The 57,671-nt window shown below is 29.6% G+C and carries 51 protein-coding genes and 1 tRNA gene (1 of these 52 cut by a window edge); 31 read left to right on the top strand and 21 right to left on the bottom strand.

The genetic code is table 11. The features are described from left to right. Positions 1-4,301 (top strand): gliding motility-associated C-terminal domain-containing protein (locus EYW44_RS09520; RefSeq protein WP_165872191.1); only part of this gene is annotated, 4,301 nt, incomplete at its 5' end. Between the two features lie 100 nt (positions 4,302-4,401). Next, positions 4,402-6,303, top strand: coding sequence for a tetratricopeptide repeat protein (locus tag EYW44_RS09525; protein WP_165872192.1), 1,902 nt, complete (start codon positions 4,402-4,404; stop codon positions 6,301-6,303). Positions 6,304-6,374: 71 nt separating this feature from the next. Here EYW44_RS09525 and EYW44_RS09530 read toward each other — a convergent pair. After that, positions 6,375-6,452, bottom strand: a tRNA-Pro gene (locus EYW44_RS09530). Between the two features lie 360 nt (positions 6,453-6,812). On the opposite strand from EYW44_RS09530, the gene trxB reads away from it, so the two are divergent. Beyond that, positions 6,813-7,760, top strand: a complete 948-nt coding sequence (gene trxB, locus EYW44_RS09535) for a thioredoxin-disulfide reductase (protein ID WP_132723439.1) — start codon at positions 6,813-6,815, stop codon at positions 7,758-7,760. 66 nt (positions 7,761-7,826) lie between these two features. Here trxB and EYW44_RS09540 read toward each other — a convergent pair whose 3' ends face one another. From EYW44_RS09540 to EYW44_RS09570, 7 genes are all read right to left on the bottom strand, one after another. Beyond that, positions 7,827-9,899: a DUF2306 domain-containing protein gene (locus tag EYW44_RS09540; protein WP_132723440.1), complete on the bottom strand. Its 2,073-nt coding sequence runs from the start codon at positions 9,897-9,899 to the stop codon at positions 7,827-7,829. A gap of 148 nt (positions 9,900-10,047) precedes the next feature. Next, positions 10,048-10,857 (bottom strand): CPBP family intramembrane glutamic endopeptidase, encoded by an 810-nt coding sequence (locus EYW44_RS09545; RefSeq protein WP_132723441.1) that lies wholly within the window; start codon positions 10,855-10,857, stop codon positions 10,048-10,050. A gap of 61 nt (positions 10,858-10,918) precedes the next feature. Then, positions 10,919-12,070 carry a helix-turn-helix domain-containing protein gene (locus EYW44_RS09550; RefSeq protein WP_132723442.1) on the bottom strand — a complete coding sequence of 384 codons (1,152 nt, stop codon included), beginning with the start codon at positions 12,068-12,070 and terminating at the stop codon, positions 10,919-10,921. Positions 12,071-12,217: 147 nt separating this feature from the next. After that, the gene (locus EYW44_RS09555; protein WP_132723443.1) at positions 12,218-14,026 is read right to left on the bottom strand and encodes an acyl-CoA dehydrogenase family protein; all 1,809 of its coding nucleotides are present in this window, start codon (positions 14,024-14,026) and stop codon (positions 12,218-12,220) included. Between the two features lie 121 nt (positions 14,027-14,147). Continuing rightward, positions 14,148-15,338, bottom strand: coding sequence for an acetyl-CoA C-acyltransferase (locus tag EYW44_RS09560; protein ID WP_132723444.1), 1,191 nt, complete (start codon positions 15,336-15,338; stop codon positions 14,148-14,150). A gap of 77 nt (positions 15,339-15,415) precedes the next feature. After that, on the bottom strand, positions 15,416-17,824 hold the full coding sequence (locus EYW44_RS09565; protein ID WP_132723445.1) for a 3-hydroxyacyl-CoA dehydrogenase/enoyl-CoA hydratase family protein: 2,409 nt from the start codon (positions 17,822-17,824) through the stop codon (positions 15,416-15,418). 22 nt (positions 17,825-17,846) lie between these two features. After that, positions 17,847-18,305 (bottom strand): MarR family winged helix-turn-helix transcriptional regulator, encoded by a 459-nt coding sequence (locus tag EYW44_RS09570; protein ID WP_132723446.1) that lies wholly within the window; start codon positions 18,303-18,305, stop codon positions 17,847-17,849. Positions 18,306-18,664: 359 nt separating this feature from the next. Here EYW44_RS09570 and EYW44_RS09575 point away from each other — a divergent pair, with 359 nt between their 5' ends. The 19 genes from EYW44_RS09575 to EYW44_RS09655 all read left to right on the top strand — a co-directional run bounded on the left by EYW44_RS09575 (position 18,665) and on the right by EYW44_RS09655 (position 32,388). Then, on the top strand, positions 18,665-19,594 hold the full coding sequence (locus EYW44_RS09575; protein WP_132723447.1) for an ABC transporter ATP-binding protein: 930 nt from the start codon (positions 18,665-18,667) through the stop codon (positions 19,592-19,594). Position 19,595: 1 nt separating this feature from the next. Then, a complete protein-coding gene (locus EYW44_RS09580) occupies positions 19,596-20,915 on the top strand; it encodes an ABC transporter permease (protein ID WP_132723448.1) in 1,320 nt (439 codons plus the stop codon). A gap of 11 nt (positions 20,916-20,926) precedes the next feature. Then, positions 20,927-21,754: a mechanosensitive ion channel family protein gene (locus EYW44_RS09585; protein ID WP_132723449.1), complete on the top strand. Its 828-nt coding sequence runs from the start codon at positions 20,927-20,929 to the stop codon at positions 21,752-21,754. Between the two features lie 114 nt (positions 21,755-21,868). Continuing rightward, complete coding sequence (locus EYW44_RS09590; protein WP_132723450.1) at positions 21,869-22,375, top strand: hypothetical protein; 507 nt, start codon at positions 21,869-21,871, stop codon at positions 22,373-22,375. Between the two features lie 249 nt (positions 22,376-22,624). Beyond that, complete coding sequence (locus EYW44_RS09595) at positions 22,625-23,293, top strand: hypothetical protein (RefSeq protein WP_132723451.1); 669 nt, start codon at positions 22,625-22,627, stop codon at positions 23,291-23,293. 186 nt (positions 23,294-23,479) lie between these two features. Next, a complete protein-coding gene (locus tag EYW44_RS09600; protein ID WP_132723452.1) occupies positions 23,480-23,764 on the top strand; it encodes a hypothetical protein in 285 nt (94 codons plus the stop codon). A gap of 49 nt (positions 23,765-23,813) precedes the next feature. Further along, on the top strand, positions 23,814-24,362 hold the full coding sequence (locus EYW44_RS09605; protein ID WP_132723453.1) for a hypothetical protein: 549 nt from the start codon (positions 23,814-23,816) through the stop codon (positions 24,360-24,362). A 98-nt stretch (positions 24,363-24,460) separates the two neighbouring features. Then, complete coding sequence (locus EYW44_RS22165) at positions 24,461-24,604, top strand: hypothetical protein (protein WP_165872193.1); 144 nt, start codon at positions 24,461-24,463, stop codon at positions 24,602-24,604. Positions 24,605-24,649: 45 nt separating this feature from the next. Continuing rightward, positions 24,650-24,808 (top strand): hypothetical protein, encoded by a 159-nt coding sequence (locus EYW44_RS22170; protein WP_165872194.1) that lies wholly within the window; start codon positions 24,650-24,652, stop codon positions 24,806-24,808. Positions 24,809-24,823: 15 nt separating this feature from the next. Further along, positions 24,824-25,495: a hypothetical protein gene (locus EYW44_RS09610; protein ID WP_132723454.1), complete on the top strand. Its 672-nt coding sequence runs from the start codon at positions 24,824-24,826 to the stop codon at positions 25,493-25,495. Positions 25,496-25,545: 50 nt separating this feature from the next. Next, a complete protein-coding gene (locus EYW44_RS09615; RefSeq protein WP_132723455.1) occupies positions 25,546-26,091 on the top strand; it encodes a hypothetical protein in 546 nt (181 codons plus the stop codon). A 16-nt stretch (positions 26,092-26,107) separates the two neighbouring features. Then, complete coding sequence (locus EYW44_RS09620; protein ID WP_132723456.1) at positions 26,108-26,476, top strand: hypothetical protein; 369 nt, start codon at positions 26,108-26,110, stop codon at positions 26,474-26,476. Positions 26,477-26,575: 99 nt separating this feature from the next. Continuing rightward, positions 26,576-26,953 (top strand): hypothetical protein, encoded by a 378-nt coding sequence (locus EYW44_RS09625; protein WP_132723457.1) that lies wholly within the window; start codon positions 26,576-26,578, stop codon positions 26,951-26,953. 118 nt (positions 26,954-27,071) lie between these two features. Beyond that, positions 27,072-27,515 (top strand): hypothetical protein, encoded by a 444-nt coding sequence (locus tag EYW44_RS09630; protein ID WP_132723458.1) that lies wholly within the window; start codon positions 27,072-27,074, stop codon positions 27,513-27,515. A 111-nt stretch (positions 27,516-27,626) separates the two neighbouring features. Continuing rightward, positions 27,627-29,159 carry a rhomboid family intramembrane serine protease gene (locus tag EYW44_RS09635; protein ID WP_132723459.1) on the top strand — a complete coding sequence of 511 codons (1,533 nt, stop codon included), beginning with the start codon at positions 27,627-27,629 and terminating at the stop codon, positions 29,157-29,159. Between the two features lie 253 nt (positions 29,160-29,412). Next, positions 29,413-29,601, top strand: coding sequence for a DUF2798 domain-containing protein (locus EYW44_RS09640; protein WP_132723460.1), 189 nt, complete (start codon positions 29,413-29,415; stop codon positions 29,599-29,601). Positions 29,602-29,789: 188 nt separating this feature from the next. Further along, entirely contained in the window at positions 29,790-30,923 is a 1,134-nt protein-coding gene (locus tag EYW44_RS09645) for a DUF4268 domain-containing protein (protein ID WP_132723461.1), read from the top strand. 131 nt (positions 30,924-31,054) lie between these two features. Continuing rightward, entirely contained in the window at positions 31,055-31,534 is a 480-nt protein-coding gene (locus tag EYW44_RS09650) for a hypothetical protein (protein ID WP_132723462.1), read from the top strand. A gap of 146 nt (positions 31,535-31,680) precedes the next feature. Further along, positions 31,681-32,388, top strand: a complete 708-nt coding sequence (locus EYW44_RS09655; RefSeq protein ID WP_132723463.1) for a hypothetical protein — start codon at positions 31,681-31,683, stop codon at positions 32,386-32,388. A 450-nt stretch (positions 32,389-32,838) separates the two neighbouring features. On the opposite strand, the gene EYW44_RS09660 is transcribed toward EYW44_RS09655, so the two are convergent. Then, positions 32,839-33,216, bottom strand: coding sequence for an HU family DNA-binding protein (locus EYW44_RS09660; protein ID WP_132723464.1), 378 nt, complete (start codon positions 33,214-33,216; stop codon positions 32,839-32,841). Between the two features lie 551 nt (positions 33,217-33,767). Here EYW44_RS09660 and EYW44_RS09665 point away from each other — a divergent pair. Further along, positions 33,768-34,931, top strand: a complete 1,164-nt coding sequence (locus EYW44_RS09665) for a sigma-54-dependent transcriptional regulator (RefSeq protein ID WP_132723465.1) — start codon at positions 33,768-33,770, stop codon at positions 34,929-34,931. Positions 34,932-35,026: 95 nt separating this feature from the next. Here EYW44_RS09665 and EYW44_RS09670 read toward each other — a convergent pair whose 3' ends face one another. Further along, positions 35,027-35,236: a hypothetical protein gene (locus tag EYW44_RS09670; protein WP_132723466.1), complete on the bottom strand. Its 210-nt coding sequence runs from the start codon at positions 35,234-35,236 to the stop codon at positions 35,027-35,029. A gap of 315 nt (positions 35,237-35,551) precedes the next feature. On the opposite strand from EYW44_RS09670, the gene EYW44_RS09675 reads away from it, so the two are divergent. Beyond that, the gene (locus EYW44_RS09675) at positions 35,552-35,797 is read left to right on the top strand and encodes a hypothetical protein (protein WP_132723467.1); all 246 of its coding nucleotides are present in this window, start codon (positions 35,552-35,554) and stop codon (positions 35,795-35,797) included. On the opposite strand, the gene EYW44_RS09680 is transcribed toward EYW44_RS09675, so the two are convergent. Beyond that, positions 35,792-37,492 carry a helix-turn-helix domain-containing protein gene (locus EYW44_RS09680; protein WP_132723468.1) on the bottom strand — a complete coding sequence of 567 codons (1,701 nt, stop codon included), beginning with the start codon at positions 37,490-37,492 and terminating at the stop codon, positions 35,792-35,794. The two genes, EYW44_RS09675 and EYW44_RS09680, sit on opposite strands and share 6 nt — an antisense overlap. Before the next feature lie 571 nt (positions 37,493-38,063). Between EYW44_RS09680 and EYW44_RS09685 the strand changes: the two genes are divergently transcribed. The 4 genes from EYW44_RS09685 (at position 38,064) to EYW44_RS09700 (ending at position 40,341) form a co-directional block, all read left to right on the top strand. Then, positions 38,064-38,705 (top strand): peroxiredoxin, encoded by a 642-nt coding sequence (locus tag EYW44_RS09685; RefSeq protein ID WP_132723469.1) that lies wholly within the window; start codon positions 38,064-38,066, stop codon positions 38,703-38,705. 68 nt (positions 38,706-38,773) lie between these two features. Further along, positions 38,774-39,082: a thioredoxin family protein gene (locus tag EYW44_RS09690; RefSeq protein WP_132723470.1), complete on the top strand. Its 309-nt coding sequence runs from the start codon at positions 38,774-38,776 to the stop codon at positions 39,080-39,082. Between the two features lie 2 nt (positions 39,083-39,084). Beyond that, positions 39,085-39,342 carry a DUF6952 family protein gene (locus EYW44_RS09695; protein ID WP_132723471.1) on the top strand — a complete coding sequence of 86 codons (258 nt, stop codon included), beginning with the start codon at positions 39,085-39,087 and terminating at the stop codon, positions 39,340-39,342. Positions 39,343-39,465: 123 nt separating this feature from the next. Beyond that, a complete protein-coding gene (locus EYW44_RS09700) occupies positions 39,466-40,341 on the top strand; it encodes a nuclear transport factor 2 family protein (RefSeq protein WP_132723472.1) in 876 nt (291 codons plus the stop codon). A 59-nt stretch (positions 40,342-40,400) separates the two neighbouring features. On the opposite strand, the gene EYW44_RS09705 is transcribed toward EYW44_RS09700, so the two are convergent. The 5 genes from EYW44_RS09705 to EYW44_RS09725 form a co-directional block, all read right to left on the bottom strand. Continuing rightward, positions 40,401-40,862: an META domain-containing protein gene (locus EYW44_RS09705; RefSeq protein WP_132723473.1), complete on the bottom strand. Its 462-nt coding sequence runs from the start codon at positions 40,860-40,862 to the stop codon at positions 40,401-40,403. A gap of 170 nt (positions 40,863-41,032) precedes the next feature. Beyond that, a complete protein-coding gene (locus EYW44_RS09710) occupies positions 41,033-41,533 on the bottom strand; it encodes a cupin domain-containing protein (protein ID WP_132723474.1) in 501 nt (166 codons plus the stop codon). A gap of 35 nt (positions 41,534-41,568) precedes the next feature. Next, positions 41,569-43,011 (bottom strand): sodium:solute symporter, encoded by a 1,443-nt coding sequence (locus EYW44_RS09715; protein WP_132723475.1) that lies wholly within the window; start codon positions 43,009-43,011, stop codon positions 41,569-41,571. Positions 43,012-43,107: 96 nt separating this feature from the next. Further along, on the bottom strand, positions 43,108-43,740 hold the full coding sequence (locus EYW44_RS09720) for an NAD(P)H-dependent oxidoreductase (protein WP_132723476.1): 633 nt from the start codon (positions 43,738-43,740) through the stop codon (positions 43,108-43,110). A 91-nt stretch (positions 43,741-43,831) separates the two neighbouring features. Continuing rightward, the gene (locus tag EYW44_RS09725) at positions 43,832-44,656 is read right to left on the bottom strand and encodes a redoxin domain-containing protein (RefSeq protein ID WP_132723477.1); all 825 of its coding nucleotides are present in this window, start codon (positions 44,654-44,656) and stop codon (positions 43,832-43,834) included. Positions 44,657-44,696: 40 nt separating this feature from the next. On the opposite strand from EYW44_RS09725, the gene EYW44_RS09730 reads away from it, so the two are divergent. The 3 genes from EYW44_RS09730 to EYW44_RS09740 all read left to right on the top strand — a co-directional run bounded on the left by EYW44_RS09730 (position 44,697) and on the right by EYW44_RS09740 (position 47,607). Next, positions 44,697-45,971, top strand: coding sequence for a DUF2851 family protein (locus EYW44_RS09730; RefSeq protein WP_132723478.1), 1,275 nt, complete (start codon positions 44,697-44,699; stop codon positions 45,969-45,971). A gap of 220 nt (positions 45,972-46,191) precedes the next feature. Further along, entirely contained in the window at positions 46,192-46,962 is a 771-nt protein-coding gene (locus tag EYW44_RS09735) for an SH3 domain-containing protein (protein WP_132723479.1), read from the top strand. Between the two features lie 126 nt (positions 46,963-47,088). Beyond that, positions 47,089-47,607: a hypothetical protein gene (locus tag EYW44_RS09740; protein ID WP_132723480.1), complete on the top strand. Its 519-nt coding sequence runs from the start codon at positions 47,089-47,091 to the stop codon at positions 47,605-47,607. A gap of 82 nt (positions 47,608-47,689) precedes the next feature. On the opposite strand, the gene EYW44_RS09745 is transcribed toward EYW44_RS09740, so the two are convergent. The 5 genes from EYW44_RS09745 to EYW44_RS09765 form a co-directional block, all read right to left on the bottom strand. Further along, positions 47,690-50,143, bottom strand: coding sequence for an alpha-ketoacid dehydrogenase subunit alpha/beta (locus tag EYW44_RS09745; protein ID WP_132723481.1), 2,454 nt, complete (start codon positions 50,141-50,143; stop codon positions 47,690-47,692). 119 nt (positions 50,144-50,262) lie between these two features. Beyond that, positions 50,263-52,971, bottom strand: coding sequence for an aminopeptidase (locus EYW44_RS09750; RefSeq protein WP_132723482.1), 2,709 nt, complete (start codon positions 52,969-52,971; stop codon positions 50,263-50,265). A 206-nt stretch (positions 52,972-53,177) separates the two neighbouring features. After that, positions 53,178-53,885, bottom strand: coding sequence for a TIGR00730 family Rossman fold protein (locus tag EYW44_RS09755; protein ID WP_132723483.1), 708 nt, complete (start codon positions 53,883-53,885; stop codon positions 53,178-53,180). An 825-nt stretch (positions 53,886-54,710) separates the two neighbouring features. Then, positions 54,711-57,443: a CHAT domain-containing protein gene (locus EYW44_RS09760; RefSeq protein ID WP_132723484.1), complete on the bottom strand. Its 2,733-nt coding sequence runs from the start codon at positions 57,441-57,443 to the stop codon at positions 54,711-54,713. Positions 57,444-57,446: 3 nt separating this feature from the next. Then, positions 57,447-57,671 carry the 3' portion of a hypothetical protein gene (locus EYW44_RS09765; RefSeq protein WP_132723485.1) on the bottom strand. It continues 132 nt past the right edge of the window, so the window shows 225 of its 357 coding nt (coding positions 133-357); its start codon lies off the right edge, out of view; its stop codon occupies positions 57,447-57,449.

Raw genomic sequence — 57,671 nt, forward strand, 5'->3', positions numbered from 1 at the left:
ATACTTTAACAGGAATTACTCCAGTGGTAGCTGCTCAAACGGGTACTAGTTTTTCAAGTTTACAACCAGGAACTTATGAGTTAACGGAAACCAATGCCAGTGGATGTGTTTCAGCTGTAACTACTATTGTTATAGATCCATTGTTACCAGTTCCTTTAGCTCCAAGTGTTACACATGTAGATCCAACCTGTACAGTTTTAACAGGAAGTGTGAGTGTAACGAGTCCCGTAGCGACTTCAGTATACACTTTAACAGGAATAACACCAGTGGTAGTTGCCCAAACAGGTACGATTTTTACAAGTTTACAACCAGGGACTTATGAGTTAACGGAGACCAATGCCAGTGGCTGTGTTTCTGTAGCAACTACGATTGTTATCGATCCATTGTTACCAGTTCCTGTAGCTCCAAGTGCTACACATGTAGATCCAACCTGTACAGTTTTAACAGGAAGTGTGAATGTTACAAGTCCAGTAGCTACTTCAATATATACCTTAACAGGAATTACACCAGCTGTAGCAGCTCAAACAGGGACCGTTTTTTCAAGTTTACAACCTGGTACTTATGAGTTAACAGAGACCAATGCCAGCGGATGTATTTCAGTTGCGACTACGATTGTTATAGATCCATTATTACCAGTTCCTTTAGCTCCAAGTGCTATTTTAACGCAACCAACTTGTTTAGTGCCAAGTGGAACAATTACATTTGTAACACAACCAAATGTTGAGTATAGTGTTGATGGAATAAATTTTCAATCGAGTGAAGTATTTTCAAATTTATCACCAAATACATATACTCTTACAGTAAGAAATACTACAGGAGCAGGTTGTTCCGCAGTAAGTCTATTCCCAGTAACGATAAACGCAGTTCCAAGTTCACCACCAATACCAGTATTAGCAAGTGTTTTACAACCTACGTGTTCTGTTAATACAGGGACAATCACTTTTGTAACTCAGCCTAATGTAGAGTATAGTATTGATGGAATAACTTTTAGAACAAGTGAGGTTTTTTCTAATTTACCGCCCAATACCTATAATTTAACAGTAAGAAGTTCAATAGAAAGAAATTGTATAACAACAAACCCTATTCCAGTGACGATTAATTCTGTACCAACTTCACCAAATGTGCCAGTATTAGCAAGTGTTTTACAACCTACGTGTTCTGTACCAAGTGGAACGATTACTTTTGTAGCGCAACCAAATGTTGAGTATAGTATTGATGGAGTAACATTTCAATCAAGTGAAGTGTTTACCAATCTTTCACCAAATACTTATGATTTAACAGTTAGAAGTACAATAGATATTAGTTGTACCGCAATAAGTTCGGTTCCAGTAACGATTAATTCTGTACCTACTTCACCAAATGTGCCAGTATTAGCAAGTGTTTTACAGCCTACGTGTTCCGTATCAAGTGGAACGATTACTTTTGTAGCGCAACCAAATGTTGAGTATAGTATTGATGGAGTAACATTTCAATCGAGTGAAGTATTTCCGAATCTTTCGCCAGATACGTATGGTTTAACAGTTAGAAGTACTACAGATATTAGTTGTGCAGCTACAAGTTCGGTTTTAGTAACGATTAATTCTGTACCAACTTCACCAAATGTGCCAGTATTAGCAAGTGTTTTACAACCTACGTGCTCAGTACCAAGTGGAACGATTACTTTTGTAGCGCAACCAAATGTGGAGTATAGTATTGATGGAATAACATTTCAATCGAGTGAAGTATTTCCGAATCTTTCACCAGATACATATGATTTAACAGTTAGAAGTACTACAGATATTAGTTGTGCAGCTACAAGTTCGGTTTCAGTCACGATAAATTCAGTACCAACTTCACCAAATGTACCAGTATTGGCAAGTGTATTGCAACCTACGTGTTCCGTACCAAGTGGAACGATTACTTTTGTAGCGCAACCAAATGTTGAGTATAGTATTGATGGAGTAACATTTCAGTCTAGTGAAGTGTTTATGAATCTTTCACCAAATACATATGATTTAACAGTTAGAAGTACTACAGATATTAGTTGTACTGCAACAAATTCGGTTCCAGTAACAATAAATGCAGTACCAACTTCACCAAATGTACCAGTTTTGGCTAGTGTTTTACAACCGACTTGTTCAGTAATTACAGGAACCATCACTTTTGTAAGTCAACCAAATGTGGAATATAGTATTGATGGAGTAACATTCCAATCAAGTGAAGTGTTTAGCAATCTTTCACCAAATACTTATAGTTTAACAGTGAGGAGTACTACAGATATTAGTTGTACTGCAACAAGTTCGGTTCCAGTCACTATAAATTCAGTTCCTACTTCACCAAGTGTACCAGTTTTGGCTAGTGTTCTACAACCTACGTGTTCAGTACCAAGTGGAACGATTACTTTTGTAGCGCAATCCAATGTTGAGTATAGTATTGATGGAGTAACATTTCAGTCTAGTGAAGTGTTTATGAATCTTTCACCAAATACTTATAATTTAACGGTGAGGAGTACTACAGATATTAGTTGTACAGCTACAAATTCGGTTTCAGTAACGATTAATTCAGTACCAACTTCACCAAATGTGCCAGTATTAGCAAGTGTTATACAACCTACGTGTTCAGTACCAAGTGGAACGATTACTTTTGTAGCGCAACCAAATGTTGAGTATAGTATTGATGGAGTAATATTCCAATCAAGTGAAGTGTTTACGAATCTTTCACCAAATACTTATGATTTAACAGTTAGAAGTACGACAGATATTAGTTGTACCGCAACAAGTTCAGTTCCTGTAATAATAAATACAGTACCAACTTCACCAAGTGTACCGATATTAGCTAGTGTTTTACAACCTACATGTTCGGTACCAAGTGGAACAATTACTTTTGTAATTCAACCAAATGTTGAGTATAGTGTTGATGGAGTAATATTCCAATCAAGTGAAGTGTTTACCAATCTTTCACCAAATACTTATGATTTAACAGTTAGAAGTACGATAGATATTAGTTGTACAGCAACAAATTCGGTTCCTGTAACGATTAATTCTGTACCTACTTCACCAAATGTGCCAGTTTTGGCTAGTGTTTTACAACCTACGTGTTCCGTGCCAAGTGGAACGATTACTTTTGTAGCGCAACCAAATGTTGAGTATAGTATTGATGGAGTAACATTTCAATCAAGTGAAGTATTTACCAATCTTTCACCAAATACTTATAATTTAACGGTGAGGAGTACTACAGATATTAGTTGTACAGCTACAAGTTCAGTTCCTGTAACGATAAATACAGTACCTGCTATACCAATTATATCAGCTGCAGTAACAATTGAAACAAGTTGTAATGTCAATAGAGGAGAAATAACAGTAAGTCAACCATTAGGTTCTAATTTTGAATATAGTATTGATGGTGTGAGTTTTCAAAGTTCTAATGTATTCACCAATTTATTGCCGGATACTTATACGGTTACAGTTAGAGATGTTATGGATTCAACATGTAGTAATACTACCTCTTTAATAATAAATCCAAGTCCGATAGTGAACTTGGTGATTACTTGTCCGCCATCAATAACATTAGAGTGTGGAGATTCTGTAGATATAGCTGACACAGGTATACCGACTGTTAATAGTAGTTGTGGTGATGTTGTTTTTACTTTTGTTGATAGTAATTTGATTAATGGTTGTAATGCCAATACAGGAGTTTTTAGAAGAACTTTTACGGGTGTTGATGAGCAAGGGAATAGCACAACTTGTACTCAAGAAATCACTATAGAAGACACAATTCCACCAGTATTTAGTGATACTATTTCTCAAAATGTATCAGCTTCTTGCAATACTATTCCTGAAGTTGTAACTCTTGTAGCTACCGACAATTGTGGAGGTAATGTAACTATCACATTTAACGAAAATGAAATCAGAGGAGAATGTGCAAGTCAATATATTATAGAACGTGTTTGGACTGCTACAGATTTGTGTGGAAATGAAAGTTTATTTACACAACAAATAAATGTGTTTTGTCCTATAAATGTTTATAACGGAGTATCTTTTAATAATGATGGAGCTAATGATTTCTTTTTATTAGAAGGAATTGAATGTTATGTAAATAATACTGTTAAAATTTTTAATAGATGGGGGGTGTTGGTTTTTGAAACAGAAAATTATGATAATGATGAGAATGTTTTTAAAGGAATTTCAGAAGGAAGATTAACAATTGCTCAAAAGGAAAAATTACCAACAGGAACTTATTTTTATGTTATAAACTATGAGTACCCAAATAATGGAAATTTTGAGATGTTAACTAAAACTGGATATTTATATATTAGTGATTAATATATACTTTGCTAAAAGTGAATTGATTATTCTAACATTTTTTTAGTAGAAAATAGAAAGTGTAATTCTATTTTTGTGGCGATTTAAATGAACCATGAAAGTGAAAAAAACTAATCTAACTATTGCTATATGTTATTTTTTATTCAATATTCTAGTATTATCATCTCAAAATAAAAGGAAAATAGACAGTTTAAAAAGTGTCATCAATAATCAAAAAACATCAGATTCTACATTAATTGTAGCTTATAATGAAATAGGAATTCAATATGCTAGTTTTAATTATAAATTAAGTAAAAGCTACATTAATAAAGCATTAACCATTGCTGGAAAAAGTAATAATAAGCGAGGTATGGCAGGAGCTTATAATTGTCTTGGTATTTTACATTACTATCAGAAAAAGTATGATTCTGCATTAGTGAATTTTGATAAAGCTTTAACAATTAATAAAAATGAAAATCATTTGTGGGGACAAGCGTCAGCATTGTATCAAATAGGTGTTATTCAAAAGTATCAGGTAAATTATCTCGAAGCAATATCTAATTTTCAAAAAGCCAAATCAATTTTCGAATTAAAAAAAGATTCAATATCATTAGCTAAATCTATAGAAAATATTGGAGCTTCTTATAATTCTATGGGGTACTATCAAAAATCGATGTCGTTTTATTTAGAGGCAAATGAAATATATGAGAAACAACAAAATACAGTAGGTATTGGTAGAATTTATCATCATATAGCAAGAATATATATAAAGCAAAAAGCCTATAAAAAAGCGTTAGAGTATAGTAATAAGGCATTAAAAGGAATTAAAAAAACAAATAATGTCAAACAGATAACTACTATTTATTTAGGAATAGGTAAGTGCTATTTAGGGTTAAAACAATATGAAAAAGCATTGTTGTTTTTTAAAAAGGCTTTAGATGCTAGAATTCTTTTTAAAAATAAAAGTAACATCGCTATCACTCAAGTAAGAATGGGAGAGGTTTATTATTATTTGGAAGATTATAAGAAATCAATTGAATATTTAAAAAAGGCATTAGAAAATTTAACATTAAAGGGCGATTATTTTGATAGAATTACTGCAAATAATTTAATAGCTAAATCTTATTTAGAGGTAAATAAGTTATCATTAGCATATAAATATGTTTGCAATGCAGTTAAGTTATCTGAAGAAATAGGTAGTTTAGAAAAACAGAGAGTTTCTTATATACAATTTGTAAATATTTTAAAAAAGCAAAGTAGATTTAATAAAGCGCTAGAATATGCTGAGAAAGTTAATGTGTTGAACGATTCTATATATAAAATGTCAGAACTTAAAAAAGTAAAAGAGCTACAAGTAATATATGAATTAGAGAAAAAGGAAAAGCAAATTGATCAACAAGAGAATGAAATCAGTTTCTTTAAAAAAGAGCGTAAGATTAGAGAGTTAAGAATGAATTTTTTAATTATTACAATAGTGTTGTTTTTGGTTTTCTTACTGTTAGGTTTTTATATTCATAGACAGAAAATATTAAAATCTAAATTAGAGATTGAGAATTCTTTATTGGAAAAGCAGAAGTTGAGTGCAGAAATTGCTTTTAAAAAAAGAGAATTAGTTACCCATACTTTACAGATAACTAAAAAGAATATGGTATTAGAAAAATTAAAAAAGCATATTGAGAATGAAATAAAAACAGATGGTGGTAATGTTGAGTATAAGTATAATGTGCTTTTGCAGATTATTAAAAATGAATTAATGCACGATAAGGAACAATGGAGTCATTTCAAAAATTATTTTGAGAAAGTACATCCTAATTTTTATGTAGTAATTAAAGAAAAATATCCTAAAATAACACCAGGTGAATTAAGGCTTATGGCTTTAATAAAAATGAATTTATCCTATAAAGAAATAGGAGGGGTGCTAAATGTTACTTATGAAGGAGTTAAAAAGGCAACATATCGTCTTCGAAAAAAAATGGAAATAACATCAGAAACTTCGCTTCAAGATGTAGTAAATAGTTTGTGAGTAATTTATTTAGGAATGTATACAAAAAGAAAAAAGATTGAGAAGTAAAACAACTCAATCTTTTGTGAATTTGGTCGGGGTGGCAGGATTCGAACCTGCGACCTCCTGCTCCCAAAGCAGGCGCGATGACCGGGCTACGCTACACCCCGTTTTCGAATTTCGAGGTGCAAATATATATAAATTTATTTAATAAATAATAGATATTTATTTTTTTATTAAAAATATTCAACTTTTAAATGAAAGAAGAGATTTGATGATATTAAAAGGAGAATATTAAATAGTAAAAGTTTTACTATAAGTCTGAAGTCGAAGGTTAGAAGGACTTTCTTAATACTCCATACTTAATACTAGATGCTAATTTCTAAAATTACGTTCAATATTTAATACCTTATCTTTAACATTAGATGTAAGATAAATTGAAACTATCGTCTAATCATCAAAATATATCTGTATTTTTTCAACTCAAATAAAAAAAATATACATTTGTAATTCGATAAAAAAAATACCCAATGTCAAATACAATAGAAAGAATTAAGTGTTTAATCATAGGTTCAGGACCTGCTGGTTACACAGCTGCTATATATGCTGCAAGAGCTGATATGAAGCCTGTAATGTATACAGGGATGCAAATGGGAGGTCAATTAACAACCACAACTGAGGTTGATAACTTTCCTGGTTACCCTAAAGGTACAGACGGTACAACTATGATGGAAGATTTAAAAAATCAAGCAGAGCGTTTTGGAACTGATGTTCGTTTTGGTGTAGTTACTAATGTTGATTTTTCTACAGAAGTAGGAGGTATTCATAAAGTAACTGTTGATGAAGATAAAGAGTTTGAAGCTGAAACTGTTATTATTTCAACCGGAGCGACTGCTAAATATTTAGGTTTAGAAAGTGAGCAAAAATTAATTGGTGGAGGTGTATCTGCTTGTGCTACTTGTGATGGTTTCTTTTATAAAGGACAAGATGTTGTGGTAGTTGGAGCAGGAGATACTGCAGCTGAAGAAGCTACTTACTTAGCAAACATTTGTAATAAAGTTACTATGTTAGTTCGTAAAGACTACATGAGAGCTTCTAAAGCAATGCAACATAGAGTTGAAAAAACTGAAAACATTGAGGTTTTATTCAATACAGAAGTTGATGAAGTATTAGGAGATAATGTTGTAGAAGGTGTAAGAGTAGTAAACAATCAAACACAAGATAAAAAAGAAATTACAGTTACAGGAATGTTTGTAGCTATTGGACATACTCCAAATACTACATTATTTAAAGGAGTGTTAGATATGGACGAAACTGGTTATTTAATAACTAAAGGAAAGTCTACAAAAACAAATGTACCAGGAGTTTTTGCTGCAGGTGATGTTCAAGATAAAGAATATCGTCAAGCTGTAACTGCAGCTGGAACTGGTTGTATGGCTGCTTTAGATGCTGAACGTTATTTAGGAGCGTTACACTAGAAAAATAATCAATAAATATTTTACGACCATCTATAAATTATTTAGATGGTCGTTTTTTGTATTGCATTACTTCAGTTTAGAAATCATATTTATAGCCAAAGGATTATCTTTATTAAGAGCTAAAGAATTTTCAAAAGCCTTTAAAGCATCATCAAGTCTGCCTAACTCATATAAACTAGTACCATAATAATTGTAAATTCTATGCGTATAGTAACCTCGCAAAGGATAAAGTTTTAAATTAAGTTCATAAAACTTAATAGCATCTTCGTGTTTGCCTTCTTTTGCAAGTGCATCTCCATATTCATTGATTAAGCGTTCAGAAATTGCATATTGAGATTCTTTATCATACTCAGCTTTAATAAATGCTATAACCTCATTTACTGATTTTTCTTTAGCTAATTCGGCAATAGATTTTCTATTTAACATTAGTTTTCTCAAGATCCACCAATAGCGCCAAGAAGGCATTTTTGATCTGTCAGAAAGTTTATGATAGGTAAGTATATCTAATTTCGTTTTATGAACTACAACCACATTTCTTTTAGGAATAACTGTAATAAATTGACCAGATTCATCCCAAGAAGTATAAGCATCTTCAAAATCAAGATTGTCATAAAAACGATCAAAAGTCCACCATAAATATCCATAAGAAAATGTAGCAGGAGAAGAAATATCCCATAAGTTTCTAGTCAAAACAGTATCTTTTGATGTCACTTTACTTGTTATTTTCTTTATCCAATCTTCAGATATAATCTGTTTACCATTCCAAGCTCCATTTTGAAGCATTAATTGTCCTATTTTAGCCATATCTCTGGTTGACAAATGGATTTTATATGAAGGTAATTGCGAGTTTAGATGTTCAAATTTTTTAGTTTGATTGGCAATATTCCAGTCTTCAAAACCTAAAGGAATGGCGAGTTGTTCTTCAAATGCTTTGTGTACATTTTTTCCAGATTTTTTCAATAGTATTTTACTGGCTGCATTAAAATCCCAGTCATTATATAAAAAATAGCTGCCTGGTTTTACAGTTCCTCTCTTTTTAGTTTTTGAAACTGTATGAATATTTGGTGTCAGTTGATATAAAACTCCAGATTTTGAGGTAATCACATTATTTACAGTAGCTTGTTTTTCAATAGGAAGTAGTTTGTTATCTTCATCTATTCCCAACTCACCAATAGTTTCATTCAATTGAATTTTATCGTTTTCAACATATTTTCCATATAACAAACTTACAATGCTATTTCCTACAGCATTAATATTGCTAATTTCAGAAACATCTCCATATTCATAAATTATTTTTCCATTTTCAAGTACCATCATACTGGTTGTTTCAGCCTCCTTTTTTAAGTAGTCTTCAATTTCATTTAGTTTTTCGCTAGTGATATAGTTGTTTTTTAAAGAAGTGTTTTTTTCTAATGGAGTTCCATTAAAACTCGGTTTTTTATAAAACCAAGTATGTAAACTAGTAAAAGAAACAATAAATAATAATACAGATAAAGCAACTATACCTCTTAGTGCTTTTTCAATATTATATTTTTCGTACCAATTAGTTAATTTGTCTTTTTGATGTACGATAAGATAGGCTATAAAAAAATTTATTGACCAACTTAACCAAATGGAAACTGTATTAGAAACATCAATATTTCTAGAAAAAGAAACAAAAATATGTAACCAAAACTTTAACGTTATTGCAGCAAAAGTTCCAGCATAACTATAAGTCATGTATTTTTTATGCGCTTCAATATTTACTTTTTTAGCATTAAAAGCTAGGTAAGTTGCAATAAACCACATAAGACTTCCAAATGTAAAACCAGTTATACTTAGCAGGTCATTATTTGTATAATAACTTATGTAAATACCAAAAGGAGTTGCTATAAAAACTGAGGCAACATAAACATATTCTAGAACTTTGTATAATTGGATATACTTTTCTATAAAATAATTTATAAACTGAATCCCTGCAGTTAATAAAGAAATAGTAGCAAAAGTGTAGTAAACGTAAAAAGAAAAATTGTAAGTAAAGCTGTCTTGTAAAACTATAGTTTCATCAATAGCACTATCTAAAAGAAAATATTTTACAGGTATTATAATCCCAAAGAATAAACACAAACTAATAAAAAATATTAGAGTTAGTTGTTTCATTTTACTCAGAAGTTTTTTTAAAGACAATTTAATATTTTAAATGTTACACTTTTGATTTATTTTATTTAAGTAGATTGAACACAGTGTTAGTAGATATTTATCACTGTGTTCAATCTTTAATTAATATTCTTTATAAAGATGAAATTTATTACTTCTTTGTTTTTCTCCAATATAAATACCCAAAGATTAATACCAAATCAAAAGCAATGGCAGTACTGAGTAGTATAAAACCTAATTCATTTTTAACTTCTGTAATTGCTAACATTATTGAGTTAAAAGAATTATTTGCAGCGTGTAAGAAAACACCTACAAATATGGCATATCTTTTATGTCCTAAATAAGCTATAATAAAAGAAGAAGCAATACATACAATTGGGTAGGTTACAAAAGCTTCAAAATACGTGTAGTTTTCAAAATTATAGCCCTTTAAAGCCACAGGTAAATGCCATAAACCCCATACAATTCCTAATATAATTATCCCTTTAACTTCACCAAAAGCATTTATGAGCTTTTCTTGTAAATAGCCTCTCCAACCAATTTCTTCCCCTAATACAAGTATTAAAAGCGAAACAAAATTGGCGACTGTTATTAGTATCATTTTACCAGTACTGCCTAAAGCATTCCATTCAGGGGCTGTTCTTATATTTAATAATTTTTGAAGATAAAAACCTATACCAACATATAAAATAGGAATTAAAGTAGCTAGTAGTAAACTTTTAAAGTTAGGTTTAATAAACATCAAAGACTTCCAGTTTCCACCTTCTTTTTTATTTATGATGATTGCGGTTATAGATGGTAAAAAAGCATAGGTAAGCATAAATGGGAGCGATTTATTGTCAACAAATTCTAAGGCAATAAATCCAAATAACCATGAAATTCCGAGCGTTATTAATATGTAGTTTTTAGCTTTTTTAAAGTTTGAATCTCGATTTACGAGTGTTTGATTCGCTGTGTTCATAATAGTTTTACTTTTTAAATTTTAAGCAAAACAACTGATAAACACTAGTCAAATCGACTCATTAGATGCTTTGAGACCTTTTTATGAGTGATTTTTTATATTGTAATGGAGTAACACCTTCATATAATTTAAAAACTCTGTTGAAAGTTGCTTTTGAATTAAAACCAGCGTCAAAAGCTAATGCCAATAATGTTAGATTTTCAGAGTTTCCTTCTTCAATTAATTTTTTAAAATGAGCGATACGTTTTTTATTTACGTATTCATAAAAATTGGTGTGTAAGCAAGTGTTTAAAATAGCAGATAGTTTCTTGTCTGTAACATTTAATAATTCAGCTAACTCTTTTAAAGAAATCTGCTGATTTTTGAAGATATGTTCTTCTTCAAATAATGTATTTAAAGCAGCTTTAATTTTTATTATTTCAGATGAATCACAGTCTAAAGCTGAATTTAGATTTGTTTTTATTTCTTTATGCTGATTAACTTTTGTTTGTTCAAGTGGAGTAGAGGTTGATAAAAGAAAAATATGAGGCTGATTTAATCCAAAATATCCGATATAAAAAATTAAAAAGGCTAAGTACATAATATTGAAAAACATTCCGTAATTAATTTCATGAGAAGAATAAATAAATATTCCAGAAAGTAAATCAATAATAAAAAATAAGATAAAGCCTTTAATCCAAAGTAAAAGCCATTTTAAATCTATGTTTCTAAAAGAAGAATAATTATGTTTTATTTCTTCTTTATATTTTTTAACAGCTCTATAGCTTTGTATTAAGTAAAACAGTAAATATGGCATCCCTAAAGAAATAATAACACTTCCTACGAGTAGTGTATTAATACCAGCTTCAGTGACATGTTTTAGGAATAGAACGGAAGGAATACTAAAAAGCAACAGAATTATAATAAAAGGAATGCAGTGTTTTAAAAAGCTATTCGTGCTAAAGGAGTTTTTGTAAATAGCATTTACATAAAAATAGATGCTTGGACCTAATAAATAAGGAGTGATAGTTCCTAAAGAAAGAAATAAGTGATTTATATAACCTTTATTGATAAATTGAATACCAAAAGATAGGAACAGAAAAAATAAAGAGGATAAAATAATAACCAATATTCTGTTGGCTACTTTTTCTCTTAGTCTATTTAATAATAAAACAATTAAAAAAAGAATGGTGCTTACTCCAGCATACACAAAAAAAATAGCGACTTCTTTCAAGAGATTAAATTTTATGCGAAAGTACTAAGAATAAAAAAAGACCACTAATAAAAATTAGTGATCTTAAACAAACAACTAAATTCTAAAACCTATAAAAGTTGAAGAAATTTTAAACATCTAGTTATTTACATAACTCGATGTATATTTTTAGAAGCAGTATTTATTCTCTGCTTTTAATTTTTCAGCGATTGTGTTACGTAACTCAACTACGTTAGGATAGTTTGCGTATTTAGTAAAACGCTTTAATCCCATTAACATCATGCGTTGCTCATCACCCTCAGCGAAAGAAACGATTCCTTCTCTTGCGCTCTTAGTAATAATTTCAACAGCATTATATAAATATAATTTAGCCATAGCGATTTGCTCTTTTTGAGCATCTTCACCAAAACGCTTTACATTCTTTTCAGTTCTTAAAATTCCTGACTCTGCCATGTAAATCTCGATTAAGATGTTAGAAGCAGCAGTAAGTAATTGTTGGTGCTTTTCTAAATCTGGACCAAATTTTTGAAGAGCAGCTCCAGCAACCATTAAGAAAACTTTCTTTAATCTTCCGATGATGTCTTTTTCTTCAGAGAATAACTCAGAAAAATCAGGAGCATCAAATGAAGGAATTCCCATTAATTCATTACCAACAGCAGTAGCTGGTCCTAATAAATCAACATGACCTTTCATTGCTTTCTTAACTAACATACCAACAGAAAGTAATCTGTTAATTTCGTTAGTTCCTTCATAAATACGAGCAATACGAGCATCTCTCCAAGCAGCCTCCATCGGAGTTTCTTCAGAGAATCCCATACCACCAAATATCTGGATACCTTCGTCAGCACAGTTTTGAATATCTTCAGAAACAGCTACTTTTAAGATAGAACATTCGATAGCATACTCCTCAACACCTTTTAATTCAGCATCTTGATGCGTGTTACCTTCAGCTTCACGAATTGCAATTCTGTCTTCAATATTCTTAGCAGCTCTATAAGATGCAGACTCACCAACATAAGCGCTAGTAGCCATTTCAGCTAATTTAGATTTGATTGCACCAAACTCACTAATAGGAGTTTTAAACTGTTTACGCTCGTTAGCATATTTTACAGCATCAGTAACAACTCTTCTTTGAGAATCTAAACAAGCAGCAGCTAATTTAATACGTCCAACGTTTAATGCATTCATTGCAATTTTGAATCCACCACCACGCTCAGACAACATATTTTCCGCTGGAACTAAAGTATCGTTAAAGAAAACCTGACGAGTAGAAGAAGCTCTAATACCTAATTTATGTTCTTCTTCTCCTAAAGTAACACCATTTGGATTGTCTTTATCATACTCTAAGATAAATCCAGTAATGTTTTTATCATCTTCAATACGAGCAAAAACGATGAAAATCTCAGCAAAACCTGCATTAGAAATCCACATTTTTTGTCCGTTAATTTTATAATGCTTTCCATCTTCAGTTAACTCAGCAGTAGTTTTACCAGAGTTTGCATCAGATCCAGCACCTGGCTCAGTTAAACAGTAAGCACCAAAACGCTCACCCATAGCTAAAGCAGGAACATATTTTTGCTTTTGTTCTTCAGTACCATATAAAGTAATTGGCATAGTACCAATACCTGTATGCGCACCAAAAGCAGTACTAAATGAACCTGTACCACTAGAAATATAGTCACAAGTTAACATTGTAGAAACAAACCCCATACCTAAACCACCGTAAGCTTCAGGTACAGCTACACCTAAAAATCCTAACTCACCAGCTTTACGCATAGTTTCCTCAGTTAAAGCATAATCTTTAGCTTCAAAACGAGTTTTGTTAGGAATAATTTCACGGTCATTAAACTCCATAACCGCATCTCTCATCATTGTTTGCTCCTCAGTAAAATCTTCAGGAGTAAAAATGTCTTCACATTTTGTTTCTTTTACAAGGAATTGACCTCCTCTTAAAATATCTTTATTTAATTCTGACATAAGTATTAAATTTTGTTAGTATTAAGTAGTGAGTATTCAAATACTAGCTACTTTAATTACATATTGTTGTTTTCAATTATGAGTAAAGAGTTTCTCAATACTCAGTACTTAATTCTAATTTCTAGTTTAAAAATTCAAAAATACCAGCAGCACCCTGACCAGTACCTACACACATGGTTACCATACCATATTTCCCTTGCATATTACGCTTACGCATTTCGTCAAATAATTGAACAGATAATTTAGCTCCTGTACAACCTAATGGGTGACCTAATGCAATAGCTCCACCATTTACATTGATAATGTCAGCGTTTAATCCTAGCTCACGAATTACAGCTAATGACTGTGAAGCAAAAGCTTCATTTAATTCGATTAAGCTAATATCATCTTGTTTTAAACCAGCTTGTTTTAATGCCTTTGGAATAGCAGCAACAGGTCCAATCCCCATAATACGAGGAGGAACACCAGCAGCAGCGTAACTAACCATACGAGCAACAGGCTCTATGTTTAATTCTTTAACCATTTCTTCGCTCATTACCATTACAAATGCAGCACCATCACTAGTTTGTGAAGAGTTACCAGCAGTAACACTACCACCTTGAGCAAATACTGGACGTAAACGTTGTAAACCAGCAATGTTAGATCCCTTACGAGGTCCTTCATCTTTAGTTACAGTGTATTTACGAGTTGCTTTTTTACCTTTAGCGTCTAAATAAGTTTCTTCAACTTCAATTGGTACAATTTGATCTTGGAAACGATTTTCTTCTAAAGCTTTTAAAGCCTTTAAGTGAGAGTTTAAAGCAAACTCATCTTGATCTTCACGAGAAATGTTATATTTTTTAGCAACTTCTTCAGCTGTATTACCCATTCCCCAGTAATAGTCTGCATGACCAGCAGCTACTGTATCATAATTTAATTCTGGTTTAAAACCAGTCATTGGTACAGAAGTCATACTTTCTGCTCCTCCAGCGATAATACAATCAGCCATTCCAGATTGTATTTTAGCTACAGCCATACCAATAGTTTCTAATCCAGAAGAACAAAAACGGTTCACAGTTACACCAGGTACATCTTCTACTTTTAATCCCATTAAAGAAATTAAACGTGCCATGTTTAAACCTTGTGATCCTTCTGGCATTGCATTACCTACAATAACGTCGTCAATACGTTTTTTATCAAATTCAGGTAACTGCTTCATCATATACTCGATGGTTTCAGCAGCTAACTCGTCAGCTCTTTTAAATCTAAAAACACCTCTTTTAGATTTACCTACGGCTGTTCTATATCCTTTTACTATATATGCTGTCTTCATTTGTTTTTTGAGATTTTTAGAGTCAAGAATAAAGAGTTAAGACTTTAGTCTCTGTTCTTGTTTCTTGCTTCTTGTTTCTAATTACGTAATGGTTTACCAGTTTTAAGCATATGTTGAATACGCTCTAACGTTTTACGCTCTGTACATAAACTTAAGAACGCTTCACGCTCTATGTCTAATAAATATTGTTCAGAAACTTTAGTAGGTTCTGATAAATCTCCACCTGCCATTACATAAGCTAACTTATTGGCAATTTTCTGATCGTGCTCAGAAATAAAGTTACTAGCTTGCATAGAGTCTGTAGCTACCATAAAAGCACCTAAAGCTTGCTTACCTAGTACTAAAACATCATCACGTTTTACTGGTTGTGTATAACCTGCTTCTGCTAATAAAATAGCGTGTTTTTTAGCTTCTGCTATCTGACGATCTCTGTTTACAACAACAACATCTTTTCCTTTTTGTAATAAACCTAAGTCATAAGCTTCATAAGCAGAAGTAGATACCTTAGCCATACCGATAGTTAAGAAATACTCTTGAAGAACGTTTAACTGAACATCACCTTTACGGAAAGTATCAGAAGCTCTTAAAGCCATTTCTTTAGAACCACCACCACCAGGAATCACACCAACACCAAATTCAACTAATCCCATGTAAGTTTCTGCAGCAGCAACAACTTTATCAGCGTGTAATGATAATTCACAACCACCACCTAAAGCCATACCATGAGGAGCAGAGATTACAGGAATAGAAGAATAACGCATGCGCATCATTGTATCTTGGAAATATTTAATAGCCATGTTAAGCTCATCATACTCTTGCTCAACAGCCATCATAAAAATCATTCCAATGTTAGCACCTACAGAGAAGTTTGCTCCTTGGTTACCAACTACTAATCCGTCGAAGTCTTTTTCAGCTAAATCAACAGCTTTGTTTAAACCAGCTAAAACATCTCCGCCAATAGTGTTCATTTTAGATTGGAATTCACAGTTTAAGATACCGTTACCTAAATCTTCAATTACTACACCAGAGTTTTTGAATACTTCGTTTGATTTTCTAATGTTATCTAAAATGATGAATGCATCTTGTCCAGGCTTCTTAACTTGAGCCTTCTCGTTCACATCATAATAATAAGTAGCACCGTCTTTTACAGTGTAGAAAGCAGTTTCTCCTTTAGCTACCATTTCAGTAACCCAAGCAGCAGGCTCTTTACCTTCAGCTTTCATTAATTCGATACCTTTTTCAACTCCAACAGCATCCCAAATTTCGAAAGGACCATTTTCCCATCCGAAACCAGCTTTCATGGCATCGTCAATTCTGTATAATTCGTCAGAAATTTCAGGAATTCTATTTTGAACATAAGCAAACATAGCTGCAAAGTTCTTACGGTAGAATTCACCTGCTTTATCTTTACCACCAACTAAAACCTTAAAACGGTCAATTGGCTTGTCAATCGTTTTCGTTAACTCTAAAGTAGCAAACTTCGCACGCTTTTTAGAACGATATTCCATCGTATCTAAATCAAGTGTTAAGATTTCTTTTTTTCCTTCAGCGTTTACCGATTTTTTGTAAAAACCTTGTTTAGTTTTACTTCCTAACCATTTGTTTTCCATCATAGTATTGATGAAATCAGGAAGCTTGAATAATTCATGAGCCTCGTCATTAGGACAATTATCATAAATTCCGTTAGCAACATGTACTAATGTATCTAAACCTACTACATCAACCGTACGGAAAGTAGCTGATTTAGGACGACCAATTACAGGTCCAGTTAATTTATCAACCTCTTCAACAGTTAATCCTAATTCTTTTACTTGGTGGAATAATGATTGGATTCCGAAAATACCAATACGGTTACCAATAAAAGCAGGAGTATCTTTAGCTAATACAGAAGTTTTTCCTAAGAATTTATCACCATACTCCATTAAGAAGTCAGTAACTTCTTGTTTACAGTCTGGTCCAGGAACAACTTCAAATAACTTTAAGTAACGAGGTGGGTTGAAGAAGTGAGTTACAGCAAAATGCTTTCTAAAGTCTTCACTACGACCTTCGTTCATAAATTTAATAGGAATACCAGAAGTATTCGATGAAATAATAGTACCAGGAGTACGATATTTCTCAACCTTTTCAAAAACGCTTTGCTTAATATCTAAACGTTCAACAACAACTTCCATTACCCAATCTACATCTTTAATTAAATGTAAATCATCATCTATATTACCAGTTGTAATTCTATCAGCAAACTTTTTGTTGTAGATAGGGGACGGTTTAGATTTTAAAGAAGCCGTTAATGCATCGTTTACTAAACGATTACGAACAACTTTGTCTTCTAAAGTTAAACCTTTTGCTTTCTCTTTGTCGTTAAGTTCTCTTGGAACGATGTCCAAAAGTAACACATCAACGCCAATATTCGCAAAGTGACAAGCAATTCCAGATCCCATAATCCCAGATCCGATAATCGCTACTTTTTTAATTCTTCTTTTGCTCATTATATTGAATAGGTTTGATTATTTATACAGCCTGAGAAGATAAATCATCGTATATCTGTCTATCGGCTATAAGTTTGTTTATTATTTCTGTTACTTTAAAAAAAGTTTGAATTTCATCTTCAGATAACTTTTCACGTATTTTATTGTTAAATTGATATACATGACCTTTAGAAATTTCTCTTTTTTCTTTACCAAACTTGGTTAGTTTGATAATTACACTTCTACCATCTTCTGGATTTTTTTCTCTCAAGATAAGTTCTTTGTCTTCCATTGATTTTAAAATTCTAGAAAGACTAGTAGGCTCCATTCCCATTAAAGGTCCTAAAGCAGTAGAAGGGGTTCCGTCATCTAAATCGATATTTAACAATACAAAAGCCATTGCCATAGTACTATCATGTTTTGAAGCTTGTTCATTATACATTTTAGCTACAGCTTGCCAAGTGGCTCTAAGTTGGTGGTCTATTGATTTACTTTTATCCATATTTCAGAATTCAAAGATAAGGAAATTTATTATGCATGCATAGTAAATAAGAAAAAAATTATGCATGCATAATAAATTTTAACGATTAATTAATGTTTGAAATTGCGATTATGGAAGTATAACTGTAATATTTTTAAGAGATTATCAGTTTTTTAAAGAAAAGGCTGAAAACGCAGGTTGAGTGTGTTAGCCCAGTTTTAGCGCAAGAGTAACTCATTTTTTTATAGATTAAGAGTAGATTGTTTTTTGAAAAATTAAGAATTCTGTAACATATTTTGGTAATAGTATACTAATACACATAAAAGTATGTAAGTTTGTCTTGAATGCTTTCAGATTTACATAAACATAACCAAAAATCAATGAGTAATTTATTAGAAATAAATAATGTAGTAAAACGCTATGGAGATTACACTGCATTAAATAATGTATCGTTACACATTCCTAAAGGAAGTGTGTTTGGGTTACTAGGACCTAACGGAGCAGGAAAAACATCTCTTATCAGAATTATCAATCAAATAACAATGCCAGATAGTGGTGAGGTTATTTTAGATGGAGAAAAATTAGCTCCACATCATATAGAACAAATTGGATATTTACCTGAAGAAAGAGGTTTATATAAGTCTATGAAAGTTGGTGAGCAAGCATTATACTTGGCACAATTAAAAGGGATGAGTAAATCTGAAGCCAAAAAGAAATTAAAATATTGGTTTGAAAAATTTGAAATTACTGCTTGGTGGAATAAGAAGATAGAGGAGTTGTCTAAAGGAATGGCTCAAAAAGTACAATTTATAGTAACTGTTTTACACGAACCAAAGTTGTTAATTTTTGATGAACCGTTTTCTGGTTTTGATCCTATTAATGCACAATTAATTGCGAAAGAAATTTTACAATTAAGAGATGAAGGTGCTACTATTATTTTTTCTACTCATAGAATGGAGAGTGTGGAAGAAATGTGTGATTACATAGCTTTAATACATAAGTCGAATAAAATTTTAGACGGTAAGTTAGATGATATTAAAAGAGAATATCGTACTAATATTTTTGAGATAGGCTTAAAAACGGATCATCCTACAGAGGTTCAACAAAAACTGAAAGAGAACTTTGAGGTGAGTTCAGCTAATTTTAAATCGTTAAATGAAGGTTTAAAATTGAATGTAAAGTTAAAGAATAATAATTCAGCTAATGACTTGTTATCTTTTTTAACTTCAAATGGACAGGTAAATCATTTTGTAGAGTTAGTGCCTAGTGCTAATGATATTTTTATTCAAACAGTAAATAAAACTAATTAAGATGAACAAGTTAAAATTAATCATACAACGTGAGTTTATTGCTAAGGTTAAAAATAAGTCGTTTATAATAATGACGTTTTTAAGTCCATTGATTATGATAGCAATGGGAGCCTTAATTGTTTTTTTAACAAAGAAGAATGAAAGTAATGTAAAAGAGATTGTATATGTAGATCAATCAGGAATCTTTTCTACAGGTGATTTTAAGAGTACTGAAACTTTTAAGTACGAAGATTATACAAAATTAGGGTTGGAGGAAACAAAGAAGAAGGTTCAAGAAGGAAAACATTTTGGAGTACTTTATATTCCTAAAATAGATAGTTTAGAGGTGTTGGCATCTTCTGTAGAGTTCTTTTCTAAAGAAAGTCCGGGGTTAAACACAATTAAAGATTTAGAAGACAATATCAATCAAAAGTTGAGAAGTTTAAAAATGGAAAAACTTGGTATTGATGAACAAAAGATTAAATCTTCTAGAATTTATTCAGATATTAAGTTGTTCAACTTCTCTGGAGAGAAAAGTTCTAAAATGGGAAATGGTCTTAAGGTTGGTGTTGGTACAGTAGCGGGTTATTTGTTAATGATGTTTGTAATAATATATGGTACTTCGGTTATGAGAAGTGTTATTGAGGAAAAAACAAGTAGAATTATAGAAGTAATTGTTTCTTCTGTTAGACCGTTTCAATTAATGTTGGGTAAAATTATAGGAAATGTATCTGCAGGATTAGTACAGTTTTTAATTTGGGCTATTTTATTATTTGCAGCAACTACTGTAGGAGGAATGTTTTTAGGAGTAAGCTCGCCTGAGTTACTTTCTGGTGATATTGATGCTCAACAATTGGCACAAATGCAAGAAGTAATGGGAAATAAAGCGGACTTTTTAGTAGAATTAGGTAAGTTACCTTGGCTTACTATGGTTTTCTTATTTATATTCTATTTCTTAGCAGGGTTCATGTTATATAGTTCATTATATGCAGCCATTGGAGCAGCAGTAGATAATGAAACAGACACACAACAGTTTATGATGCCAATTATAATGCCATTAATGTTAGCTGTGTATGTTGGAGCTTTTACAGTAATTAATGATCCTCACGGACCGGTATCTGTTATTTTTTCTCATATTCCGTTTACATCACCAATAGTAATGTTAATGAGAGTGCCTTTCGGTGTTGCTTGGTGGGAAATTTTAATTTCTATGTTATTATTAGTTCTTACTTTTGCAGGAGTAGTATGGATTGCAGCTAAAATTTATAGAGTTGGTATTTTAATGTACGGTAAAAAGCCTACCTATAAAGATTTATGGAAATGGATACGTTATAGTTCATAAAAAATAAATAGATGAAAGAAATTAATGAGGTTTTAAATTATACGCTTAGGTATAACGATCATATAAGTATTGATGTAAAGTCATTATTAATATTGACTGTTTTTATAATTTTAGCCTCATTGTTTCTTAGATTACTCCGAAAGTATGTAAACTCAAGATTAGAAGATCAAGATCAAAATAAGTTTGATACTGTTTTTTCTTTTGGAAAATGGTTGCTATACATTATTATCTTTCTAGTTACTTTACAAAGTTCAGGAGTAGAAATAACAGCAGTGTTTGCAGCATCAACAGCACTTTTAATTGGTGTTGGTTTGGCGTTGCAAACATTTTTTCAAGATATCATCTCTGGAATCTTTATCATCTTAGATCAAAGTGTGCATGTGGGGGATATTATTGAAATAGATGAAAAAATTGGTAGAGTAGAAGAAATAAAATTACGAACTACAAGAGCGGTTACTATTGATAATAAAGTAATTATTATACCAAATCATAAGTATTTAACCAATAGTCTTTATAATTGGACTCAGAACGGAAAGGTAACTAGAGAAAGTGTAAAGGTTGGAGTAGCCTATGGGAGTGATGTACAATTGGTGAAAAAATTATTAATTGAAGCAGCTAATTCGCATCCGAAGGTATTAAAACATCCTGCACCACTGGTGTTGTTTTCAAACTTTGGAGATAGTTCATTAGACTTTACTCTTATTTTTTCGTTAAATGATAGTTTTGAAGCTATTATTCCACAAAGCGATATTCGTTTTAAAATAGACGAACTGTTTAGAGAACACAAAGTTTCTATTCCTTTTCCTCAAAGAGATATACATATTTACAAGGAAATTTAATATTACTCGTAAGTTGAAGTTGTTATAAAACTTACTAGTAAAAATTAAGTAGACATCTTATATACTTGCATATAAGTGGTTTGTTTGATTAAATTTACTGTAAACAAATATATTATGAAACTAAACTTACTATTCATTACCATTGCACTCTTGTCGTTAACATGTTTGGGGCAAACAACAAAAAAGACAGTTACTATTGTCAATAAGTTTGATCAAAACGAAGTAACCTGGTTTAAAAAGAGTGGAACAGGAAGCATAAGAGGAACAGCTAAGTTCAAATCTAAAAACGGAAAAATTCGTTTTGGTAGTGAATTTAGAATAGAACTACAGCCTTTTAGTGCATATTCTCAAGAGCGATTATTTAATATTTACAAAAGTGATAAAGAAGGACATGTTTTTATAGAAGACGGAGTACCTAAATTTATCCCTGATCCAAAAGGGTATCATGATACAAAAAAAGCCATGTGTAATGATAAAGGTGAGTTTGAGTTTTTAAACTTGCCCCAGGGAGATTATTATATTATTGCATTTATGTTATGGGACAATACTGGAGGAGGATTGATGCAACGAGTTAAGATTACTGAAGGTGAGGCTAAGGTTGTTAAAATGACAAATTTTTGAAATAGTGAGGTTTAAAAAGTGTTGTTTCTGTCTAAAAAACTACTTGTCAATTATTTAATATGAAATCTTCAAGTAAATTGAAGACATTACTAATCTTTTTTTATAGATTTGCATTCGAAAAAGAAATAATCCCTTAATAGATTAGCTATTTCTCATTTTTTACAATTACTAAAACATTAATATTATAAGAGAGTTAGGCATAATTATGTTTATTCATAACATGTTTGTGCTTAGATAAAAATGAAAATTATGAAAAGAGAAGAACATTTAAGATTTTGTAAAACTTGTACAAACAGAAAACCAAATTTTCAAGTAGGGTTAGTTTGTGGTTTAACTGATAAAATTGCTGATTTTGAAAACAATTGTGAATTTTACTCAGAGGATGTTGAGGTAGTTGAGAATATTGATAATGAAGATGTTTTAGCACCTGACGAAATATTGACTAAATTTTCTGAAGAGAATTTAGAAAAATTCAAACAAGAGCAAAATTTAACAAGAGGAATTACCGCAAGTATTTTTACAGGGCTTCTTTCTGCTATTTTATGGGGAGTAATTACTGTATTAACAAATTTTCAAATAGGTTTTATGGCTATTGCAATTGGTGCAATTGTTGGTTTAACTATGCGTGCTGCGGGTAAAGGAATAGATGTTGTTTTTGGAATTTCAGGAGTAATTATAGCTGTTATGTCTTGTTTATTAGGAAACTTCTTTAGCATCGTAGGCTTTATAGCGAATCAAGAAAACTTAGGTTATATAGAGACGTTATTCTATTTTGATTACAGTCAATTACTTCACATTATGGGAATCACATTTAAGCCTATGGATTTAGTTTTTTATGTTATTGCTGGAGCAGAAGGCTATAAGTTTTCTTTTAGAGCTTTTACAGAGAAAGATGTTTATGAATTAGAGAAAAAATAAGTGTAAATTGAAATTAATTCAGGGTGATTTGGAAAGAGATTAGCTGAGTTTACAAAAGGTTTATTGATTATAGAAAAGATCTGATTAAGTGATGTCTATTCTACAGATTATTGCTGTAAATAAAAGTTGAACCAGTTTTAATTTGAAGTCTATATAACAAAAGAATATGTTACATTTATTTATAAAATGATAAAAGCAAAATATCAAATATCAGATACATTTAATATTACCGGTAGAGGAATTGTTTTTGCTGGGGTTATTTTAGAAGGTGAAATATCTATTGGAGATTATATTGAGTTCAATGTTTTTGATAAAGTATTCAAAAGAAAAATAATAGGTATAGAGGGAATAGCGTCGTCACAAATTACAAAAATGAATACAGGACTTTTGATACAATGTACAGATGATAAAGAAATTCAGGAGCTAAGAAAATGGACTCCAAAAGATATAGTGGGATTTGTTTATAGATAAGATGAACGATTGAGCAGTATTAAATAAACTAGTATTTAGCAAAAAATTAATGAACAGTATATATTACAATTATTTTATACCTAGAGTAATTATAGTTTTAATGATTCTAGTTGTAGGGTATGCTTCAGTAGTTAATAAAGGTAAACTGAAGTTTATATTCATACTATTATTATCAATATTATTAATTTTTGGTTTTTTAACTTTTTCAGGACCAAATTTGTTTGATAATATTAATACTTATAAAAAGATAAAAAACTTAAAGACTAGTGAAGTAAAGGAAGTAGAAATTTTTGATATAAGTTTTACGGAAAGCAATTTTAAGCCTGTACCTAATTCACTTTACACATTAAAAAGAGAAAAAGAAATTGAATTTGTTATAAAGAGCCTAAAACAAAATGAATTTTACAAAGGAAGTATAGGAGAAATTGAAAAAATATATGGACTAACTATTCTGCTAAAAGATAAAACTGAGATTAATTTTAAAATAATTAAATCAAAAAAGAATGTTTACGCAGAGTTGTTAAATGTAGAAGATGGAGAATATTATGTTATAGGTATTTATAAGAATACTTCAATTAGGAGTATTTTACTTGAATAAATAAAAATACTAAAAGCTATTTTTGTTATGATAAAAAAGAGAATGGTTTTTATATAAGCTATAAATAATAAACATACTTCTTTAAACGATTAGATTAAATGAAACAGCCAATCTTTTTATTGTTAATACTAGTACTTTTTTATTCTTGCGGAATAAAATTTAATGATTATTATTCAGGAATTGTAGTAGATGAGTTTGGTAAGCCTATTGATTCAGTACTAGTTAAAGAAGATCTTGTATAAGAGTTTTCTCTCAAAACAGTAACAGACAGTAATGGCTTTTTCAAGATGAATCGAACTAAAGACGTATTAGCAAATATAATTTTATCAAAAAAAGGATATGTTTCTGATACTATTAGAATGTTTTGGCATCAACACGGAGAAACAACTGAGTTTTCTTCAATTATAACAAAAGATTCAAGTCAAATTATATTAAGAAAAAAATAATTACTATATGAGAGTATGAGTTCAACTATCACAGTAATACCAACAAAAAATACAAACGTTACTTTTGGAGATATTGTAAACTTATCTGAAAAGTACATTAATTCATCTCTTAATAGCATTGGATTAAAAAAGAAAGTAAAACTACAGGTTCGTATTCTTGATTATAATGAGATTACTAACGAAGAAGTATATTTAAAAATTGATGTAACTGAGGTATTTGAATGGGAGAAAAATCAATTACTGATTTTTTCTATCGAAGGTGTATCTGGAGAGATTAAAACCGATATGGATGTAATTTTCGATTCAGAAACTGATCCAGCTGATCCTTGGTGGAAACTAACTATCTACAAAGAAGCAACAAAGACCGTTGCAAATATTGAAGAAAAGTTTGCAAAGGCTAAAAAAGTAAATAAATCTTGGTTTTTACATCGTTCAGATTATAATGATGCAGAAATAAATAACTGTTGTGCTGTAATTAGTGTTGCTATTGCTGAATTAACTGCTGGTTTGATATCTTCAACAGATCAAAATTTGGGGTATGGACAATATTTTGTTGAAAAAGAAGAGTTTTTAAAGTTCTATCTTCAGCCAAAAGTAGCCCAAGAAAGTACTCCTATAATATCAAAGAAAGAGATGAAGCATACAACAACAGGTTTTTGGAATAAATTAAAGAGGTTGTTTTTTTAGATTTTAAATGTGTGCTTCTAGGTTTTTATAAAAATATAAAGAATCAGTAAATGTTTCAATTTAAACACGAAATAGAGTTGGTTTCTTCAGAAAAAATAAAACTCTTTGGAGAAGATTATTTTTGTGATAAAAGAAAATTTTGGGAGTTTCATCAAAATACGCTACTTCATTTATATGAGAGAGTATTTGAAACAGGTTTTCCTATTAAAATAACCGACTTAGTTTTTAATAAACTAATAGTAATTGAAAATATGAGTAGTTTCCGTTCATGGTTAAAATTAAATCAGCCCTTTAATTTTGATAAAATAATGAGCGATAGATTAAATACATTATATGCGGAGATTATAGAAAAATGTAATCAACTAAATTGCTTTGAATTCGAATTTTATTGGGAGATGTGGGGTGTGTTATGGTGTCCATGGTGTCTTGAAATTAACGGAAAGTCTCAATCTTTTTCGTTTAATGATGTATCATATGAAGATTTAGATGCTTTAATTAAGAACGGTTTAATAGTATTGATTAAAGAGTATACCCAAGAGGAAATGGATGATGAATTTGATAGAAAACGATATAGAGTGTTAAAAGATGATAAATAAATTAACAGAAATAAAAATGAGATATTTATTCTTGATTTTACTGATAACAGTTTTTTCGTGTAAAGGTGTTGAAAAAAATAACAATCAATCAAAGCAGAAAAGTAAAACAGTTAATATAGATAAAGAAGGTTTTCAGAAGAATCGTCGAAAAAAAGAAATAGAATATATTAAACGTAGAAATAGGAATGTTGAGTATTTTAAGAATAAAGAAATCAATGATGCTGTTGATAGGCAAATGAATGATTCAATAAAGGCTTTAGAAAAGTTGCTGAAAAATATTTTACTACCAACTAAAGTAAATACTATTAATACAGCAGGAAAAATAAGTGTTATAACATTTTTTCCTGAGCTAGGATTTGGAATGCTTGATGGTTTAATGAGTTAGAACAAAGATGTCTCAACGTTATGTACGTCCAGTTTTATTTTCTCAGATTATTTTAAAAAGCAAGATTATAAAATCAAAAAACTTTCAGAGTCAGGAATAGTGAATATTGTTTCCAGTGCATTTGCTTCTAATTATGTTATAACAGGTATTCATTCTTTTAAAATAAATGAACAAGAAGATATTCAGGCTTATGGTTTAATTAGTATTGACGGACAAGATATTGGACCTTTTAAACCAAATACATTATATGCATTAGTTGTAATAGAAGATACTATTTACTTAATAAATAAATCTATAAAACAAGAGTTGATTGGCATAGAGAAATGTGAGGATATTTGGAATAATATTAATGGAAAATCAGAGGAAGAAGCTTGGAAAAATTATTGTGACTGCTACAAAAAAGAATTTGTTAAACACGAACAGTTTGTTTCTTTAAAAGAAGAAATAAAAGAAATGGTAAAATTAATTAGTGACTAGTTTATATAAAAATCATTTGTTATTGAGTTGTTAGTTGATGTTTAGAGTCTGCAGATTTTAAGGTTATTGGATTATTTCAATTGATGAAGATTTGTTTAAATAATATTAATAGATATAAATGAAAAGAACAAAAAAAGATTGTTATAAAATAGACTTTATCGAAAGTTGGGATTTAGTTGAGGAATTTTATAGTTCCTTTAGTGGAAGTTGGAGTTCTAGTGGTAAAGATGCTTTACGCTTGATTAGACAAATGAGAAACTTAAAACTAGATAAAGAAATAAGAGCTGGACAATCGTTAACCACTTTAATATTATCAAGAAATCTAAACCATGGTTTAGATAAAGAGCCTCACATACAAATTCATTTTCATGGGGGGAATAAAATGAGTGTTATCTCAAATTTTAATGGAGAGGATGTTTTTAATAGTCCAGATGTAAGTATTAAATTTGAAGTTAATTATACTGGATATCTTTATGAAATAACTCAAAAACTATTAGAAAAAGAATTAATATTAAATGAATATGATGAAGAGGATTTGGATAGTTTTTTTGCTTCTTTATAATGATTGATATAAAGTAGAAATCGAAATTAAATTTTTTTAGAATACTTCCTAAACTTCATTAAAAATAAATTAACTAAAACGTTAACGAGTAAATAAAATCAACATTGCGAATTGAAAAATATTAAGACAAAATTTCAAGAAGTATACATTCCATTTTTAATAGTTTCGATAGGAACTATTCTTTCTTACAATATCACCCGTTGGTTTTTTGATATCAAACTTGGGATTTTACCATTAAAAGAAGACTTATTGAATTTTTGGATACCTTTTGCTTTTCCTTGGATTTCGGTACTTATCTGGTTAAGAAGAAGAGTTCGAGTCTTAAATATTAAAGGTGAAAATGACAAAGGATACTTTGGTTATCAGTTTGCTATGGCAGCTGCCATGACTATTCCAATAATTGTAAGTCAAAATTATCTTGAAAAAAGTTTTTTTGATTTAAATGAAATATCATCAATTACAAAAGTAAAAGAACTAAAAAGAGAAAAGTACTTTAAAGTTGTTTCCTTTGATGTTGATGAAACATCAACTCTATCATACGTAACTGCAAGAACTTCTGGACGAAATAATGAAAGTTTGAATTTTTATTTATATCAAGCTTGTCCTTTTGATAGTATCAACTCTATTTGGTATGGAGTAGAGTATAAAAAGAGTGTAAGTAATAGAACTAGTGAACAAAGAAAAAAATCAGCATACGTAGCTTTTTTTAAAAAATCAGAAAAGGAGTTTAAGAAATATGATTTTCAAGATGTTCAATATTTTGAGCGACTAGGGTATTCAGATGAAAGAGACGGTTTTATTGAAGCTATCAAAGAAAATAATGATACTTTAAACGAAAAAGAACAAATAATACTTGTTCCCAAAAGGGATGTTTTTGAAGATAGACATGAAAATTCATTTCCGTGGATTTTTGGATCTTTTGGAATTGGATCTTTTGTTATTTTATTAATGGTTTTGATTCCAAAAATAGATGAAAAAGAGTTAAACGATTTCAAAAACAATACACCACTAAAAGAAGACGATTTGAAAGAAGTAATAGCTTTTTTAAATCCGATGGGAGATAATAAAGCCACTGCAATTTTAATACTTTTAAATATTATAGTTTTTCTAGTTATGACATTTGCAGGCTTAAATGTGATTTCACCTACAACGCAAGAACTACTTGAAATTGGAGGAAATAGAAGATTTGAAGTTATGAGAGGTGAATATTGGAGATTGTTTTCTTCAATGTTTATTCATAGTGGTATTTTACATTTAGTTATGAATTTAGCTGGTCTTGGACTAGGAGGAAGTTTATTAAATTACATACTTGGTCCAGTAAAATTGATATTCTTTTATCTTACATGTGGACTAATAGCAAGCTTATCAAGTATATATTGGCATGAGAACATTGTAAGTGTCGGAGCTTCTGGTGCTATTTTTGGACTGTATGGATTAATTTTATCTTTTACAGTTTTTAAAATTTACCCTAGTTATGTGAGAGGAATTACTTGGATGCTATTAGGACTTTATGCAGGGGTAAGTTTGTTATTTGGAATTTTTGGAGGGATTGATAACGCAGCTCATTTTGGTGGATTGATAAGTGGATTTGTGATTGGAGGAATTTATATTTTTTACCATAAGGTAAATAAGCGCTCTTCATAGCTTAATAATTTTGTGATATCATTTAAATAATAAATTTTATCACAATGCAAAAAGTAGCATTCAATTGACACATCGAGGGTATGGAATTACTCAAAGAAGAGGTGCTGTTCAAATTCAATCCTAACATTTATATCATTACAGAAAATTTAGTTAGTTCAATGAATGTTTTCTTACCAGACTTTGTAAAACATAAACCTATATGAGTCTATAAAAGAAAACAGAACTTTTTAAAAAAGTAGTATTTGCACTAACAATGGGTATAATTACAACTGGAATTATTTCATTCTCATTAATCTCTATCAACTTAGGTTTTAATGATCAATTTTTACAAGTATGGTTAAAGTCATGGTTATTAGCTTATGTTTTTGTTATTCCAGCAATACTTTTTATTGCTCCATTAATAGAAAAATTTGTTGATAGTCTTTTTAAAAATAACGGATAGTAATATTTATTGATAAAGGTTTGGATCTAAGCTTCTATTTTTTAATTGTATGTTTATGCAGATGATATAGTAGATTAGATTAGAAGCTTCTTGTAAAGAAAAAAATATTTGAAAAGACATATTTTTAACACCTATATTTGTTTTACACAGCCCATATAAATATAATATTTAAATTACTTAAAATACATATGTTCACAATAGATAAAATCACTAATAGAATTGAAAAAATAACCGAAAAGACTTTTTCGGAGCTAGGATTTAAAGAACGTGAACATTTACAAGAGTGGATTGCTAATAACCCATCATCACTTGGAGATAAAGAGGAGCAAAAATTACTAATAATTCAAAAAGAATTTGATGGGTTTGATGATACAAGAGAAAGGCTAGATTTGTTAGCGGTTGATAAACAAGGGAATATAGTAGTTATTGAAAATAAACTAGATGATACAGGACGTGATGTAACTTGGCAGGCATTGAAATATGCTTCATATTGTTCAAGTTTAAAAAAACAACAGATTTTCGATATCTATCAAGATTATTTAAATAAACAAGGATTGAATGAGAATAGTGAAGAAAATATTCTTGAGTTTTTTGATAATGAGGATATACAGCTTAATCAAAATCAACGAATAATATTTGTTGCAGCAAATTATAGAAAAGAAGTAACTTCAACTGTTATGTGGCTGCTATCTAAATATAAATTGAAGATTCAATGTTTCAAGGCAACTCCATATGTTTTTGGAGAAAAGTTTTTGTTAAATATAGAACAAATAATCCCTGTTAAAGAGGCAGAGGATTATACAATTAAAATGGCTGAAAAGGCTCAAGAAGATTTTAATTCTCAAGAAGAATTAAAAACTAGACATTTGATTAGAAAAGGTTTTTGGACTCGGTTAATAAGTGAACTTAATACTAAGTCAAATTTATTTCAAAATATTAGTCCCTCCATTTACAATTGGATTGGAGCTGGTTCTGGTGTTCGAGGAGTAGGGTATAATTTTGTTATTTCTAAAAAGTATGTTAGGGTTGAATTATATATAGATAGAGGAGAACTTGAAGAGAATACTCTAATTTTTGAAAAACTAGAGACCGAAAAAGAAATTATAGAAAAAACTTTTGGACAAAAACTAGTTTGGGAAAAACTAGAAGATAAGAGAGCCTGTCGAATTAAATATGAAAATTCAAATGTTAATGTTTTTGAAAAAGAGAATTGGAATGAAATGATTCAATTTTTGATAGATGGAATGATTCGTTTTGAAAAAGCATTTAAAGAACATTTAAAGAAAATAAATAGTCAATTAAAAAGGAAAAATTTAGGATAAAATTTTGTTTTCATGTTTTTAGTAAGTGATAGGTGTAAAGATTTTGTTTATTGTTTCCCTGAATTATTTATATGTTAATTCAAAATCAAAAGGAAATAAAAACTTCACATTAGTATTAGAATAACAAAATTATGATAAGTGAGTTTGAATTGACATGGAAGAAGAAAAATTTAGAATGTTTTCCTAATGTTTCTCATTTTGAATATTTTATTGATGGAGTAAACTTAAAGGAAATTATTGATGCTAAATACGGTTTCAATGCATTTGTTGAAAAAAATGAGTTTGTGGGGTGGATTAATGAGAAGTTGGATTTTAAAAACTTGGAAATTAGTGGTAGAATTCTAAAAGGAGAAAAAATTAATGAATTTTTATTAACTGAAAGTAAAAGCTTAAATTATAAGTTTGAATCTCAAATTCCTTTATATACCTGTTTATGTGGAGATATTAATTATAATGGTCTTATGGTAAACATCGATATTTCAGGAAATAATATAATTTGGGATTTTAAAGATGAGGTAATGCCTATTGTTGTTTTTGATCTTAAACAATATAGAAAAGAGATTGATTTGAAAATTGTAGGATTTAAGAGGAATAAATATAACAATAGATAAATTGAATAAAATGTGATAGTAAAAATGTGTAAAAAAGAATAGCGCTATTATACCCCAAAAGTTAGTACATTAAAGTTAAATACTATTTGATATACCGATACCCAATAATTTATGGATTAATTAATATTTAAAGAAAAAAAAATTCAATGTATAAAGAAATACAACAATTACAATCAGAGCTTAATGATAATTGTAATGAGTTTTTAAAAATAGAGAGCAATAAAATAATTATCATACCAGATTTTGGTAATGAATCACATATTGAATTAAAGCACAAAGACAGAAGTTGTAGAATATATCCATACTACTTTAGCGAGATTCCTGTATATGAGTTTGAATGGGATGGGTGTCCTATTTTTAAAATAACAAGTAATGATCTTGAAAGACAAGTAGCAATAATAAAAAGTTGGGTGCTAGCAAGAATAATTCCATCAGAAATACAAAATCAATTTACAGAAATAGAGTTGAATAAATTAGCAAAATACTATGAAGAAGGAGAAGGTATTAAAGGTGAATTTATAGAGAGTTGGAATGAAACAGAAGAAAGACATTTTAACCCAGATAGATATGAGGAAGATAAAGAAGCAATAAGATTAATCAAAGAAATGAGATTAGAAGGGCTAAATGAAGAAATAAGAATAGGTACTCGATTATCTTGGTTAATGTTATCTAGAGCAAGAAGGCATATTATAAATGATAATACTCCGCATATAGGCATATATTTCTTAGGGAACAATAAAATGAAAATGTATTCAAATTTAGAGAAAAAAAAAGAAGAATACGAAGTAGAAGTAAAGTATGGAGAATCTTTGCAAAGATTAGTGAAGAAATTATTAGAAGTAGAAATTAAGTAAAAAAGACTACAAAACCACCTAAATAATGCAGTAGTAACATGAACATACTGCAACAAAAGCAAAAAAATAGAGAATAAAACAATCATAAAAACAGCAGTAGCAGCAGCAAAAAAGAGCACAGTTGCAGTTGGTCAAGAGTACAGCTTCAGTTAGTGAAGAGCACAGTTGCAGTTGGTTAAGAGTACAGCTTCAGTTAGTGAAGAGCACAGTTGCAGTTGGTCAAGAGTACAGCTTCGGTTAGTGAAGAGTACAGTTGCAGTTGGTCAAGAGTACAGCTTCAGTTAGTGAAGAGCACAGTTGCAGTTGGTCAAGAGCACAGCTGCAGTTAGTCAAAAGAACAGCTCCAAAAAAAAATGCAGCAGCAGCAATTTTAACAAAAAAGCATAAAAAAACCTCAACAATACTAATGTATCATTGAGGTTTAACGTTTTTAAAAAACGAATAGAATACTTACACTAACTTAAATTCTATATTTTTTAATACTTTTCTTAAACGTTTATCAGGTCTAAAATTTACATGCGACTTATTAATTAATCGAGTACTTACTTCTTCTTCCGTTGCAACCCCAGAAGAATTGATACCTATTTGAAAAGTACCTAAGGAATCTAACTTTACAATTTTTCCTTGAGATAATTGATCCAAAATATTGTGCACTAATGAAAGTACTACAGCATAACAATCAGCTTCTCTAACCGTACTTTGGTTAGAAATTAAAAACGCAAGGCGCTCTAAATCGGTAATACCATCTCCAATGGCATGTAAATAATGTTTTTTAGGCGCAGTAATGTCTTGTGGATTTACTTTTTCAATTCTTTTTACGTTAATCATAATTTTTTGGTTTTAGTGTAGTAAAGTTATTTTTACTACAGGTTACACTTTTCATTTATAGCCATTTTTACTGTATAGCTTGTGGTTCAAAAATAATATTTAATACAGTTTAGCTGTTTAAAAACAGTCGTTTGTATCTGTAGTTGCAGTAAAAAGAGTTTTAAGAATTATGGAATTTGCACTCAATGTACTGTGGGGTTCTCTAATTTTAAATTATATTAGATGCACAATAAAGAAGATAGAATTATTTTTAGAGCTTAATAGTAAAAATCATATTTAGAAAGAGGTGTAACTTTTTGATTTAAAATAACTAAAAATACGAGTAAATGTCTGTTCGAGCGCAGTCGAGAACTTTTTGTTCAGTACATCAAACAACTATAGTATTTAATAAGAGTTATTAAAGTTCAGGTATAACCAAAAAATACGTAGCTAATTACTAAACTCTATTACTTTATTTAAAAAGGAAAATATATTTTATGGCACAATGTATGCTATAAAAAGTAAAAGATTAACAAACCGAATAATCTTAATTAAACTTAAGAAACAAATTAATGAGCAAAATATTAATCATAGAAGACGAAGCGGCAATTCGTAGAGTATTAAAAAAGATCATATCAGAAGAAAATGACAGTTATCAAGTAGAAGAAGCAGAAGATGGTTTAGCGGGAATTGACTTGATTAAAAATAATGATTACGATTTGGTATTGTGTGATATAAAAATGCCAAAAATGGATGGGGTAGAGGTACTGGAAAAAGCCAGAAAACTAAAACCTGAAATTCCTATTGTAATGATTTCTGGACACGGAGATTTAGATACAGCGGTAAACACCATGCGTTTAGGAGCCTTTGATTATATATCTAAACCACCAGATTTAAATCGCTTATTAAATACGGTTCGTAATGCATTAGATAGAAAAGAGTTGGTTGTAGAAAACAAGCGACTTAAAAAGAAGGTGAGTAAGAATTATGAAATGATTGGCGAAAGTGAAGCGATTACTCATATAAAAGATATTATTGAAAAAGTAGCAGCTACAGATGCACGTGTTTTAATTACAGGTCCGAACGGAACTGGTAAAGAGTTGGTAGCACATTGGTTGCACGAAAAATCAGACAGAGTAAAAGCTCCAATGATTGAGGTGAATTGTGCTGCAATTCCATCAGAATTAATTGAAAGTGAGTTGTTCGGTCATGTAAAAGGAAGTTTTACAGGAGCCAATAAAGATAGAGCGGGTAAGTTTGAAGCAGCAAATGGAGGTACTATTTTTTTAGATGAAATAGGAGATATGAGTTTATCTGCTCAAGCAAAGGTATTACGTGCTTTACAAGAAAATAGAATTTCTAGAGTAGGTTCTGATAAGGATATTAAAGTAAACGTACGCGTATTAGCAGCTACCAATAAAGATTTAAAAAATGAAATAGCTGAAGGACGTTTTAGAGAAGATTTATACCATCGTTTAGCTGTAATTTTAATTAAAGTTCCTGCTTTAAATGATAGAAGAGAAGATATTCCTTTATTAATAGATTTCTTTACAGATAAGATAGCCAAAGAACAAGGTACACCTAAAAAGAGTTTTACCAAAGGAGCTGTAAAGTTATTGCAAGAATATGATTGGACTGGTAACATTCGTGAATTACGTAATGTAGTTGAACGTTTAATTATTCTTGGAGAAAAAGAGGTTTCTGAAAATGATGTAAAACTTTTTGCAAGCAAGTAAATAGTATTATTTGAGGCGTAAGCTTCGTTTAATTCTATTAGAATACATTTAGAGAAAGGCTGTTTTGAATACCAAAGCAGCCTTTTTATATGTTTTTACAATACTACCTCAATGTGTGGAGGTAAAATATGCTTTACATCACATTTATTATATCTCCATTCACAAACTTCTGTTTCTAAACATTCGTGTGGATGTTCGATACGAGCACAACCACCTACAATTACATAACCAAAACCTCCGTTAATAGATTTTTGTTCTTTTTGATTTAACAATTTCCCACCGATACTGTAAATTGATTTTTTCATTATAAAAATATTTAAAGATTGTTTAAGTATGTGATCATTTAAAGACATTCACAAGCTATGTCTGTTGTCTTTACAGTAGTTGAAAAAATTATAACATCATGAAACACAACATGTCAAATATAGCATTCACTTATGCCGAGAAACAATTAAAATATACTCAAATTTGTAAATTTGAGTATAAATACCAAGAGTTTAATATGTTGTTTATTAGTGTTTTATGTTGTTTTTTGTTGTGTGTGGTTTAGGTGAGACTATAAGTAGGTATAAGTTGTTTAAAATTTTAATAGGTTTGTAATAACCTAAAATAATAATTATATGAAATTAAAGATGTTACAAGCAAAAGTTTTGAAAAAAGAAGAATTAAAACAGATTCATGCAGGTGTTGCTCCAGATTGTGAACCAGGAGAAATAGTAGTGCATATTCCAGGTACAGGTTTAGTATGTAGACCTAGTTCTTGTGGATGGGAAATACTAGATTTATCTGGAGACACTTCTGGAGGGGAAACAGACTCAGATGATTCTAGATTAGGTTTACCATTAAATTTTGGAGGAGGTTTATAAATCTTCCTTTTTAAGCTCTTTAAGGTATTGGGAGGGGGTTACTTTTAGTAACTTTTTAAAGTTTGAATTAAACGAGTTTGTACTTTTGTAACCCGCTTCTTGTGCTAGAGCGTTAATAGTGTAGTTTCTATAGTTTTTTTGATGTTCTAATTTAGATACAATGCTATTAATTTTTAGTTTGTTTGTATATTCGGCAAACGTAATTCCTAGATTTTCATTTACAGTTTTAGATAAATAACTAGAATTTGTTTTTAGTTTTTTAGCAATGGTGTTTAATGTATAATTAGGTTTACAAAATAGTTCTTCTTTTTCTAAACCTTTTAATTTTGTTAGTAATGCGAGGGCATTATCATCTGATAAACTAGAAGATTTTGATAAGCTGTCCTTAGAAATTTCTGTTTGAAGTTCCGAAATTCTTGTCGTCAATAGATGAATGTTTTTTTGATTTTCTTTTCTGATATACATAAAGTAAAGTAACACTAAACTAAAAATGACAATAGATGCTATTAAAAGGTATCGGTAGATTGTGTTTTTATGTTTCTGATCAGTATAGTTTTTGATGTATCCCTTTATTTCTTTTTCTCTATTTTTTTTATGTACAATATCATTTACAGATAAATTAGTGTTGTTTTTGTTTATAAGATGTTTTTCTAACTTTTCAACATACAGATTTGCAAACTCTAAAGCTTTTGAAGCGTTCTTTTTTTCTTCCTGTATTTTGAATAAATAAAAGTAAGATTTTGCTTCATTGTCAAGTAGTTGAAAGTTAGCCCAAGTACTGTTGTGTAACTGTTCTAAAAAAATAGCTTCTGCAGAAGTAAAATTTTTTGCATGGTATTGACATTCGGCTACTCTAAATAATATTTGAGCTACTCGTTTTGGATAGTTCTTCTGTTTGAATATTTCTAATCCTCTTTGATAAAACTTTTTAGCATCGTTATATTTTTCTTGATGAAAATTTATATCGGCATTTAATAAAAACAACGAACCTTTATAGTTGTGTATATTGTATCTGTGAGCATTTATATTGGCTAACGCAACATATTTTTTAGTAGAATCTATATACGTGGTATATCTTTTTTTATCAGCTAAAAACAGATTTATTGATCGGTTGGCTGCTTTTACCAGTTCTCTTATATATTCTTTCTTTAAATCATTATTGTTATCAAAGTCAGCAATACTTTTAATTGTTTTTAAACTAATACTGCTAATTTCTAAAGCTTTTTGATGTTTTTTAGATAATGAATACGCTCTTGCTAAAGAAGATTGAAGCTTTATTTTTAAGATAGGAGCACACTTTGTGTCACAAATTTGTAGAGCATCATTTAAAACATGAATAGCTTCTGGCAATTGGTGTTGTTCAATATTATGAAGCGCAAATAACAACTGAATATTAGCATTAATTTCTGTGTCAGGATTGTTTACTGTATGTAATTCTGAAAATGATTTTTTAAAAAGAGTATCTGCTACAGCATATTTAGAGCGTAATGTATGAATGTAAGCTTTGCCAGCGTAACCATATGCTTTTTCTTCTTTAGTTTGATTTGAAGAAATTAAATGATTGGTGAAAGCTAGTGCACTATCTTTATTTTTAGAAAGTAATTTGTTGTAAGAGGAAATTAAATGTTGAGCTCTTTGTGAGTGTAAAGAAATAACGATTAAAAAAAGGAACAGTGTAAGTTTTTTAATTTTCATTAAGCGTTTAATTTTCTGATAGCAATCAAATATAATTAAATTTTAATGGAATGTAATAAATTGAAAAAGAAGAGCATTGCTCTTCTTTTTCGTAGTAGTTAACTTAATATTAAGCCAAGTAAAATTTATTAAGACATATAGCTCTTTAAAAAAGAACTAATAAGAATCATAAACAAATCCCTTCTCAGCATCGTCATTAGTATTTGCATACTAATAGCCTTTATTCAATGTTATAGACTACAAAGCTACTAAATTTAATTATGACTTTTGTTAAATTTAACGCAACAAGATGTTAATAGTTAAATCTATTACAGATAAAAGTATTCTGTAAATTATAAACCTATTCTTTTAGTATTCCGTCTTTTTTATTCACAAACTATTTTACTGAGAATTTAGCCTAACCAACTTTAAATAGTTGATTTCGATTGTTGTGAGTTGCTATAATCAATAAAATTTATTGTAGAATAAGATTTTTCTTATTCATTTTCTCTCTTTTTAGTTGAAAAGAGAATATTTTTGTACCAGAAATTAAAGTATATATTTTAATAATAACATAATAAAGAATTAAAAAATGGCGACATTAGTTGGTAAAAAATTTCCAGATTTAAACGTAGACGCAATGAACGAAATGGGGGATACGTTCAAAGTAAATGTATTAGAAGAAGCTGTAAACAATAAGAAGAAAGTAGTATTATTTTGGTACCCAAAAGATTTTACTTTTGTTTGTCCTACAGAATTACACGCTTTTCAAGCTGCTTTACCAGAGTTTGAAAAAAGAAATACTATTGTAATTGGTGCTTCATGTGATACTCCAGAAGTACACTTTGCTTGGTTAAATCAATCTAAAGATAACGGAGGAATTGAAGGTGTAACTTACCCTTTATTAGCTGATAGCAACCGTAACTTATCTTCAATCTTAGGTATTTTAGATATTTCTAACGAAACTTATGATGAGGCTACAGGTACTGTACAAGTAGAAGGAGATAACGTAACTTACAGAGCTACTTACATTATTGATGAAGAAGGTACAGTTGTACACGAAGGTGTAAACCACATGCCATTAGGAAGAAATGTAAATGAGTTTTTACGTTTAATTGATGCGTATACACACGTACAAGAAAAAGGTGAAGTTTGTCCTGCAAACTGGGAAGAAGGTAAAGAAGCAATGAAGCCAAATGCTAAAGCTACTGCTGAGTATTTAGCATCTAACTAATATTTACAGATTACGAATTACGAATTTTAAATTCGTAGTTCGTAATTCTTAAACTCAAAATTAAAAACATGGTACAAGAATTAAGTCAAGATAATTTAGCTGAATTAATTTCAGAAAATAAAACAGTAATCGTTCAGTATTCTGCTACATGGTGTGGTAACTGTAGAATTATGAAGCCAAAGTTTAAAAAGCTTTCTACAGAAAATGAAAACGTATCTTTTGTAATTGTAGATGCAGAAAAATACCCAGAGAGTAGAAAATTAGCAACGGTAGATAATTTACCAACGTTTGCAACTTTTGTTGATGGTAAGTTTGTAAACCAAACTCAAACTAACAAGTTTGATGTATTAAAAGAATTGGTAAGCGAAGTAGTATAGTTATGAAATTACCAGTAATAAAACATTTAACTTCTTTTATAGAAGAAAACGATCAGGATTATATTTTAGAAACTATTGAAACTTTAGAAGCTCTTACAGAAGTTCCGTCATTAAAAGACGAAGAATTAGATGTAATAGGAGAGTTGATTTCTAATATGTACGGAGCCATTGAAGTTGATAAAATGATTAAAGAAGGAACTCCAAAAAAAGAAGCTTTAAACACTTTTATGAAAAGAGTTTTAGGCTCAATAGATAAATAAAAATCCTAAGTTTTAAACTTAGGATTTTTATTTTCCCGTTTTTATACTCTTCGATTTTAAAAGTATACTCTTATCTCTACTATTTGAGAATACCTTTGTTGTATATTATAAATTAACATACAAATGACAAAGGATATAAAAAAAATAGGATTAACATTGTTACTATTATCTTCAGTAACATTTAATTCATGTAGTGATTCTGATAGTTCACAAGAGACATTAGAACTAACCAATGTTCAGAAAGCTGTAGCTTTAATAGAGGCATTTGAAACAGGAGATACTGCTCCTTTAGATTATGTAAGTAATGAAACTTACATTCAACATAACTTAAATTTTCCTTCAGGAAAAGAGGCAATCGTTCCTTTTTTTACAGGTGAAGCTTCTGGAATTACAGTTAAAATTCATAGAGTTTTTTCTGAAGGAGAGTTTGTATTTCTTCATACTACTTATGGAGGCGCATGGAATAATGGTACTCCACAGGTAGTTTTTGATATTTTTAAGTTTGAAAATGGACTAATTGTTGAACACTGGGATAATCTTCAAGATGAAATATTAGCAACCGATACAGTTAGCGGAAATTCAATGACAGATGGAGTAGTTGATGTTTTAGATTTAGACAAAACTTCTGAAAATAAAATTTTAGTAACTAATTTTGTGAATGATATTTTAAAAGAAGGCAAAGATAATATTACAGACTTTATTAGTACTGAAAAATACATTCAACACAATCCACAAGTAGGAAATGGATTAGATGGTTTAGTAACTGCGTTACAATTTTTTGCCGATAATAATTTAAAATTACAATATGATACAGTACACTATGTGTACGCTGAAGGTAATTTTGTTTTAACAGTTTCTGAAGGGGGGTTTTTAGATTCTCAACATGTAGCTTATTATGATTTATTTAGAGTTGAAAATGGAAAAATAGTTGAACATTGGGATGTAATTCAAAATATTCCAGCGCAATCAGAATGGAAAAATGATAATGGAAAGTTTTAAGATATTGTACTTACTTTTCAAAAAAATCCTAAGTTTTAAACTTAGGATTTTTTTTACTTTTAATTTCTGTCTAAAACAATTGCATCATCATCATTGTGATACAGAATAAGCTGGTTGTTTTTGTAGTCGTATTTGTTTACTTCTTCAATTGAAAATAAAGATCCCCATTCTGGATCAAGAGCTAGTGTAGAAATAACAGCAAAGGTGATACTCTTATTCTCTTTTAGTGTGTAACTTCCATTAAATTGATTTAAAACGGATCTACCAGAAATTTGTCCTTCACCATTTTCACCTGGTAAAGAAAAACCAATAGTAACATCACCGTTATTTACATCAGGCCATGTGTTATCGTCTGTTTTAATAATTTTTTTACCATCTACAAGATAGAATGATACTTTCCAATTCCCTTCAAAAATTTGAGCATCAGTAATAACATCTTCATTGTTTTCAGAGCAACTTACCATTAACGTTATAAATGTTAGTGATAATAATAAGGTGATTAAATTATAAAAGTTTTTCATTTTAATTAATATGTTTAGTATTTATTAAGAAGATGAATTATTTTATAAATGGTTGCGTTTTGGGGTAAAAATTATTTAAGATATGTTGATTGTATAAAATCGATGTTTTTTAAGATTATAACTATTTTTTTCTCTAAAATGACGAATAGTTGTGATTAGAAATTTAATAATTAATGATGTGTTAATCTTGTGATAACATCTGAATGTTGAGGAAACAATGCTATTAATGCTTCTTTTTTAGGAAGTACAAAATCTCTAAAGTCAAAACCAGGTGCTACAGTACAACCTGTAAAAGCAAATGAGTTTTCGTGCATAACTTCTACTGCAAACCAATATTGAGCTGGTACTACAAACTGAGGAACTTCATTAGAAAGTAAGTTGTTACCAATAATCACATTGCTATAAGTACCATTAGGAGCAATCATATGTAATTTAATAGGGCTACCTGAGTAAAAGTGCCACATTTCATCTTGATTGATTTTATGGAAAGCTGAGAATTTATCAGAGGTTAATAAGAAATAAATAGCGGTACAGTAATTTCTATCACCATCAAAATGGTCGGATAAATTTTCGTTGTTAATTATGCCTTCACTTCTATAAGTTTCGCTGTAATAGCCTCCTTCTGGATGTTCTAGTAAATTGAATTTTTGAATAATGTCTTGTGCAGTCATTTTATAAGATGTTATTTGGTTTTTGATTTGCAATTTTAATTCTTTTGTCGATTTACAATTAAGGATAATCCTAAAAAGGTTAGTGCTCCATTTAAAATAAGAATGGCAAAACTAAAATCGAAACCAAGCGAATTTTTACTGTAAGAACTAATTAAAAAAGTTAATACAGGCGCTACAATACAAATTATAGGAACTAATTTATCTTTTACATTGAATTTGGTAAACAAACCAAAAGCATATAACCCTAATAAAGGACCATAGGTATACCCCGCAAACTGAAATATTTTGGCAATCACACTAACGTCAGCAATAAAATATTTAAAAATAAGAATGGTTGCTACCAATGTAAAAGAGAATAAAATATGTATTCGCTTTCTAATTTTTATTTTTTCTTCCTCATCTTCTTTTTTATCAATTTCTAAAATATCTATACTAAAAGAAGTGGTAAGTGAAGTTAAGGCACTATCTGCACTAGAATATGCAGCAGCAATTAAACCCAATAAAAAGAATAGGGCAGTAGCCAAACCTAAATCACCGCTCATAGCGATGGTAGGAAATAATTGATCTTTATGAGCATCTATTCCGTTTAAAGAGGCGTAGTCTGTTAATAAAACACCTAGAGCTAAAAAGAAAAAGTTAACAATAACTAATACTAAAGTAAACCAGAAGATGTTTTTTTGAGCATCTTTTAATGTTCGGCAGGTTAAGTTTTTTTGCATCATATCTTGGTCTAATCCTGTCATAACAATGGCAATAAAAGCACCAGATAAGAATTGTTTCCAAAAGTAATTTCCGGCGTTTATATTTTCAAAAAAGAAGATCTTAGATAGTTTGTTGTTGGCTATATAAGAGAATAAACTGTCAATTTCCATAGTATCATTAATCATTACGATACATACGCCTACTGCAATTAACATAAACAAGGTTTGTAAAGTATCTGTCCAAACAATCGTTTTAATTCCCCCTTTAAAAGTGTATAACCATATCAACAAAATTGTAATGGTAACTGTTACCCAAAACGGAATTTGATACGCATCAAATAATATGAGTTGTAATACATTTGCTACTAAAAATAAACGAAAGGCAGCACCAATGGTTCTTGATAATAAAAAGAAAGAAGCACCAGTTTTATAGGAAGCTGTACCAAAACGAGTTTCTAAATAGGTATAAATTGAGGTAAGGTTTAATTTATAATATAATGGTAGTAGCACCAAACCGATAACTGCATATCCAACTACATAACCAAATACCATTTGCATGTACCCCATTTGTTGTGTTTCAATCCAACCAGGAACAGAGATAAAGGTAACACCAGATAATGATGCTCCAATCATACCAAAGGCAACTAAATACCAAGGAGATGAATTGTTAGCTTTAAAAAAGGTAGCGTTATTTGCAGATTTACCTGTTAAAAAAGAAATAAGTATAAGTACACCAAAGTAGGCTATAATTAGTAGTGCTATGTGTAATGGTTGCATTGATTAACTTTTAAGACCACTAATATAAAAAGAAAAAGTGCTGGTAATTATTAGAAATCACCAACACTCTTAAAATAAATAATCCCCAATTGATTACTAATTTATATGTAAAACAGATTCGCTAACCTGTTTTCTAACTTTCTTTAAGTCTTTCATGTAGTCATCTTCAGCTCTGTAACCTACTGGTAAAACTAAAACCGATTGTAAGTTTTTTGAAGATAAATCTAAAATCTCATCATACTTTTCAGGAACGAAACCTTCCATAGGACAAGAATCAATTTTTTCAACAGCACAAGTAGTTAAAAGATTACCTAAAGCGATGTATGCTTGATTTTTATTCCATTGGAATAATTCCTCTTTACTTTTTCCTTCTAAGCTATTCAATAAAAATTCTTTGAAAGGATTTAAGATTTCGTCTGGAGTATTTCTTGTTTCTTTTACTCTTTTAAAGTATTCTTCAACAGTATCTGTACTAAAGTTTTTTGGTATACAAATAACCAATACGTGTGAAGCTTGAGTAACTTGTTGTTGATTCCAAGAATGCTCTACAAGTTTTGCTTGCACTTCTTTGTTTTCTACAACTACTAAAGAAATAGTTTGCAACCCGTAAGAAGTAGCAGTTAAATTAAATGCTTCTTTTAATGTGTTAATTTGTGCTTCAGAAATAGATTTATTTTCGTCAAATTTTTTAACAGCATAACGCCATTGCAAGCTTTCAATAATACTCATTTACATTTAGTTTTGTGCAAAGTTACATTTTATTTTCCATGGAAAGTAATTTTACGATAAGAAAAAGTTATAATTAAATATTAAAAAATTATTAGGTGTGCTGATCTATAATTTTGATAAATGTTGAAGGCTCGGGTCTAACTCTGTAATTATCTGTTAAATCGGCAAAAATGATGTTGTTATTTTTATCTGTAATAATAACAGTAGGCATTACAATATCAGATTTAAAACCAAATAATTGAAATCCAAATGGGAGTCCGTTTGTATCAATAATTTGAAGTTTTGTAGCTACTTTGTTTTTAAGATCAGTTAAAAAGTGAAAAGGAACTTGATGTTTTTTAGCTAAGCTTTCGGTAAATGAATGTGGCTGAGAACTAATTAAAAGTACCGAAGCTTTTCTTTTTTCTAACTCTTTATATTCATTTACTATTTCTTTGATTTGTGCCATGCAAAGCGGACACCAATTACCTCGGTAAAAAATTAAAATTTTGTAGTCACCTTCAATATTGTGTAAGTTGATTTTTTCTTTAAAGGTGTTTTCAAAAGTATAATCTCCAATTTTAGTTCCAACTTTTAAAGCATTCCTATTTCTGTTTCCAAAATTAGAATACCAGAAAAGGTATAATAACCAACCTATAAATAAAACTAAAGTAGAGTAGAACTCATTACTTTTTATGTTGGTTAAATTCAATAACAAACTAATGGTAATAACACTTGTGTAGATTAATAAGTTTTTAGAGGTTCTTGCTCTAGGAATTGTAAATAATAAAGCAAAAAATAAAATAACACTTAAAGAAGCTAAAATAGCGCCCGCAACGTTTAGGTTGAATTTAAAGTTGATGATAGACATTACTAAAACAACGATAGCTGCTAATGGGTAACTACTGATGAATAATGATTTTAATAAATTTTTCATACTTTTATTGACGAGAAAGATTGCTCAAATTTACAAAGCTATGAAAGAAAAGTTTCTACATTATGTATGGAAATACAAGTTGCTAGATTTTAATCGTTTAAAAACCATTGATGGAGAGCGTATTTATATTGTAAATACGGGACAAGAAAATACAAATACTGGTCCTGATTTTTTTAATGCTAAAATTGAAATAGAAGGACAGTTGTGGTTTGGAAATGTAGAAATTCATATAAAATCATCTGATTGGTATTTACACAAACATGAAAAAGATGAAAACTACGATGCAGTAATTCTTCATGTTGTTTTTGAAAATGATGCTACCATTTTTATGAAAAACAATAAGCCATTACCAACTTTAGAGTTAAAGAATTTCATAGATAAGAATGTTTATGATAATTACATAGCATTATTTTTTACTGAGAATAAATGGATTCTTTGTGAACAGCAACTTTCTAAAACAGATGACTTTTTAATGCAGAATTGGCTAGAAAGATTGTTTTTTGAAAGGTTAGAGCGTAAAGCAGCTGTAATTAAAGAGTTGTTAGAAAAAACGAATAATGATTTTGAGGCTGTATTGTTTCAGTTGTTAGCAAAAAATTTTGGGCTGAAAATTAATGGAGATGCTTTTTTACAGTTAGCAAGTTCTGTAGATTATTCAATAGTAAGAAAACTTCAAAAAAATGAATTACAACTAAATGCATTGCTTTACGGTCAAGCGGGCTTTTTAAATGAGGATTTAGAAGGGACTTTTTATAATGAGTTACAAAAAGAATATGAGTACGTAAAGCATAAACATTCTTTAAAAGGAGGAATGGCAAAGCATCAGTTTCAGTTTTTTAGAATGCGACCATCCAATTTTCCTACCATTCGTATAGCTCAGTTATCGGCTCTATATTATAAGCAGCATCATTTGTTTTCTAAAATTATGAGTGCTGATAGTGTTTCAGATTTATATGTACTGTTTGATGTTGAGATTACTGATTTTTGGAAAACTCATTATACTTTTGAAAAGGAATCTAAAAAGTCGATTAAAAAACTAACGAAGTCATTTAAAGATTTATTAATTATCAATACCATTTTACCATTAAAGTTTGTGTATTTGAAAAGTATTGGAAAGTTAGAGGAAGAGGTTTTTATATCCTTATTAGAACAAATAAATCCTGAGAAAAATTCAATAATAACTAAGTTTAATGAAATAGGAGTAAAAACAGAAAGTGCTTTTAAAACGCAAGCTTTATTAGAACTTAAAAACTCTTATTGTAATAATAAAGATTGTTTAAAGTGTGCTATTGGTAATAGACTGTTACGAAAATGATTTTTAACAGGAGTTAAGAATATTAGAAGTTAAGGAGTTAAGTGGTTTGAGTGTTTTGTAGTTTCTAACTTCAGATATCCAACAATAGACCTTCTACTATTTAATATTATATATGCGGAAATAAATTAATTTGTAGCGAAAATGACTTTGTTTGGTACTTTACAATATCTTAAAAACGATCTAAATAATTAAATTATATATTTGTTAAAAATAAGTAACCATGAAAAAAATTTTAATTACCATTTTCGCCGCATCATTATTTATTGTTGGTTGTAAGGAAGAAGGTGGAAAATCTGAAACAAAAACAAATAATGAAACAACTTCTGTAGAAACAACATCTAACGAAGCAGAATCTGCATCAAAAGATTCTAGCGGAGATGCTATTTGTTTATTAGATAAGTTATCAGTAAGAGAAACTCCAAAATCTAAAGGAAAGTGGGTAACTTCTATGAGTTTAGGAGAGAAAGTATACTTTACAGGTGAGAGACATACAGATTCTGTTACTAAAAAAGAATACTTAAAAGTAAAGTTAATTGATGGTAAAGAAGGATGGGCTAGAGAACCATTTTTAGCTGTTGATGGTAAAGTTGGGGTAATGACTAATGATGCGAATGTTTATAAGAGACCTGACTTATTAACTAAAACTGATACAAAATATAGTCCGATGGATATTGTTGCGGTAATTGCAACGCAAGATGATTGGGCACAAGTTAAAGGTAAAAGAGCTGAAGGAAAGTATATTGAAGAGGTTTGGGTAAAAGCAAACAATATTTCAAATAAGTCTGTAGATATTGCTGCTGGTAAGTTTGCAAGTATTGCTATGACAAAAGGTAGTATGACAGATAGAATTAAAGCTTTAGAAGACATTGTAAGTAATCCTGATTTATCATCATCTAGCTTTATTAGTGTTATTAAAAACAAAATTGAAGATTATAAAACTAAGAACGTTCCTGTGGATGTTCAAGATGCAAAAGTTGATGAAGACTTTTAATTAATTTGATATTAAAAAAACTATAAGAAAAACTGTTTAGAATTCTCTAAACAGTTTTTTTTTGAAATTTATATATTGAGTACGCAACCAAATGAAAGAGATAACATCTATATAAAAACATTTATAATGAAAAATAAAATTTACTTAATAGCTTTAGTATTAATTGGAGGTTTCTTGTGTGCTTGTAATTCTGAAGAAATTATACATCAAGATAAATTTGAAACTAGTTTTAAATCTTGGAGAAGTTTTAAGAAACAATCAAAAAATGCTTACAAGTATGTTGTAAAAAATAGCTCATGGATTGGTTTAAGTTGGGAAACTACTATAACTGTAGAAGATGGAATTGTTATTCAGCGAGTGTTTAAATATACAGAGATTGATCCTTCAATAAATATAGATCAGGATGATTTAGAGTGGGTAGAGGAGGGGAATGACATAGGAACTCATAATAACGGAGCATCACCAATAACCTTAGATGAAATTTATGCAGAAGCAGAGAATAACTGGTTAAAAGATAGAGATGATGTAATTATTTATTTTGAAACAGAAAATAACGGTATGATATCAATCTGTGGTTATACTAATAAGCAGTGTTCTGATGATTGTTTTATAGGAGTAACTATTAAAAGTATAGCAAAGCTTTAAAATAATTAATAAATTGTTGTATAAAAAAAGACCTATTTAGAAACTTCTAAATAGATCTTTTTTATGTGATTAAGTTTAAATTTTAGTATAAACTCTTATATTTTGTAGGATTTGATTCGTTCATAATTTCATAAACTTTTTCAAAAATATCTTCTGCTGAAGGCTTAGAGAAATAATCTCCATCAGTACCATAAGCTGGTCTGTGAGCTTTAGCAGTTAATGTTTGAGGTTTACTATCTAAATGAACATATCCATTTTGATTTTCAACAATTTCTTGTAATAAGTATGCTGAAGCACCACCAGGAACGTCTTCATCAACAACTAATAAACGATTCGTTTTAGCTAAAGACTTAACAGTATCGTGATTAATATCAAAAGGTAATAAACTTTGAGCATCTATAATTTCTACGCTAATATTTACTTGTGCTAAATCTCTTGCAGCTTCTTCAACCAATCTAAGAGTAGAACCATAAGATATAATAGTAATATCAGTACCTTCTTTAATAGTTTCTACTACGCCAATAGGAGTTTTAAACTCTCCTAAGTTAGTTGGTAACTCTTCTTTTAAACGATATCCGTTTAAACATTCAACAATTAAAGCTGGATCATCTCCTTCTAAAACAGTGTTGTAAAAACCAGCAGCTTTAGTCATGTTTCTAGGTACTAAAACATGAATTCCTCTAATGTTATTTATAATTCCTCCCATTGGAGAACCAGAGTGCCAAATTCCTTCTAAACGGTGTCCTCTTGTACGAATAATTAAGGGTGCTTTTTGTTTACCAAAAGTTCTGTAACGAAGAGTTGCTAAATCGTCACTCATTATTTGTAAAGCATATAAAAGGTAATCTAAATACTGAATTTCAGCAATAGGACGTAAACCTCTCATAGCCATTCCAATTCCTTGCCCTAAAATAGTAGCTTCTCTAATACCTGTATCAGAAACTCTTAATTCACCATATTTTTCTTGTAAACCTTCTAATCCTTGGTTCACATCTCCAATATGTCCAGCGTCCTCTCCAAAGATTAATACTTCTGGATACTTTTTAAGAATAGCATCAAAGTTTTCTCGCATAACAATACGAGCGTCTACTATATTTTTTTCTGAAGCGTATACAGGAGATTCGTTAGAAACATTCGTAGCAGCTAATTCAGTTTCACTTAGTAAATGTGCAGAGTATTTTACTGCAGCGTCTTCAATTCTTTCTTTAATAAAATTCTGAAGAGTAACTTTTTCAGCAAAGTTTTCATCTACTAATAAACGTAAACTTTTACGACAAGCAATTAAAATATCTTTTCTGATAGGTTCAGCAATTGCTACTAAGTCGTTTTTATATTTTGTGATAAAAGAAGCGTTTTTACTTTTGTTAGCTACTTTTTCAAGTAAGTTAACAGCAGTTTGAACTTCTGCTTTTATTTCGTTTATAAAGCTACTCCAAGCATTACGTTTTGCAGTACTAACTTCTTTTTTTATAGCTTTATCTAAAGCGATTAATTCTTCTTCGCTTTCTACAAAACGAAATACATTTCCGCTTTCATCTGTAAGTTCAAATTCAAGAATCCATTTTCTCATTTGAGTAATACAATCAAATTCTTGTTCCCATTGTAAGCGGTCTTTTGATTTATATCTTTCGTGAGAACCTGAAGTAGAATGACCTTGTGGTTGTGTTAACTCTTTTACATGAATTAAAACAGGCACGTGTTGTGTTCTTGCAATTTCTGCAGCTTTGTTATAAGTATCAATTAACTTTACATAATCCCATCCATTAACAACAAAGATTTCATAACCATTCGTGTCGTTTTCTTTTTGAAATCCTTTTAAAATTTCAGAAATACTTTCTTTAGTAGTTTGATGTTTGGCATGTACAGAAATTCCGTATTCATCATCCCAAACACTCATTACCATTGGTACTTGTAAAACACCAGCGGCATTAATAGTTTCAAAAAATAACCCTTCACTAGTACTAGCATTACCAATAGTACCCCAAGCAACTTCGTTACCAGCATTAGAGAAGTTAGTAAAACTTTCTAATCCTTTTACGTTTCTGTAAATTTTAGAAGCTTGAGCTAAACCTAATAATCTAGGCATTTGCCCAGCAGTAGGAGAAATATCTGAAGAAGAATTTTTTTGAGCAGTTAAATTTTTCCAGTTTCCATTTTCATCAATAGAATGAGTAGCAAAGTGCCCCCCCATTTGTCTACCAGCTGACATTGGCTCTTGAACAATATCAGTATGTGCATATAAACCTGCAAAAAACTGTTGAGGGGTAAGTTCATCAATTGCCATCATAAAGGTTTGATCTCTGTAATACCCCGATCTAAAGTCTCCGTTTTTAAAAGCTTTTGCCATAGCTAACTGTGGCACTTCTTTACCGTCTCCAAAAATTCCAAACTTTGCTTTTCCTGTTAGTACTTCTCGTCTTCCTAGTAAACTGCACTCTCTACTAGTCTTTGCAATTTTATAATCGTTTAGTACTTCTTGCTTAAAATCGTTGAATGATAATTCTTGCGAATTTGAAACGGCTACACTTTGACTCATAAATAAAACTTTATTTGCTGTTTTTGCAAAGATAGTTTTTTTAAATGATATTTAAAAATATTGTGTTTTTTTGATTAAATCGCAAAAAACAACAGAATTTCGTTTTTTTGTTGAATTTTTTATAAAATTCCTCGTCGAATAAAATTATAAATTCGATCTAGATTGGTTGTAATCACAAAACGGATTTTAGTTGGATAGGCTGGTTGATTAATTTCAAAACCTTCATTAGTATAAATAGGAAAGTAAAATTCGAAGATGTTTGGTATAAAATTGATGCGAATACCATTTTCATAAAAGAAACGATGTTTTTCATTTCTACTCTTTAACATGGCAGCATCATTATATATTTCTACCCATTTCCAAACACTAACATTCGTATTTACAGAAGCCATTAATTGATTGGCTAATGTAGGTTTGTTGAAAAAAGATTTAAAACCTCCGTCAGAAACAACAAATTGCTGACTAAATAATCCAGAGCTTTCTGATCTACCAAATAAATTTTGTTCAAATAAATAGTCAGAACTTCTATTTAAACCGAAACTAAAAAAGTTACCTGTTGAATTGTTGGAAAGAAAGAAGCCTCCAAAAAATCTTAACGTGAAACTTTGTTTTTCATTAAAAAACTTTAAATAACGAATGTCGGTAGAAAATTTCGTGAAGTTATCTGCAAATTCAGCATTCACAGCATATTGAAATCTTCTAATAACATCTGGTTTGCTATATACATACCTAAAGTTTAAAATTTGGTATTTATCACTTTCTGTTTCAGTATCTGTAGGAGCAATTTCTCTATTTACATTTACTAGTCTTGATAATAGAAATTTTGTTCCAACATCTCTTAAAGTATTTCTTCTGAATTGTATGCTTACTGAAGGGGCAAAAGTGTTATAACTTAATTCTGGCGCATAATGAAAGTTACTACCACCTATACCATATCGGATTTTATAAATTTTTGAATCTTCAAAAAAATGATCATATCCCATAGAAAAAGAACCAGTAAGATTTCTACTTCTAAAAGCATATTTAGGTTTTATGTTAAAGTTGAAATTATGCCTAATAACAGCTCTATTATTAAAACTAACACCAAGTTGTACACCATCATATAAATTATAACTAATACTTGGATTAAAAAATATTTGGGTATAATAAGGATCTTCAACATCTTGTAAAAAACGAAACTGCAAAGGTTTACTAATAATAGAGTTATTAGTGTTTTTAAAGTTGTCTAATGAGTTGTGTTCAGGATAAATTTGCTCATAATTCAAAGCAAAACGGTTAAAATCTCCTGCTTTTACTTTTACAGTTTTAATAGAATCAACATTAGTGATCCACTTTTTAAATTTGATTTCTTTGTTTTTGATACCATATAAAGATACCGGTGCTGTAATATTCCTTTTGTTTTTAATAGTTATTTCTATAGAGTCTTTAGATTTTGACTTTTTAACTTTTTTTATTTTATAATCAATTTTTTTAGCTGTCTGTATGTAATCTCCAAAAAACCAATTAATATCCTTATCAGTTTTATTAGTTAATATTTTTCTGAATTCCTCGGAAGAGGAAATTTTAAGTCTGTTTTTTTGATAAAATTCTTGAAACGCTTTTTGTAATGTTTCATTCCCTAAAAAATCTTGTAAATAACGAAAACCAAGTCCTGCTTTATATTGACTAACCACTTTTCTATTAAAGTTAGATAGAGAGTCCGCTCTAGTTGTTAATGGCTGATCGTAAAAACGTCTGGCGCTAAATTGATATAAAAAAGCTTGTTTATCGTTTTGTTTCAGTTTAGCTAAATTATATTTTCTAAACCCCCAAACCTTTGAGAATCTTCCAAAAACAGTAATATCAGGATAATACTTATTAATGTATTCCATTAATAAAAAAGTTTGTACACCATCACATAACCAATAATCAGTACGGTTGTTTAATAATAGTACATCATCAATATATTTACTAACCAATGCTTTAAAAAATCTAATTTCCCATTTAAAATTTTCAGGATACGGTTTTAGCCAATCAGGAATTCCATAGATATCTCTTAAAGAGTTTTTATTTACGGTATTACCATCTACTAAAATTTCAGGATGTGGATGTTTACCTGTAAAGTTTTCAATAAAATCTATTTGACGATTGATAATATCATTTGTTTTTACCAAGTCGATTCTTTTATCAAAAATGTCTGTTTTAATTTGAATTTTTTGAGTTTTAAATGTTTTGAATCTTTTCTTTTTATTCAAATTTAAAATGATGTCTTTTTTTCTACTTCCAACTAAGTAGTACTCTGTAATACTATCTTTTGTTGTTTGATGTTGGTATAAATTACTTTCAAGATGTAAGTTTGAAGGTGTTTGGAGTTCAATAACAAAATCAGCAATATCTTCATACAAATCATCCATGTTAAGATTACTCATAAGTTGCCAACCATTTTTATGTACTGCCGGAGTTAAATACCAAAAGCGCAAATGATATCCTTTCGAGTACCTACCATAACCTGTGAATTTTACTTTTGGAATTTTTAAAAGGTAATTAGCAGAGATTTCAATACTATCCTTAGGTTTTAAAGGAGTGTTCAGTTGAAGTTCAATAATATCTTGTTGATTTTTAACTTCTCTAAAGTCAATTAAAACATTATTTCCTGTTATTTTTTGTATGCTAGAATATCCTCTTTCTGAGGGTTTAGAAAAGTAGAAATCTTTTTTATAGTCTTGAACTAATCTTTTTCCTAACGGAGTTTCATTATTTTTAAAACTATTTCCCCAATTGTGTAAATAAATTGAGTTTAATGTTTTTTCAGAAGTATTGTAATACACAATTTTCTGTTGAATATCCATTAAATGTTCGTTAGTATTTAGTGAGGCTTTTATGTGTATACTGTTTTCTTGAGCCAGAACTAAATAGCAGCTTAAAAAGAAGGACAGTGATAAGAGGTTTTTTTGGAAAACTAACATTAATAAAAATAAAAAACTCGTTGCGAAAAACAACGAGTTGAATATAAAATTTATTTTATAATTTTTAGGTTAAAATTTGTTTATTCTAGTTAGAAGTTTGGCTTTAATTGATATTTAGCGTAGAATTTGTTAAAATGTTCAACAGCTTCTTCAGCAGTGTCTACAACTCTAAATAATTTTAAATCCTCAGGACTGATATTTCCTTCTTCTAATAAGGTATTCTCTATCCAATCTAATAAACCACTCCAGAATTTTTTACCCACTAATACAATTGGGAAGCGTCCAATTTTATGCGTTTGAATTAAAGTAATAGCTTCAAAAAGTTCATCCATAGTTCCAAATCCACCTGGCATTACTACAAATCCTTGTGAGTATTTTACAAACATTACTTTACGTACAAAGAAGTAATCGAAATCTAAACTTTTACCTGGATCAATCCATGGGTTATCATGCTGTTCAAAAGGAAGTTCAATATTTAAACCAACAGAAGTTCCTTTTCCTCTATTTGCTCCTTTATTACCAGCTTCCATAATACCAGGACCACCTCCTGTAATAACACCAAATCCATTTTGAGTTAATTGATAACCAACTTCTTCAGCTAGTTTATAATATTTATGATCTGGTTTTGTACGTGCAGAACCAAAAATAGAAACACAAGGTCCAATTTTACTTAATCTTTCATAACCATCAACAAACTCAGCCATAATTTTGAAAATAGCCCAAGAGTCATTGGTTTTTATTTCATTCCATGTTTTTTGTTGCAATTTTTCACGGATCTTTCTATCGTCATTTGTCATAGTATCAAAATTTATAAGACTTGCTAATTTAGTTCTTTTTATTTGATTTATTTCAAAATGATATAATTTTTAAATAAGAAGGTAAAGTTTTCTTTCATAGCAATTTTTTCCCCTCAAATTTCTTTCATAACAATTTTTCTTTTTCAAAGCGATTTTCCCTTTTTCATATTCTTCTTTAGCATAGTAATTTATCTTTTCATAGTTTTCTTTTTTAAGCAACTTTTTTTTTGAATTAACATCGAACAAATCTTTCTCAAAACTTAAAATGTTTCCATTTTATTTTTTTTCTCCATTTTGATAGCATTTTTTTACTTTTCATAGTTTTTTCTCTTTTTAGCAATTTTCTTTTTCAATTAATAATTAGTAACTTTTAAATCTTAATAACTACTTTAATGTGTGTATAGTTTTAAAATGTTACCCATTTGATTTTTCTTTTTTAATTATTCTTTTTCTAGCATTTTTTTGCTTTTCATAGTTTTTTCTCTTTCTAGCAATTTCCTTTTTTAATTAACAATTAGTAACTTTTAAATCTTAATAACTACTTTAAAGTGTTTATAATTTTAAAATGTTACCCATTTGATTTTTCTTTTTTAATTATTCTTTTTCTAGCAATTTTTTTTACTTTTCATCGTTTTCTTTTCAAACAACTTACTTTTCATTTAACATGAGCAATCTTTTTATATTTATCAACTATTGTTATGTGTTTTTAAATTTAAAATGTTACCCATTTTTTTGATTTTTTTCTTTGCAATTTTCCCTTTCAAAATAACGGCACGTAATCTTTAATTTTGATTACTGCTAGTATGTGTATGAAAGTTTAAGATGTTACCCTCTTTTTTTAAAGAAAAATAAAATTCCTGATATTACTATCATAGAAAGTAGTATGTAGTACAATGTGTAATTAGCATTAAAAGTAGGACTAGTATCACCAATTAATACGAATGAAGCCCAGTAATAAGGCGATTTTTCAGATAAAGAATGGGTTTTTAAATAATTACGTTTGGCATTATTTAAAGCAGCAGATTTAGTTTGATTATTTTTTAGGTTTTTATAAAAATCGGTAATAATAGTTGAACTAGTAGCATCATTTACTTTCCAAAGAGAAGAAATTACAGCATTAGAACCTGAGTAGAAGAATCCTCTGGCTAAACTCAATACACCTTCACCTTTTTTAATTTCGCCTAAATTTGTTTCACAAGCACTTAAAACAACTAAGTCAGCATTGTTTTTGTAGGTATATAACTCGTGTAACTGCAAAGAATCTTTATTGAAATGAATGACAGGATTGTTAGAAACATTAGCATGAGTAGCCAAATGAATAATTTTAGCATTTTCAGATGTTTCTAAGAAATTTTCTTTAGAGGCCTTTTCATTGGTGTAACTTTCAGTACTCAATAACTTATCAATTGTATTGATTTCTTTTTCTGAATACACAAGAGAATTAAGGTTCGTATTATCAAAATTAATAGGGGCAAAGCCTATAAAATCTTTATCTTGTTTTCTTTTGATATTTTTATTGATGTTTAAAAAAGACATTGAGTTAGCATAACTGATGTCGTTATTCTCGACTAAATACGTTAGATCTTGATTATTTGTATTTAAAGCTTCAAAAGGAATGTTTTGTAATTCATTATCAGGGATAATAATTAATTTTTTTCCTTTAATTAGATTTTTAATTTCTTCAGAAGGAAATAATTGATCATATAAATTAGATGAAACTTTTTTAAAGTTAGTTAGTTCTTCTTTATCTTTTAAAGGCTTGGTAATGAACTGACGAAATTGATCAAGATTATTGATTGTTTTTTGAGCATCATCTATTTTAAAAGAAACAGTTTTATCTTTAGAAATAACCAAACCAATAATTGCTTTTTTATTTTCTTCTGTATGAAAATCATCGTAATAAGTATAGTTGTTAGCATAAGAAACTACTATGGTATTTTTATCTAACTGCTTTTGAACTTCATTCAATTCTACTTGTTTTACTTTATTTTTATTTTCAAAATAATCAGGATACAGTTTCTGAATAGAATCGTTAAAATTTTGGTAGTTAAATTTTAAAGTAAATAATGAATCTTTAAGTTTTTTTGAATCGTTTTCGTTTTCTATGTCAGCTTCCAGATTTAAAATTTCCTTTCGAAATTTTAATTCTTCATTTACTATATGATTTGGTAAATGAATTTTATAATTGTTTTCATTAACACTCTGAGCTAATAAAAAGGCTTTGTTTTTTTCTAGATAATTAAAAACTTGTTTTCGATTACCTAATAAATGAGCGGCATAACTTCCCATAAAATAGATTTGAGAAACATCTTCACGCCATAGGAGTTTACTTTGGTTTTCAGAACTATTTTTTAAAGTTATTTGTACAAGTTTATTTGCAATACTAATAGTGTTAATTATTTCATCTAAATATCTTGTGTTTTTTGATTTTTGGTAAAGTTTAAGTAAAATATGAATTTTACTTTTAAAAGCATAGAAAATATTTCTTTTAGCTCTAGTTTGAATGTATTGTAATTCTGTTGGAGGTATGTTTTCGTCGGAATCAATTTCAAAACTAATATTAATAGACTTTTGAATATTTTTTATGGCTAAATCAAATTTATTTTTTGTGTAATAATAATTAGCAAGATTTCTATAAATTTCAGCATAAGTAGTTTTCAAACCATTTTTAAAACCATTAGTGGCTTTTGTTTTTTTACTTTTACTGTAAAATTTACTTTTATTTAAATAATACAAAGCACTATCACTTTTATTTTTTAAGTGTAATTCTCCGTAGTTCATGTAATTTGAAACTTTATAAAAATCATTTTCATGTTCATGAGCTTTTCTTATGGCTTTTAAATAGTGATATTTTGATTTTTCAAAATTAAAAATAGATTTGGAGGAATGAAGAGTCCCTAATGCACTGTGAAGTGAAATAAACTTTCTATTTGTATTAATTTCAGGTATGTTTTTTATTAAACTATCAGATGTATTCAAAAACTTTATTCCTGTTAAAAGATCCTTTTTTGTATCGATCAAATTACATATTGATGCTAGATGAACTGAGAATGTGGTAAAGTTTTTTATACTGCTATTTTTTTTTAACTTTTTTAAAATATTCAATCCTTGAACATAATGTTCAATAGATTTTCGATATTCTCCGATTTTTCCATATGAATTTGCTAGACCGCATAAAGACAAAGCTTTCGTTTCTAGAAAAGTATTGAGACTAGAAGCTTCTTTAAATATAGGAATAGCATTATTGAATTTATTTTCGCTCAAATAGTAAGATCCGAGAAAATATAAATAATTTTGGAAATATTTCTCTTTGATATTATGTTTCTTTAGAATTGAAATATGCTTGAGACCATATTTTATAGCTAAACTATTATTTTTCCTCTTATAAAAATATCTAGAAAAGGCATAACTATATCTAATGTTCTTTTCTAAACTATCTTTATAGACATACAGTACACTATCGGCTTTTTTTTCGTTGTATTTAGGTAATTCTTTCTTTTGTCCTTCAGTTTTTATAAAGGATAAAAGAAAAAGGAAAAAGAAAGAATATTTAAGCATAATTTAAAAACCTGATAAAATTGGAAGCAAATCTCCAAGCCCTCCAGGACCTTCTTCAGGAGATATAATATCGCCATCTTCATTAACTTCGTCTGGATCACCATCTCCTCCACAATGACCATTGGAATCAGGGGAGCCACCTTTGGGGCATGCAGGAGGTACTTCATTACCGCTTCTATTAGATTTTGACTTAACAAATTTCATGATTTTTTTAATATGCTCTATTTC

Origin of the sequence: Tenacibaculum sp. M341 (assembly GCF_004337695.1) — a bacterium.
GTDB lineage: Bacteria > Bacteroidota > Bacteroidia > Flavobacteriales > Flavobacteriaceae > Polaribacter.

What these genes read in the sequence shown, in the direction of transcription:
- trxB (WP_132723439.1), top strand. Translation starts at nt 6,813, where the DNA reads ATGTCAAATACAATAGAAAGAATTAAGTGTTTAATCATAGGTTCAGGA.
- EYW44_RS09540 (WP_132723440.1), bottom strand. Translation starts at nt 9,899, where the DNA reads ATGAAACAACTAACTCTAATATTTTTTATTAGTTTGTGTTTATTCTTT.
- EYW44_RS09545 (WP_132723441.1), bottom strand. Translation starts at nt 10,857, where the DNA reads ATGAACACAGCGAATCAAACACTCGTAAATCGAGATTCAAACTTTAAA.
- EYW44_RS09555 (WP_132723443.1), bottom strand. Translation starts at nt 14,026, where the DNA reads ATGTCAGAATTAAATAAAGATATTTTAAGAGGAGGTCAATTCCTTGTA.
- EYW44_RS09560 (WP_132723444.1), bottom strand. Translation starts at nt 15,338, where the DNA reads ATGAAGACAGCATATATAGTAAAAGGATATAGAACAGCCGTAGGTAAA.
- EYW44_RS09565 (WP_132723445.1), bottom strand. Translation starts at nt 17,824, where the DNA reads ATGAGCAAAAGAAGAATTAAAAAAGTAGCGATTATCGGATCTGGGATT.
- EYW44_RS09570 (WP_132723446.1), bottom strand. Translation starts at nt 18,305, where the DNA reads ATGGATAAAAGTAAATCAATAGACCACCAACTTAGAGCCACTTGGCAA.
- EYW44_RS09575 (WP_132723447.1), top strand. Translation starts at nt 18,665, where the DNA reads ATGAGTAATTTATTAGAAATAAATAATGTAGTAAAACGCTATGGAGAT.
- EYW44_RS09580 (WP_132723448.1), top strand. Translation starts at nt 19,596, where the DNA reads ATGAACAAGTTAAAATTAATCATACAACGTGAGTTTATTGCTAAGGTT.
- EYW44_RS09585 (WP_132723449.1), top strand. Translation starts at nt 20,927, where the DNA reads ATGAAAGAAATTAATGAGGTTTTAAATTATACGCTTAGGTATAACGAT.
- EYW44_RS09590 (WP_132723450.1), top strand. Translation starts at nt 21,869, where the DNA reads ATGAAACTAAACTTACTATTCATTACCATTGCACTCTTGTCGTTAACA.
- EYW44_RS09595 (WP_132723451.1), top strand. Translation starts at nt 22,625, where the DNA reads ATGAAAAGAGAAGAACATTTAAGATTTTGTAAAACTTGTACAAACAGA.
- EYW44_RS09600 (WP_132723452.1), top strand. Translation starts at nt 23,480, where the DNA reads ATGATAAAAGCAAAATATCAAATATCAGATACATTTAATATTACCGGT.
- EYW44_RS09605 (WP_132723453.1), top strand. Translation starts at nt 23,814, where the DNA reads ATGAACAGTATATATTACAATTATTTTATACCTAGAGTAATTATAGTT.
- EYW44_RS22165 (WP_165872193.1), top strand. Translation starts at nt 24,461, where the DNA reads ATGAAACAGCCAATCTTTTTATTGTTAATACTAGTACTTTTTTATTCT.
- EYW44_RS22170 (WP_165872194.1), top strand. Translation starts at nt 24,650, where the DNA reads ATGAATCGAACTAAAGACGTATTAGCAAATATAATTTTATCAAAAAAA.
- EYW44_RS09610 (WP_132723454.1), top strand. Translation starts at nt 24,824, where the DNA reads ATGAGTTCAACTATCACAGTAATACCAACAAAAAATACAAACGTTACT.
- EYW44_RS09615 (WP_132723455.1), top strand. Translation starts at nt 25,546, where the DNA reads ATGTTTCAATTTAAACACGAAATAGAGTTGGTTTCTTCAGAAAAAATA.
- EYW44_RS09620 (WP_132723456.1), top strand. Translation starts at nt 26,108, where the DNA reads ATGAGATATTTATTCTTGATTTTACTGATAACAGTTTTTTCGTGTAAA.
- EYW44_RS09630 (WP_132723458.1), top strand. Translation starts at nt 27,072, where the DNA reads ATGAAAAGAACAAAAAAAGATTGTTATAAAATAGACTTTATCGAAAGT.
- EYW44_RS09640 (WP_132723460.1), top strand. Translation starts at nt 29,413, where the DNA reads ATGGGTATAATTACAACTGGAATTATTTCATTCTCATTAATCTCTATC.
- EYW44_RS09645 (WP_132723461.1), top strand. Translation starts at nt 29,790, where the DNA reads ATGTTCACAATAGATAAAATCACTAATAGAATTGAAAAAATAACCGAA.
- EYW44_RS09650 (WP_132723462.1), top strand. Translation starts at nt 31,055, where the DNA reads ATGATAAGTGAGTTTGAATTGACATGGAAGAAGAAAAATTTAGAATGT.
- EYW44_RS09655 (WP_132723463.1), top strand. Translation starts at nt 31,681, where the DNA reads ATGTATAAAGAAATACAACAATTACAATCAGAGCTTAATGATAATTGT.
- EYW44_RS09660 (WP_132723464.1), bottom strand. Translation starts at nt 33,216, where the DNA reads ATGATTAACGTAAAAAGAATTGAAAAAGTAAATCCACAAGACATTACT.
- EYW44_RS09665 (WP_132723465.1), top strand. Translation starts at nt 33,768, where the DNA reads ATGAGCAAAATATTAATCATAGAAGACGAAGCGGCAATTCGTAGAGTA.
- EYW44_RS09670 (WP_132723466.1), bottom strand. Translation starts at nt 35,236, where the DNA reads ATGAAAAAATCAATTTACAGTATCGGTGGGAAATTGTTAAATCAAAAA.
- EYW44_RS09675 (WP_132723467.1), top strand. Translation starts at nt 35,552, where the DNA reads ATGAAATTAAAGATGTTACAAGCAAAAGTTTTGAAAAAAGAAGAATTA.
- EYW44_RS09680 (WP_132723468.1), bottom strand. Translation starts at nt 37,492, where the DNA reads ATGAAAATTAAAAAACTTACACTGTTCCTTTTTTTAATCGTTATTTCT.
- EYW44_RS09685 (WP_132723469.1), top strand. Translation starts at nt 38,064, where the DNA reads ATGGCGACATTAGTTGGTAAAAAATTTCCAGATTTAAACGTAGACGCA.
- EYW44_RS09690 (WP_132723470.1), top strand. Translation starts at nt 38,774, where the DNA reads ATGGTACAAGAATTAAGTCAAGATAATTTAGCTGAATTAATTTCAGAA.
- EYW44_RS09695 (WP_132723471.1), top strand. Translation starts at nt 39,085, where the DNA reads ATGAAATTACCAGTAATAAAACATTTAACTTCTTTTATAGAAGAAAAC.
- EYW44_RS09700 (WP_132723472.1), top strand. Translation starts at nt 39,466, where the DNA reads ATGACAAAGGATATAAAAAAAATAGGATTAACATTGTTACTATTATCT.
- EYW44_RS09705 (WP_132723473.1), bottom strand. Translation starts at nt 40,862, where the DNA reads ATGAAAAACTTTTATAATTTAATCACCTTATTATTATCACTAACATTT.
- EYW44_RS09710 (WP_132723474.1), bottom strand. Translation starts at nt 41,533, where the DNA reads ATGACTGCACAAGACATTATTCAAAAATTCAATTTACTAGAACATCCA.
- EYW44_RS09715 (WP_132723475.1), bottom strand. Translation starts at nt 43,011, where the DNA reads ATGCAACCATTACACATAGCACTACTAATTATAGCCTACTTTGGTGTA.
- EYW44_RS09720 (WP_132723476.1), bottom strand. Translation starts at nt 43,740, where the DNA reads ATGAGTATTATTGAAAGCTTGCAATGGCGTTATGCTGTTAAAAAATTT.
- EYW44_RS09725 (WP_132723477.1), bottom strand. Translation starts at nt 44,656, where the DNA reads ATGAAAAATTTATTAAAATCATTATTCATCAGTAGTTACCCATTAGCA.
- EYW44_RS09730 (WP_132723478.1), top strand. Translation starts at nt 44,697, where the DNA reads ATGAAAGAAAAGTTTCTACATTATGTATGGAAATACAAGTTGCTAGAT.
- EYW44_RS09735 (WP_132723479.1), top strand. Translation starts at nt 46,192, where the DNA reads ATGAAAAAAATTTTAATTACCATTTTCGCCGCATCATTATTTATTGTT.
- EYW44_RS09740 (WP_132723480.1), top strand. Translation starts at nt 47,089, where the DNA reads ATGAAAAATAAAATTTACTTAATAGCTTTAGTATTAATTGGAGGTTTC.
- EYW44_RS09745 (WP_132723481.1), bottom strand. Translation starts at nt 50,143, where the DNA reads ATGAGTCAAAGTGTAGCCGTTTCAAATTCGCAAGAATTATCATTCAAC.
- EYW44_RS09750 (WP_132723482.1), bottom strand. Translation starts at nt 52,971, where the DNA reads ATGGATATTCAACAGAAAATTGTGTATTACAATACTTCTGAAAAAACA.
- EYW44_RS09755 (WP_132723483.1), bottom strand. Translation starts at nt 53,885, where the DNA reads ATGACAAATGACGATAGAAAGATCCGTGAAAAATTGCAACAAAAAACA.
- EYW44_RS09760 (WP_132723484.1), bottom strand. Translation starts at nt 57,443, where the DNA reads ATGCTTAAATATTCTTTCTTTTTCCTTTTTCTTTTATCCTTTATAAAA.